55 protein-coding genes, 1 tRNA gene and 1 pseudogene (1 of these 57 cut by a window edge) are annotated in these 56,344 nt (G+C 66.3%); 45 read left to right on the forward strand and 12 right to left on the reverse strand.

Translation table 11 applies throughout. The annotated features are described in order from the left end of the window. Window positions 1-73: 73 nt before the first annotated feature. Window positions 74-850, reverse strand: a complete 777-nt coding sequence (istB, locus tag B5D37_RS12055; protein WP_078758725.1) for an IS21-like element helper ATPase IstB — start codon at window positions 848-850, stop codon at window positions 74-76. After that, the gene (gene istA, locus B5D37_RS12060; RefSeq protein ID WP_078758737.1) at window positions 847-1,860 is read right to left on the reverse strand and encodes an IS21 family transposase; all 1,014 of its coding nucleotides are present in this window, start codon (window positions 1,858-1,860) and stop codon (window positions 847-849) included. The genes istB and istA overlap by 4 nt, the downstream gene beginning before the upstream one ends. 185 nt (window positions 1,861-2,045) lie before the next feature. Between istA and B5D37_RS12065 the strand changes: the two genes are divergently transcribed. From B5D37_RS12065 to B5D37_RS12085, 6 genes are all read left to right on the forward strand, one after another. Further along, the gene (locus B5D37_RS12065) at window positions 2,046-2,942 is read left to right on the forward strand and encodes an ImmA/IrrE family metallo-endopeptidase (protein ID WP_078758991.1); all 897 of its coding nucleotides are present in this window, start codon (window positions 2,046-2,048) and stop codon (window positions 2,940-2,942) included. Window positions 2,943-3,045: 103 nt separating this feature from the next. Then, a complete protein-coding gene (locus tag B5D37_RS12070) occupies window positions 3,046-3,372 on the forward strand; it encodes a MazG nucleotide pyrophosphohydrolase domain-containing protein (protein ID WP_078758992.1) in 327 nt (108 codons plus the stop codon). A gap of 393 nt (window positions 3,373-3,765) precedes the next feature. Beyond that, complete coding sequence (locus tag B5D37_RS15280) at window positions 3,766-4,251, forward strand: ankyrin repeat domain-containing protein (RefSeq protein ID WP_425478067.1); 486 nt, start codon at window positions 3,766-3,768, stop codon at window positions 4,249-4,251. Window positions 4,252-4,318: 67 nt separating this feature from the next. After that, entirely contained in the window at window positions 4,319-4,858 is a 540-nt protein-coding gene (locus B5D37_RS12075; protein ID WP_159447393.1) for an AAA family ATPase, read from the forward strand. A 2-nt stretch (window positions 4,859-4,860) separates the two neighbouring features. Beyond that, window positions 4,861-6,528 carry an adenylosuccinate synthetase gene (locus B5D37_RS12080; protein ID WP_078758994.1) on the forward strand — a complete coding sequence of 556 codons (1,668 nt, stop codon included), beginning with the start codon at window positions 4,861-4,863 and terminating at the stop codon, window positions 6,526-6,528. A 3-nt stretch (window positions 6,529-6,531) separates the two neighbouring features. Then, window positions 6,532-7,176 (forward strand): DUF7002 family protein, encoded by a 645-nt coding sequence (locus tag B5D37_RS12085; RefSeq protein ID WP_078758995.1) that lies wholly within the window; start codon window positions 6,532-6,534, stop codon window positions 7,174-7,176. Between the two features lie 40 nt (window positions 7,177-7,216). Here the strand turns inward: B5D37_RS12085 and B5D37_RS12090 are convergent, their stop codons facing one another. Further along, on the reverse strand, window positions 7,217-9,505 hold the full coding sequence (locus tag B5D37_RS12090; protein ID WP_078758996.1) for an ATP-dependent helicase: 2,289 nt from the start codon (window positions 9,503-9,505) through the stop codon (window positions 7,217-7,219). Between the two features lie 120 nt (window positions 9,506-9,625). Here B5D37_RS12090 and B5D37_RS12095 point away from each other — a divergent pair, with 120 nt between their 5' ends. Continuing rightward, window positions 9,626-10,744 (forward strand): hypothetical protein, encoded by a 1,119-nt coding sequence (locus B5D37_RS12095; RefSeq protein WP_078758997.1) that lies wholly within the window; start codon window positions 9,626-9,628, stop codon window positions 10,742-10,744. A 42-nt stretch (window positions 10,745-10,786) separates the two neighbouring features. Here the strand turns inward: B5D37_RS12095 and B5D37_RS14825 are convergent, their stop codons facing one another. Further along, complete coding sequence (locus B5D37_RS14825; protein ID WP_159447394.1) at window positions 10,787-10,933, reverse strand: hypothetical protein; 147 nt, start codon at window positions 10,931-10,933, stop codon at window positions 10,787-10,789. A gap of 238 nt (window positions 10,934-11,171) precedes the next feature. On the opposite strand from B5D37_RS14825, the gene B5D37_RS12105 reads away from it, so the two are divergent. Beyond that, a complete protein-coding gene (locus B5D37_RS12105; RefSeq protein ID WP_159447395.1) occupies window positions 11,172-14,300 on the forward strand; it encodes a UvrD-helicase domain-containing protein in 3,129 nt (1,042 codons plus the stop codon). Window positions 14,301-15,197: 897 nt separating this feature from the next. After that, complete coding sequence (locus B5D37_RS14830) at window positions 15,198-15,629, forward strand: hypothetical protein (protein WP_159447396.1); 432 nt, start codon at window positions 15,198-15,200, stop codon at window positions 15,627-15,629. Between the two features lie 75 nt (window positions 15,630-15,704). On the opposite strand, the gene B5D37_RS12110 is transcribed toward B5D37_RS14830, so the two are convergent. From B5D37_RS12110 to B5D37_RS12120, 3 genes are all read right to left on the reverse strand, one after another. After that, a complete protein-coding gene (locus B5D37_RS12110) occupies window positions 15,705-17,255 on the reverse strand; it encodes a site-specific integrase (protein ID WP_078759000.1) in 1,551 nt (516 codons plus the stop codon). A gap of 102 nt (window positions 17,256-17,357) precedes the next feature. Beyond that, a tRNA-Gly gene (locus B5D37_RS12115) sits at window positions 17,358-17,431 on the reverse strand. Window positions 17,432-17,509: 78 nt separating this feature from the next. Then, window positions 17,510-19,339, reverse strand: coding sequence for an autotransporter domain-containing protein (locus tag B5D37_RS12120; RefSeq protein WP_078759001.1), 1,830 nt, complete (start codon window positions 19,337-19,339; stop codon window positions 17,510-17,512). Between the two features lie 142 nt (window positions 19,340-19,481). Between B5D37_RS12120 and thiS the strand changes: the two genes are divergently transcribed. The 4 genes from thiS to B5D37_RS12140 are packed head-to-tail and all read left to right on the forward strand — an operon-like array spanning window position 19,482 to window position 23,137. Beyond that, entirely contained in the window at window positions 19,482-19,682 is a 201-nt protein-coding gene (gene thiS, locus B5D37_RS12125; protein ID WP_078759061.1) for a sulfur carrier protein ThiS, read from the forward strand. Window positions 19,683-19,718: 36 nt separating this feature from the next. After that, window positions 19,719-20,522, forward strand: a complete 804-nt coding sequence (locus B5D37_RS12130; RefSeq protein ID WP_078759002.1) for a thiazole synthase — start codon at window positions 19,719-19,721, stop codon at window positions 20,520-20,522. Beyond that, entirely contained in the window at window positions 20,522-21,256 is a 735-nt protein-coding gene (gene trmB, locus B5D37_RS12135) for a tRNA (guanosine(46)-N7)-methyltransferase TrmB (protein ID WP_078759003.1), read from the forward strand. The genes B5D37_RS12130 and trmB overlap by 1 nt, the downstream gene beginning before the upstream one ends. A 42-nt stretch (window positions 21,257-21,298) precedes the next feature. Further along, a complete protein-coding gene (locus tag B5D37_RS12140) occupies window positions 21,299-23,137 on the forward strand; it encodes an SLC13 family permease (protein WP_078759004.1) in 1,839 nt (612 codons plus the stop codon). Window positions 23,138-23,151: 14 nt separating this feature from the next. Here B5D37_RS12140 and B5D37_RS12145 read toward each other — a convergent pair whose 3' ends face one another. Next, window positions 23,152-23,499 carry a Rieske (2Fe-2S) protein gene (locus B5D37_RS12145; protein ID WP_425478064.1) on the reverse strand — a complete coding sequence of 116 codons (348 nt, stop codon included), beginning with the start codon at window positions 23,497-23,499 and terminating at the stop codon, window positions 23,152-23,154. A 113-nt stretch (window positions 23,500-23,612) separates the two neighbouring features. Here B5D37_RS12145 and B5D37_RS12150 point away from each other — a divergent pair, with 113 nt between their 5' ends. The 5 genes from B5D37_RS12150 (at window position 23,613) to B5D37_RS12170 (ending at window position 28,351) form a co-directional block, all read left to right on the forward strand. Continuing rightward, on the forward strand, window positions 23,613-23,906 hold the full coding sequence (locus tag B5D37_RS12150; RefSeq protein ID WP_078759006.1) for a hypothetical protein: 294 nt from the start codon (window positions 23,613-23,615) through the stop codon (window positions 23,904-23,906). Between the two features lie 3 nt (window positions 23,907-23,909). Then, the gene (locus B5D37_RS12155) at window positions 23,910-24,644 is read left to right on the forward strand and encodes a fumarylacetoacetate hydrolase family protein (RefSeq protein WP_078759007.1); all 735 of its coding nucleotides are present in this window, start codon (window positions 23,910-23,912) and stop codon (window positions 24,642-24,644) included. A gap of 15 nt (window positions 24,645-24,659) precedes the next feature. Further along, the gene (gene mscL, locus B5D37_RS12160; protein ID WP_078759008.1) at window positions 24,660-25,094 is read left to right on the forward strand and encodes a large conductance mechanosensitive channel protein MscL; all 435 of its coding nucleotides are present in this window, start codon (window positions 24,660-24,662) and stop codon (window positions 25,092-25,094) included. Between the two features lie 107 nt (window positions 25,095-25,201). Continuing rightward, complete coding sequence (locus tag B5D37_RS12165; RefSeq protein ID WP_078759009.1) at window positions 25,202-26,605, forward strand: M28 family peptidase; 1,404 nt, start codon at window positions 25,202-25,204, stop codon at window positions 26,603-26,605. A 9-nt stretch (window positions 26,606-26,614) separates the two neighbouring features. Then, complete coding sequence (locus B5D37_RS12170) at window positions 26,615-28,351, forward strand: EAL domain-containing protein (protein ID WP_078759010.1); 1,737 nt, start codon at window positions 26,615-26,617, stop codon at window positions 28,349-28,351. Window positions 28,352-28,364: 13 nt separating this feature from the next. On the opposite strand, the gene B5D37_RS12175 is transcribed toward B5D37_RS12170, so the two are convergent. The 4 genes from B5D37_RS12175 to flgA form a co-directional block, all read right to left on the reverse strand. Next, complete coding sequence (locus B5D37_RS12175; protein WP_078759011.1) at window positions 28,365-29,624, reverse strand: ATP-binding protein; 1,260 nt, start codon at window positions 29,622-29,624, stop codon at window positions 28,365-28,367. After that, a complete protein-coding gene (locus tag B5D37_RS12180; protein ID WP_078759062.1) occupies window positions 29,621-29,977 on the reverse strand; it encodes a hypothetical protein in 357 nt (118 codons plus the stop codon). Before B5D37_RS12180 ends, B5D37_RS12175 begins: the two co-directional genes overlap by 4 nt. 5 nt (window positions 29,978-29,982) lie before the next feature. Next, a complete protein-coding gene (gene flgM, locus B5D37_RS12185) occupies window positions 29,983-30,303 on the reverse strand; it encodes a flagellar biosynthesis anti-sigma factor FlgM (protein ID WP_078759012.1) in 321 nt (106 codons plus the stop codon). Between the two features lie 73 nt (window positions 30,304-30,376). After that, entirely contained in the window at window positions 30,377-31,048 is a 672-nt protein-coding gene (gene flgA / locus B5D37_RS12190; RefSeq protein ID WP_159447397.1) for a flagellar basal body P-ring formation chaperone FlgA, read from the reverse strand. 159 nt (window positions 31,049-31,207) lie between these two features. On the opposite strand from flgA, the gene B5D37_RS12195 reads away from it, so the two are divergent. The 27 genes and pseudogenes from B5D37_RS12195 to fliJ all read left to right on the forward strand — a co-directional run. Next, window positions 31,208-32,140 (forward strand): chemotaxis protein, encoded by a 933-nt coding sequence (locus B5D37_RS12195; protein WP_078759013.1) that lies wholly within the window; start codon window positions 31,208-31,210, stop codon window positions 32,138-32,140. Between the two features lie 82 nt (window positions 32,141-32,222). After that, window positions 32,223-32,594, forward strand: a complete 372-nt coding sequence (gene flgB, locus B5D37_RS12200; protein WP_078759014.1) for a flagellar basal body rod protein FlgB — start codon at window positions 32,223-32,225, stop codon at window positions 32,592-32,594. A gap of 22 nt (window positions 32,595-32,616) precedes the next feature. After that, entirely contained in the window at window positions 32,617-33,024 is a 408-nt protein-coding gene (gene flgC / locus B5D37_RS12205) for a flagellar basal body rod protein FlgC (protein WP_078759015.1), read from the forward strand. A gap of 23 nt (window positions 33,025-33,047) precedes the next feature. After that, on the forward strand, window positions 33,048-33,716 hold the full coding sequence (locus tag B5D37_RS12210; protein WP_078759016.1) for a flagellar hook assembly protein FlgD: 669 nt from the start codon (window positions 33,048-33,050) through the stop codon (window positions 33,714-33,716). A gap of 47 nt (window positions 33,717-33,763) precedes the next feature. Next, window positions 33,764-34,984, forward strand: coding sequence for a flagellar hook protein FlgE (gene flgE / locus B5D37_RS12215; RefSeq protein ID WP_078759017.1), 1,221 nt, complete (start codon window positions 33,764-33,766; stop codon window positions 34,982-34,984). 27 nt (window positions 34,985-35,011) lie between these two features. Then, window positions 35,012-35,758 (forward strand): flagellar basal body rod protein FlgF, encoded by a 747-nt coding sequence (locus tag B5D37_RS12220; protein WP_078759064.1) that lies wholly within the window; start codon window positions 35,012-35,014, stop codon window positions 35,756-35,758. Between the two features lie 39 nt (window positions 35,759-35,797). After that, window positions 35,798-36,583, forward strand: coding sequence for a flagellar basal-body rod protein FlgG (flgG, locus tag B5D37_RS12225; protein WP_078759018.1), 786 nt, complete (start codon window positions 35,798-35,800; stop codon window positions 36,581-36,583). A 5-nt stretch (window positions 36,584-36,588) separates the two neighbouring features. Beyond that, window positions 36,589-37,338 (forward strand): flagellar basal body L-ring protein FlgH, encoded by a 750-nt coding sequence (locus tag B5D37_RS12230; RefSeq protein ID WP_078759019.1) that lies wholly within the window; start codon window positions 36,589-36,591, stop codon window positions 37,336-37,338. An 11-nt stretch (window positions 37,339-37,349) separates the two neighbouring features. After that, window positions 37,350-38,450 carry a flagellar basal body P-ring protein FlgI gene (locus B5D37_RS12235; protein WP_078759020.1) on the forward strand — a complete coding sequence of 367 codons (1,101 nt, stop codon included), beginning with the start codon at window positions 37,350-37,352 and terminating at the stop codon, window positions 38,448-38,450. Between the two features lie 9 nt (window positions 38,451-38,459). Then, entirely contained in the window at window positions 38,460-39,497 is a 1,038-nt protein-coding gene (gene flgJ, locus B5D37_RS12240) for a flagellar assembly peptidoglycan hydrolase FlgJ (protein WP_078759021.1), read from the forward strand. A gap of 2 nt (window positions 39,498-39,499) precedes the next feature. Continuing rightward, entirely contained in the window at window positions 39,500-41,383 is a 1,884-nt protein-coding gene (gene flgK, locus B5D37_RS12245) for a flagellar hook-associated protein FlgK (protein ID WP_078759022.1), read from the forward strand. A 29-nt stretch (window positions 41,384-41,412) separates the two neighbouring features. Continuing rightward, the gene (flgL, locus tag B5D37_RS12250) at window positions 41,413-42,606 is read left to right on the forward strand and encodes a flagellar hook-associated protein FlgL (protein WP_078759023.1); all 1,194 of its coding nucleotides are present in this window, start codon (window positions 41,413-41,415) and stop codon (window positions 42,604-42,606) included. 154 nt (window positions 42,607-42,760) lie between these two features. Beyond that, window positions 42,761-43,906, forward strand: coding sequence for a flagellin (locus B5D37_RS12255; RefSeq protein ID WP_078759024.1), 1,146 nt, complete (start codon window positions 42,761-42,763; stop codon window positions 43,904-43,906). A gap of 231 nt (window positions 43,907-44,137) precedes the next feature. After that, window positions 44,138-45,484 carry a flagellar filament capping protein FliD gene (gene fliD / locus B5D37_RS12260; protein ID WP_143814303.1) on the forward strand — a complete coding sequence of 449 codons (1,347 nt, stop codon included), beginning with the start codon at window positions 44,138-44,140 and terminating at the stop codon, window positions 45,482-45,484. Window positions 45,485-45,491: 7 nt separating this feature from the next. Beyond that, window positions 45,492-45,908 (forward strand): flagellar export chaperone FliS, encoded by a 417-nt coding sequence (fliS, locus tag B5D37_RS12265; protein ID WP_078759026.1) that lies wholly within the window; start codon window positions 45,492-45,494, stop codon window positions 45,906-45,908. Next, on the forward strand, window positions 45,905-46,201 hold the full coding sequence (locus B5D37_RS12270) for a hypothetical protein (RefSeq protein ID WP_078759027.1): 297 nt from the start codon (window positions 45,905-45,907) through the stop codon (window positions 46,199-46,201). The genes fliS and B5D37_RS12270 overlap by 4 nt, the downstream gene beginning before the upstream one ends. Next, window positions 46,198-46,770 (forward strand): PilZ domain-containing protein, encoded by a 573-nt coding sequence (locus tag B5D37_RS12275; RefSeq protein ID WP_078759028.1) that lies wholly within the window; start codon window positions 46,198-46,200, stop codon window positions 46,768-46,770. Before B5D37_RS12270 ends, B5D37_RS12275 begins: the two co-directional genes overlap by 4 nt. Before the next feature lie 63 nt (window positions 46,771-46,833). Further along, complete coding sequence (locus B5D37_RS12280) at window positions 46,834-47,463, forward strand: response regulator (protein ID WP_078759029.1); 630 nt, start codon at window positions 46,834-46,836, stop codon at window positions 47,461-47,463. A 170-nt stretch (window positions 47,464-47,633) separates the two neighbouring features. Beyond that, complete coding sequence (gene rpoN / locus B5D37_RS12285; RefSeq protein WP_078759065.1) at window positions 47,634-49,037, forward strand: RNA polymerase factor sigma-54; 1,404 nt, start codon at window positions 47,634-47,636, stop codon at window positions 49,035-49,037. A gap of 41 nt (window positions 49,038-49,078) precedes the next feature. Continuing rightward, window positions 49,079-49,438, forward strand: a pseudogene (locus B5D37_RS12290) (response regulator); the annotation flags it as partial. An 80-nt stretch (window positions 49,439-49,518) separates the two neighbouring features. Continuing rightward, a complete protein-coding gene (locus B5D37_RS12295) occupies window positions 49,519-50,985 on the forward strand; it encodes a sigma-54 dependent transcriptional regulator (protein ID WP_078759031.1) in 1,467 nt (488 codons plus the stop codon). A gap of 106 nt (window positions 50,986-51,091) precedes the next feature. Next, window positions 51,092-51,463 carry a flagellar hook-basal body complex protein FliE gene (gene fliE, locus B5D37_RS12300; protein WP_078759032.1) on the forward strand — a complete coding sequence of 124 codons (372 nt, stop codon included), beginning with the start codon at window positions 51,092-51,094 and terminating at the stop codon, window positions 51,461-51,463. A 60-nt stretch (window positions 51,464-51,523) separates the two neighbouring features. Continuing rightward, window positions 51,524-53,176, forward strand: coding sequence for a flagellar basal-body MS-ring/collar protein FliF (gene fliF, locus B5D37_RS12305; protein WP_078759033.1), 1,653 nt, complete (start codon window positions 51,524-51,526; stop codon window positions 53,174-53,176). A 22-nt stretch (window positions 53,177-53,198) separates the two neighbouring features. Continuing rightward, the gene (gene fliG / locus B5D37_RS12310) at window positions 53,199-54,185 is read left to right on the forward strand and encodes a flagellar motor switch protein FliG (protein WP_078759066.1); all 987 of its coding nucleotides are present in this window, start codon (window positions 53,199-53,201) and stop codon (window positions 54,183-54,185) included. A gap of 17 nt (window positions 54,186-54,202) precedes the next feature. Beyond that, window positions 54,203-54,817, forward strand: a complete 615-nt coding sequence (locus B5D37_RS12315; RefSeq protein ID WP_078759067.1) for a FliH/SctL family protein — start codon at window positions 54,203-54,205, stop codon at window positions 54,815-54,817. Further along, window positions 54,814-56,211 (forward strand): flagellar protein export ATPase FliI, encoded by a 1,398-nt coding sequence (gene fliI, locus B5D37_RS12320; protein WP_078759034.1) that lies wholly within the window; start codon window positions 54,814-54,816, stop codon window positions 56,209-56,211. Before B5D37_RS12315 ends, fliI begins: the two co-directional genes overlap by 4 nt. A gap of 5 nt (window positions 56,212-56,216) precedes the next feature. Continuing rightward, window positions 56,217-56,344, forward strand: partial view of a flagellar export protein FliJ gene (fliJ, locus tag B5D37_RS12325; RefSeq protein WP_078759035.1) — the beginning only. 325 nt of this gene lie beyond the right edge of the window; the window shows 128 of its 453 coding nt (coding positions 1-128); its start codon is at window positions 56,217-56,219; its stop codon lies off the right edge, out of view.

Genomic DNA, 56,344 nt, shown 5'->3' on the forward strand with positions numbered 1-56,344 from the left:
GTGTCAACGCCGACTCAAATCTGACCCACTTGCTCCCGTTATCGCCGATTGAAATCTGACCCACCCTGGGCCTTCAAGTAGTGCCCTGCGGCCGCACTGTTCCGGCCTTGCGCTTGTCCTTCAGCCGATAGCTGTCGCCGCTGATCTGCACGATGTGGGCGTGGTGCAGCAGCCGGTCCAGCAGGGCCGCGGTCAGGGTTGCGTCGTCGGCCAATGCGCCGGCCCACTGCGGGAACGGCAGGTTGCTGGTCAGGATCATGCTGCCGCGCTCGTAGCGTTTGGCGACGACATTGAAGAACAGGCTGGCTTCCTCCCGGCCGAACGGCAGGTAGCCCAACTCGTCGACGATCAGCAGCCGCGGGCCCAGCACCGCGCGGTTGAAGTACTCGCGCAGCCGCCCTTGGGCGTTGGCCGATGCCAGCTGCAGCATCAGGTCGGCCGCCGACAGGAACCGCGTCTTGATACCCGCGTGGACGGCGCGCATCGCCAAGGCGATCGCCAGGTGCGTCTTGCCCACGCCCGATGGCCCCAGCAGCACCACATTCTCGGCGCGCTCGATGAAGGCCAGCGTCGCCAGCTCCATCACCTGCGGCTTGGACACGCCCGCAGCAAAGCCGAAGTCGAACGCCTCCAGCGTCTTCACCGACGGCAGCGTGGCCAGCTTCTGCAGGGTCTGGCGGGTGCGCTCGGTGCGGGCGGCCATCTCCGCCTGCAACGCCTGCTCCAGAAACTCGCCGTAGCTGGTCTCGGTCGCGACCGCGTGCTGGGCCAAGGCCGGCCACTGGGCGGCGATCGCCGGCAGGCGCAGCTGCTCGCACAGCGCCTGCACCCGGTCGTGCTGCAGGTTCATGCCGTCGCCTCCATCAACTCGCCGTACACCGACAGCGGATGCTGGATCGACGGGAACGGCAGCACCCGGGCGGCCAGGGCGGGTGGCATCCCCCGCATCATCACGCCGCCCGGCAGCGGCTGCAGGTGCTGGCGCTCATGCACCAGCAGGTCGCAGGGGCGGGCCTTGGTGGTGCCGTGCGTGCGCCGGTTCGCCACCTGGTCCAGCCAGCGGCGGACCTCGCGGTTGGCGGTCTGCACATCCAGCACCAGCCCGCCGCTGCGCAGGGTCGTTGCCAGCGGCACCACGAAGCTGCCTTTCAGGTAGCTGTTGAAGCGCTCCACCTTGCCCTTGGTACGTGCCCGGTACGGGCGGCACACCCGCGGGGTGAAGGCGCACTGCTCGGCCAAGGCCAGCATCTGCGGGTTCCACCGGTGCCGACCCGGGCCGTACACGTCGCGGTCCAGCAGCACCGGCTTGGCATTGTCGAACAACACGTGCTGCGGCACGCCGCCGAAGTAATCGAACGCGCCGACCAGCCCGGCCTCCCATGCCGGAAAGCTCTCGTCATCGCCAAAGCGCACGTAGGTCGTGCGGCTGTAGCCCAGCGTCGCCACGAAGGCGACCAGCCGGTCACGGCCGCGCCGCACCGTCGTGAAGTCCGCCTGCATCTGCTCACCCGGCGCCGTCTCGAAGCGCACCACCGGATCGGACGGCGCCCGGCGCAGCGGCGCCATGAAAGCCTTGAGCTGACTGATGCCGCCGGTGTAGCCCTGCTCGGACAGCTCGCGCAGCAGCACTGTGGCCGGAATCACGTCCGGGTGCGCCGCCGCCAGCCGCGCCCGGATGTAGTCCTCGTACGGCGCGAGCTTGGTTGCCCGTTTCGGTCGGGGCGCGTACTGCGCCTCAGCCCCGCGCAGGTACCGCCGCACCGTGTTGCGTGAGATCCCCAGATCCCGCGCGATCTCCCGTACTCCCTTGCCCTGTCGGGCCAACACTCTGACTTCCATCGCTTCCTCCTGGGTCAACATCCAGGCGGCCTCCAAAAGACCGCCATCCTCGCCCGGGTGGGTCAGTTTTCAGTCGGCGTGGGTGGGTCAGTTTTGCGTCGGCGCTAACACCTGGACTTGGCGTTCTTCCGTCGCTACCAAGGCTTGGATTCGAAAAGCAAGGCGCGCATGCGCAAATTTCTTGAGTGGGACGACGAGGACTGAAGATGAAAAAGCCGATGGTCGAGGCCAATCGGCTCTCGAAGCTGCTCAACCATGTGCTCGCAGACGCCGAACGCTTCCCAGTAGATGTCCAGTCGCTAGCTTTGGAGTATTCGGCTCAGTGCTTTCCAGAAGAGCCCATCGTCAAGATCGAAGAAGTCGATATCTGCGGCTTCGAGGGCGTTCTTACACGTCATCCTACGAAATCGAAGTGGAAGATCGGCTACCACAACAACCTGCGTTCGGAAGGACGCATCCGTTTCACGCTGGCGCACGAGTTTGGGCACTACTTGCTGCACCGCGCCTTGAAGTCAAGCTTTGAGTGCACCCAGCAGGATATGCATCAATGGGACGGTAGTGAGCAGGAAATCGAGGTAGCGGCCGACACGTTTGCTTCCTACTTGCTTATGCCGCTGGATGACTTCCGTCTGCAGCTTGGGACCCAGCCCATCTCGATTGATCTTCTCATGCACCTAAGCAGCCGCTACGGTGTCTCCCCCATGGCGGCGGCGCTGAAGTGGGCCGAGATCGAACGCAAGCGTATGGTGGTCGTGGCTGCTCGGGACGGTTTCGTGCTGTGGGCCAAGTCCAGCCCCTCCGCCTTTCGATCGGGCGTTTACTTGGCTTCGCGCAAACAAAGGATCGAGGTCCCGGCCCGTTCACTGCTCAACGAGGCGCTGGCCAGCGATGAAGCTCGGACAGGCACTCTCCCCGCCAACCGTTGGTTTGCAAGAGAGCCTGCAGGCATGATGATTACCGAACATGTGCACGTCTGCAGGGGCTACTACCCTTACGTGCTTGGGCTGCTCGTATTGCCCGATGCGGCACCGCGCTGGGAAGAGCCGGACGGTGAACTACTGGTGCCGGTCCATCGCGTGCTCCTGGAGCGATTGCAGACCTGAGAGGAACTTAGGTTCTTTCTGACGAGCGTCCTGGAAATTTTCCACTACTACTCGACTGCCCCGTTGATCCACCATCCAACCACGCCCCGTTCCGGAGCAACCTATGATCAATTCCAGGTCTTCTATCAACGAGCTTCAGGAGTATGTCGCAGCAACGGAGAAAGAGCGGAATTTTGCAGACCAGAGCGCAATCGAGAAATGCCTACTCTTAGGTGAAGAAGTGGGGGAGCTCTTCAAGGCGGTGAGGCGAACGTCGGGCCTTGCAGTCGATCCGAACTCAAAGGCAACAGAAGTTGGCAGCGAATTGGCCGACGTCCTCAACTACATACTTGCGATCGCGAACCGATACCAGATCGACCTGTGCGCGGAATTCGTAGCCAAGGAGCGGATCAATAGCGGACGAAATTGGATATCAAACGCGGCGCAGTGAAAATCCAGCACCAATTGCTGTTCCGACAGACATCGCTTCTCAGGATCCTGCGCGACTTTCTGGATTCTAGGCTCGGCTTACAGGGTGTCCAAGGTCCGTCAGCGCTCACGGTCGGACGCAGCAGTGCGCAGCTAGATCCGAAACATGTCTAGTTGACGATCGATCCCATTCGCACGTAAGTGCTAGGCAGCGCCCTGTCTTAAAAGCACGGCCATGGCGCTCAGCATATGGGGACATTGACGGGAGGAAGCGAGCCCCTACATTGAAACGATGAAGTCAAGTCGTGCGGCATCGCAGCAACCAACGTTCACCGAGCAATTGCGGGTTGCAATACACGGTAACGACTTTTATGGTGCCCAAATAGCGATCGCCAGCGGCGTGAATCAGTTGAGCATGCGATCTAAGACGGGTGAGCCCTCTACCCCTCTAATCGAAGCTACGAAGCACAGCCTTTCGATCCTGCTACTCTTACTTCAAAGCGAATGGGACCCTAGGCAACAGGACGCCCAAGGGTTCGCGGCTTTGCACTACGCCAACAACGTCCGCACGGTCAAAGCACTAATTGAAGCAGGTGCAGATCCCAACGTCCGCAGTCTAAGAGGAATTACACCGCTGCACTGCTGCCAAGACCCGGCGGGCTGCGCCGAGCTTCTAGACGCAGGCGCTGACCCGTGGGCAATCACAGATGAGGGCGTTTTCCCTTGGCAAGCACTCCGCCAGAACGCTCGTCTTTGGGGTCGCGCCGCACAAGATGAGGCGGCTCCCATTAGTTGCCTGAAGGCTGCAGACCTGGTCGAGTCAACTGCTCGGTTCGCAAGTATGTCCCTACAGACCACACCAATCCCCCCAACAAATTCTCCGTTGACGCGACGGTTTTAGCCCAACCTCTGACCAAGCGTAAATCTGGCGTATGCTCTGGTTACGCATCGTGGGCAGGGGGTGCTGGATGAATCCAGAGCGGCTGTTACTGATTAGCGGACCGATACACGTCGGGAAGACGACACTGGCAAAGGAGCTACAAGATTCCTTCGGCTTCGAGAAGATTTCCTCCAGTCGCTATCTAGCAACTTTGCTTCCGGCAGATGTGGCTAATGACAATGAGCGTTCACGGAAGCTGATGCAGGAGATCGGGGATCGGCTCGATCGTCAGACAGACTTCCGCTGGCTTGTCGATGAAGTTGCGTCACGCCGCATCGATGCCTCGCCAGAGACCGGAAGCTGGTTGATCGACGCGGTTAGAAAGCCTCGCCAAGTGACGCACTTTCGCTCACAGTTCCAGTGTGTTCGCCATGTGCATCTGACTGCACCCGAAGGCGTGCTGAGGTCGCGCCATAAGGATACGCCGGAACACTACACTCAAGCTGTGCTGCATCCCAACGAAGTCAGTTCACGTTCGCTTGGGGCGATCGCGGATCTTACTCTTGACACAACAGCGCACTCTCCAAAAGATCTCGCGCTCGAAGTAGTCAACCTTTGGGAGATTTAGCCATGTCCGTTAATCGAGTAGTCCTAATTAGTGGAAAAACTGGAACCGGAAAAACAGGCTTGGCCGCAGCGTTGCAGGATCGCTACGGATTTCATGTTGTGCAGACGCGCGACCTTTTAGGTGGCAAATTGGAGTTGCACGACGCGAATGAGCGGAAGCCTCTCATCGATCGCGCGATGGCCCTCAATGGTGAAACCAACTCCCGCTGGGTCCTGGATGGTGTTCTTCCTCAACTCGAAAGGCTCGGAGGTTCCCCGGGCATTGTGGTAGACCATGTAAGCTCAATAGAGCAAATCCAGCAGTTCCGTGAAAGCGCAGGTTCTGCGATCGTGCACGTTCATCTCTATGCCAGTCGCGAGACACTTAGAACGCGTTACGCAGGCAAAGAAGGGGCGTTACCGGGCGCGCCCACCTATGAAGAGATCGACCACCTGTCTGACCCGGTCGCCGAGTTGCTCAAGAATGATGCCGACATTCGCATCTTTACCGACCGAACGGATGCCGACGATACCCTTGTGAGGGTCGCGGCACATTTGCAGCTGCTAACGTCTCCGCAGCTGCGGTGCGTAGACGTCCTCGTAGGTGGTCAGTATGGAAGCGAAGGCAAGGGCAATATTGTGGCTTTCCTTGCACCGGAGTATGACGTCCTCGTGCGCGTTGGGGGACCGAACGCGGGCCATACAGTCGCCACGCCAAAAGGAAAGCGCGTGCATCACCAACTCCCCTCTGGCTGCGGGGCCTCCAGCGCAAAAATCCTCCTGGGGCCTGGCATTACCCTACATGTGCCTAAGCTGTTGAAGGAGATCGAGGAGTTTGAGATCGCACCAGGCCGACTGTTCATCGACCCCTGTGCAACGATCATTGAAGAAGTCGATATAGTTGAGGAACAACGCGGCGTCGTAGGTGCCATCGCCTCCACGGGCAGCGGCAGCGGGGCCGCTAAAGCCCGACGCATAAAGAACCGGGGATCAAAAGCCGACAAGGTGTGCTTGGCCAGGGACGTTCCCGAGCTTGCAGAATTCCTCGGCGCAACCCTTTTTCATCTGGAACAGGCCTACCGTGATGGCAAGTCTGTCTTACTGGAGGGCACGCAGGGCAGCGCCCTTAGCCTCTATCACGGCGACTATCCATATGTTACGTCTCGCGACACCAACGTGGCAGGATGTTTGGCAGAGGCAGGAATTTCGCCGAGCCGCGTGCGCCGGATCCTGATGGTGGTTCGCACCACGCCGATCCGCGTAGCCGATCCGGATGGCAAAGAAGGAAACACCTCCGGCCATTTGAAGCACGAAACTACGTTCGACGATATTGCGCAGCGTGCAGGTCTCGACGCCACCGAAGTCAATGATGCCGAGAAGACTTCAACAACGGGACGCAACCGGAGAGTTGGTTGGTTCGAGTGGAGCCAGTTCCGTCGTGCGTGTGACCTGAATGCCCCTACTGATATTGTGCTTACCTTCGCGGACTACCTCAGCGCCGAAAATCAGCAAGCTAGGCGCTTTGAGCAACTCAAAGAGAACACAATCAAGTTCATTGAAGAGTTGGAGCGCGTCGCGCAAGCGCCGGTCTCACTGATCAATACTCGCTTTCCCAAGAAGAAGGTCGACTTTACTGACCTTCGCTCCATCATCGACCGCAGAACATGGTCTGGGCGAACCACAGATAGGTAGAACATGCTTGCCAAGAACGTAGTTTCTCGTTATCCCACGATTTATCATATGGCTGAAGCTGGGACGTGGGAGAGCATTCGTGAACGCGGGTTGATGTCCACGACCGCCGTCCTTGACCACTTAGGTATTCAGGGCGTCGACCGTGCTCCGTTTGAGACTCTGCATCGAGCCGCTATGGCAAGGGTTGGCGAGAACGCCGGAATTGTTCTGCGGGACCAGATCCCAATGCCTCCGCAACGGCTGGAGCAGGCTCTCGTAGATGGCACGACTCCTGAACAATGGTATCGGTTGATCAATGGGAAGGTGTTTTTCTGGGCCCAGGAGCATCGGATGCATCGGCTGTTGAACTATTACGGCGACACTGAGCATGACGTGCTACATGTGGACACTAAGAGCCTACTTGCCGATCACGCCAATGACGTCTGGCTTTGCCACATGAACTCCGGCAATACGCTACCAATTCCTCATCATCGGGGAATTGACGTCTTCAAGCGCATAGATGCCTATCCCGAAACTAGAACGGGTCGGCCTGCCAAGGAAGTGGTGGAGATCGTAGTCGACTACGCTGTCCCAAATATTGCGGCACACGTCGTTCGTGTCTATCGAATGAGAGGATCGGCACAGCAGTCGTTGATCTGGGAGCGATAGCGAACGCGGCCGCTTTTCCTCCAAGTTGGGGTCGAGCTCATCAGGGTTCAGCCGGTAGAAGTTCTAAATCCGCCATCTCAGCCACAAGCATCCGAGAGTCTCCGCTATCAAACGTCACGCGGACTACCCGTCGATCTATCCACCGATCGATCGTGCCCGAGCCAAACGCGCGGTGGCGGACTCTCACGCCAACCGTAAGGAGTGAGCCCACTGCCGGATGGAAAGGCGCGGGCTCTGGCGGCTTCGGCCGCTCTCGCTTCGGGTAGCTCCACCCTTCAGCTTCGGGGAACCGATCGAGATATGCGTTCGCAACCTCGGGCCTGGAAACTGGAACAGGAAGAAATTGACCTGATCGAAGTGCTCGAGAAGCGTGTCGTGCTAGCGCCAGATCCAACTCCCACAAGAACTTTGATACGGGGCTAGTCTCCGTGTGTTCTGTAGCACAGGCAAGACTGCGCTCTGTCTCTATGAAATCTGCACAGATTGGATGCGCCAAGTAAAGCGCGTCGACGGCCCGGGTCGCAGCGACATAGAAGAGTCGTCGCTCCGCTTCGACCTCCTCAGCCTCGGCCCCTTCTCGCGGGAAGGAGCGTGCGGCTAGGCCTGGAACGAAGACGTGTGGCCACTGCGCGCCCTTGGCGCGATGAATAGACCCAATCCATACGTGTGGTTCGTGCGGTGCCTGCGCATTCGCAGAGTCGATGAGCGGATCTATCTCATCTAGAAAAGCCTCGACCGTTCCGGTGTGTTTGGCAGCGATAAGCTTGAACGCAGCGACGTTTGCCAAAATCGACTCGGCTTCCTCCGCGGTGGCCGACTGCTTCTCCACCGAGATCTCAAAGTCTGTCCCGATCAGATACCGATCTAGGACGGCCACAACACCCTCATCTGGGCGAGTCTTTGTCGCGATGATCTCGATGAGGTCCGCCCGGTCCCGGATCTGGTCGACTTGGAACGCCTTCATGCGCGGCGTGATCGCCGAGCGGATGGCATCCGAGATGCCCCGGGGATCTTTGATCACCTCGTCAACTAGAGCGTTTGCGGTTGCCGCGTCTAGATAGAGCGCCGGTCGCTGGATAAGACTCCGGATGAGCGATCGCAGTTCCTCGGACTCGAGCTTCTTCCACTGACCGCAAGCGAGTTGCAGCACGGCCACCATCGCCGTTATTTCGGGTATCCGACTGAGGGGCGGCCTTCCGTAGACAAAGTGTGGAATGCCGTGGTGGTGAAGGTCGAGCTCCAGCGCGACGCTCATGCTGTAGGTCCGCACAAGCACTGCAACCTCATCTGGGTCGGCACCGGCTTTAATCGCATCCCGGATGTGCACACCTAGTCCCGATAGCCCAAGCGGCAGGGGTAGGCAACGAATGCGTGTATCAGGCGTGCCCGCCGCCGAGATGCTGATCTTGGGGTTGCGGTTCGTGTTTTGTGCGATCAGTTGGCTTGCTGATAGCGACAGCGCGTGCCCGAAGCGAAAGGTATGGGGCAAGGTGTAGCGCGTCGCTCCATTGAAGTCCTTCTCGAAACCTCGCGTAAGGTAGTCCGGTCGAGCACCGCGCCACTCGTAGATGGACTGGTCCTCGTCGCCCACGAGCATGACTTGAGCGCGTGTCCCCGCCAGGATTTTCAGCAATGTGATTTGGATCGCGTTGACGTCTTGAGCCTCGTCTACGATCAGGTGGTCGACCTTGTTCGCAACGTATCGTTGCGCATCCGGACTCTTCAGCATTAGGCGGACCGGGTCGTAGAGCTGGTCCTCGAAGAAGCGGATCCTCTGCTTAGCCCTTTCATGCTCGAAGAGTAGGAAAGCCCGAGGAAACCCGGTGGCGCTCTTGCCATAGCGCCGTTCTTCAAAAACGGCCTCGGCTGATTTGACGTCGGTTTTCACGAGGAGAACAAAGGCGATGAAAGCGTCGATGAGCTCCTTGTCTGGAGTCGCGTCGTCCCCCTCGATTTCCCTGAACACAGCCGTCAAAGCTAATTTGGCGAGCTTCGTCCGGCGGTAGTCCTTCTCGACGATTTCCGCGGGCGGCAAGAGACCGAGATCAACAAAGCGATTGACAATCTTGTTGCCCATCGAGTTGAAGGTGCGAATTTCTGGCGCTGACCCACCGACAGCACGCTCGAACCTGCGACGAAAGGATTCCCTTGCGTCCCTATTGAACATGACCACTGTGATCCGCTCCGGGGCGTGGTCGCGCAGCAGATACCGAACCCTCCCTACGAGTGTCTCAGTCTTGCCAGAACCCGCAACCGCAGCGACAACGGCGTGTCCGTGGCGGTGCTCGACGACACGAAGCTGCTCTTCGGTGTAGGCGGTCTCGGTCATGCGTTGCCCGTCAATCTGTCGCCAGCATCATAGCTGTTGATCTTTGATCCGGATTGAACATGACTATGATGCGGATCAGAACCGGCGCGTTGCTGCGCCAACTGCTGACGGACACCGCTGATGCCCCGCCCTCTCCTGCCGAATGTGCTTGATGGTCCTCTCACCAAGGAGCAGGAGGACGAAATCTGGCAATTGGTGATGGGCCAGTCAGAGATGGAGGCGCAACCGCTGACGGGATGGCTTCTCCTGTCAACATCCCTCTGGGGTGACACGCGCGCACTATCGACGCAGATGGCGAGTGCGCTCCGCATTTCTCACAAAACGTGGGAGGCGGGGGCGCCCCCGAGTCCGACGAAGTTGCGGCAAAGGATTCAAAGCTTTGGCCGCTATATCGATACGGTGTTGGCCCAGTCGGAGCCCGAATGCGCCACCCGGCGCGAGCGAGCCGCCCGACGCACGGCGCGGCTGGTTGCCGAGGATCCGACCACTATTCCGTGCACGTTCTTCCATCAGTCCATCGGCATTGCGAGTGGCGATGAACTTGAGGCGCTCGCGATCCGCATCGACGAGATCTCCACTGCGATCTTGAAGCAAGACCAGCGGCGTGAGGATGCTTCGGCTCTAATCGTGGCGGCTGCCGAGACTGCGGGCCTAGTTCGAGTCGGTAGCATTCCCCCGGCGCCCGGCCTCGATGCTGGACTGGACGCATACCTGATGCTGATGGCGCGCCTGGATCGCGACTGTGCCGCTGAGGTTCACGAAGAGCAAGGCATCAGCAGCTTGTTTGGCCTATTAGCAGATGCCTCACATCCGCACATCAAGCACCGAGCTCGCCGCCGGCTTCTCGACATCTACTACGCCTTGGCGGTCGTTGCAGCCAAGCGAGACTTGCCCGAGATGCCGCCGACAGTAGAAGAAATTGAAAGAACACTTCTGGGCGGTCCGCCGCCATCGGGCGGTCAGTCGTGGATCGTGCGTTGGCGAGCAGGAACTAAGCAATTGAGGTTCGAGCACGTTGAAACCATTTCAGCAAACATCTCGCACCCTGGGCTGGACCAGCTTTTTCGAATCCTCTGGCTCGTAGCGCAGTTCTGGGAGGCCGTGGAAGCCAGCGGACGCGAGGCCCTGAGACTGGCGGGGACCCGCTATCGTGCGTGGTGGGGGGCAATGGACAGCCCTGGTCGAAGGGAGGCACCGCTGACCCACGCTTATTGGAAGCACTTTCAGCCTCACGCGTGAGCTCGGCTCCGGCTACTTCTCTGCCGGAGCCGAGCCATTGGCTCACTTTGACTTGTTCTTCGCTGCAGCAGAGGCCGCCTTGGCCTTGAACGCCATCTGCTTCGGCGACGGGTTCGGCTTTAGATCTGCGGTCCGTTGGATCGCGCTCGCACGCTCTGGGGTCATCGGAGTCTTGTTGGGCTTGCTCATGCTTCGTCCTCGTATGGTTGAGTGCCGGATGGCAGACAAAGCGTAGTGAGCAGCGGCCGCGTCGCGAGTTAGGATTTCTGGAAATTTTTGCCTGGCAATCGCTCGATGGGCCTTCATCTCAAGACACAGCAATCATTGCTGGACGCTCGGCTGCCAAGTGCGGATGGCGTGCTCCTGAAGGGTAGACTCGGGTCAATCCTCACTGCCGTTCTCATAGATGTCGCATCAACCACACCCCATGGATTGGGAGCCCACCGCCCTCGGGCGCTTGCTGACACGAGCGGTCCCCTGGCGTTTTGAGCTGCATGGCTGCTACTTCAGCCTGACACGACCAGGCTCTGACACCATTGCAGGCCACCTGTCCGAGATCGCTCGTGCTGCTCTGGCTCCCGGTGTGTTCTGGAGCACCTGTCGCTTCCTGCTTGCAGATGGTCGCGAGGCCATGGTGGGCGGCATATCCAATGCGCAGGCCGCGCGCATGCAAGAAGCCATCGACCGCGCCACTGGTGAGTCACTAGCGGCAGCGCTCACATCTGAGTTCTTGGAGCGCTTCTCGCGCTGGTTTGATGCCCGCATAGATGAGGCGTTGCCGAACTCCGGCGAGTGGGCAGAGCCTGAGCAGGTGGACGCGGTCCTTGCTGCTGCCGAGTCCGTTCCCAGCGTCGGCGCCGACCTCGACCTACACCGGGTGCTTTCTCATCGGCTGTTCTCCCTGCCACCGGACGTCGATGAAGCGACTCTAGCTAAGCTCCGGTCCCCACGGGATGTGCTTCTTGCTCTGCAAGAGGCTCACGATTTGGCACTCTTCAGTGCGAAGTTCCGGGAATGGCGCGAAGAGGCATCGAATGAAGCGACCTCCAGCGGAACGCGCTGGTGGTCCCATTCCGCAACTCTTCGTGCTTTGGCAAGGTGCCCAGCACCACAGCATCCAGCCCGTGGCTGGCTGCTCGTGCCGGCGATGGGCGCCTGCAGCTCGCCCGTAGAAGTCCTCGAAGCACAACGAGAGACCTTCAACGGTGTCCATCTAGAGCGCGAGCGACGGGAACTAGAGAAGTTCTTTGCGACCGTCGAGAAGAGTCCACTGACCGCCGAGCAGATCGATGCGGTGGTGTGCTTCGATGACCACGAACTGGTGGTTGCCGCAGCGGGTTCTGGAAAAACGTCCACCATGGTCGCCAAGGCTGGGTATGCGCTTGAGCGTGACCTGTGCCGACCAGAACAGATCTTGCTATTGGCATTCAACAGCGACGCTGCCAAGGAGCTCGATGAGCGCATCAATTCACGCTTGGCCGATACGCCAGGCGTCGACGGGATTACCGCAAAGACCTTCCACTCCTTCGGCAAGGAAGTCATCCGAGTAGCGACCGGTCAAAAACCCATGCTTGCGCCGTGGCTGGAGCGGGAGGGGCAAGACATCCATCAGATGGTCGACATCGTTGAGACGCTTTGCACGGCGGACCCCGCTTTCGCCAGCGACTGGCAGACCTTTCGGGTGGTTCTTGCCCAGGACATTGGGCGATGGGACCTGCCTGACGATCCCGAGGATTGGGACAGCACATCTGGAGAAAGAGGCTTCCGCACCGCCCAAGGCGAAATCGTGCGAAGCAAGGAGGAGCGCACCATCGCTGACTGGCTCTTCTACCACGACATCAGCTATCGCTACGAGGAGCCTTACAGCCAACCCACAGCGGACCTTGATCACCGTCAATACGTCCCTGACTTCTACTTTCCAGAGATCGACCTCTACTACGAGCACTTTGCTCTAGATGCAAATGGCAGGGCTCCTGCGCACTTTGAGCCTGGCTACGAGAGGAGTGCCCAGTGGAAGCGGGACCTCCATGCCCGGATGGGCACACACCTCATCGAGACAACCTCCCATGAGCTGCGCTCGGGCATCGCGTTCGACAAGCTCAGAGCTGCGCTTATTGAGCGCGGTCTGGCCCCGGTGCTCAATCCGCATCGTGCTCCGGAGCGGAACCCGCAGGTCGAAGGACGAGAACTTGCCCGTTCCTTTCGGACCTTTCAGCAGCATGTGAAGTCCAACGGCCTTTCCTACGGCGACCTGGAAAGACGGATCGAGCAGCAGACCAAGTATGGCTTCGAGGCGCGCCTGCGGATCTATCTCGCCATCTATCGAAAGCTCTCCGATGAGTGGGAGCGCAGGCTTCGAGCAGGCGGCTACATCGACTTTGACGACATGCTTACTCAGGCCGCCGACCTGCTCGACGCTGGCCGATATGACAGCCCCTACCTGGTTGTTCTGGCTGACGAGTTCCAGGACAGCTCAAATGCGCGTGCCCGGCTGCTGCGCGGCTTGATGCATTCCGCCAAAGGACCGGCGCACCTGTGTGTGGTCGGAGATGACTGGCAAGCGATCAATCGTTTCGCCGGGGCCGATATCTCGATCATGTCCCAGTTCGAGCGATGGTTCGCCCGCCCCGAGCGGCGGATGCTCACGACAACGTTCCGCTGTCCTCAGGATCTGTGTGACGCCAGCAGCGACTTCGTGTCTGCCAACCCGGCGCAGATCAACAAGCGAGTCAGCACCACAAATCCCCGGACTGCTCCTTCGCTGTATGTGTTTGCCGCAGCCAGTAAGGACCAGCTTTCCCAAGTGGTCTATCAGAAGCTTGCTGCCTTGGTCCGCAAGTTGGGTGAACCTGGCGAGTGGACAGCCGACCGCCGGCCTTTCGTGATGCTGCTCAGCCGTTACGGCAAGTTCGGTCGTCCTGACGAGCTGGACGCGTGGGTCGCAGAGTTCTCTTCGAGCATTGACCTGTCTTTTAGCACCGTCCACAAGTCGAAAGGATTGGAAGCGGACTACGTCCTCTTGCTCAACATGGTCGAGGCCACCTTGGGCTTCCCCTGCAAGATCGAAGATGACCCGGTGCTTGAGCTAGCCATGCCGGAAGCAGATCCCTTCCTGTTCGCCGAGGAGCGGCGTCTGTTCTATGTAGCATTGACGCGCGCTCGCCAGGAAACGTGGCTCTTTACAACCCGTGCCACCCCTTCGCAATTCGTGATCGAACTGCACAAGCAAGGATGTCTCTCAACCTTGGAAGGAGAAGACGCCTGGGAGGTGCCGACGCCCTGCCCTGGCTGTGGCCGGGGACTGCTCGCGCTTCGGTTCGGCCCATACAAGCCATTCCAAGGCTGCAGTCGCTATCCCCAGTGCGAATATACCGAGCCACCACGCAAAGACCAGGTCGCTCTGGCGACGTGCCCAAGCTGTCGTTCGGGGCACATCGTGAGACGAAATGGGAAGAATGGTCCCTTCCTCGGCTGCAGTGGCTACCGTAAGCATGACTGCCGATGGACATCGGACATTCGTGCCCATGCGCTGCAGATGAACCGCCGCGGCGACTAGCCCAGCGGCCTATTCATGCTCCGCTATAGTGGCCACCTAGACTTGCCAAATGAAGCTCCGCGGTGTCTCTAGACAAGTTCTATATAAAGGAGTAGCCTGAGGCGATGAAGGTTTTCGGCTATGAGGTTGGCAAGCGGAAGGCTGCAAGTGCGGCTACACGCTTGAACGCGAAAAAGATTCCCACCATAGAGGAGCTTCGCGGGCGGAGTTATGCCATTTTCATGGATTCTGGCGTGCGCGTCGACCTAGATCGTTATTTTGCTACTGAGGCCGGACAGCGAGCTCTCCAGCGAGTCTCAGACAGTGCAGTGGGTCGCACTAGGCGCAAAGTAGCGAGCGACTAACGGCTTAGCACTTCACCTATCGGCCGGGAGCGGCAGGATGCCTTTTAATCAGCTTTTACTGCCGCTGATTGGCGGTTTCCTGCTCATAAACTTCACACACATAACTTCTTACTGGACCTCTAGGCAAAGTAAGGAGCAGCTTATTTTGGCTGCAGCTTTTGCCGGATTTCTCGCGCTTATCATGGCACGCGTTTTGGTCGTTTGCGTTATGCAGACGCCCCTAGGCCCCCATCTTTATAGCGCCCTTCATTCTGCTGCACCTTATGATGGCATTGGAACGTCCCTCCTTGCCGTTATAATTTGTCTTGTGTTGAGATACTGGATAAATGCGGTCTGGTCCAAGGAGGACGCTGCACTGTGGCTGTATGGCAATGGGATGTATAACACCCTAGAGCGCCTTTTTTACTATAGTTTTCTACGAGTTGAGCAAGTCCAGACGCGACCATTTGTGTCCGAGCTTGCTTATCGGATGTTTCGATTCCCAATCCGCAGATTCTTTGCACGTTTCCTCAGCACTTCCGACTCCGATCGATCCGCTTCTTCTGAAGCCCCGGTGGACGATGCTGACCTAGCCGATAATCCAGATGCTTGTGACCAAGAGCTGGACGAGCCAATCTCGATTATGCTCTCGATGAAGGACAGGAAGGTCTATGTTGGGTGGGTGCAGTGGGTTGCGCCATTGAGGGTCGATGAATCGCCATACATAAAAATAGTCCCAGCTTGGAGCGGCTATAGAGATCCCAGCACCCTGCGGGTCGAAGTCACTGATAGGTATGACAGCAGGTTATTTAAGGATCCGGTTATACCCAGAGGCAAAGTGATCGCAATTGGAGACATTGCAAATGCTAGCCTGTATGACAGAGACGCTTTCGAGTTGTTCTCTTCAAGCGCGAACCCACTAGATCAATCCACCCCGTCGAATTTGGCACCAACTTCTTTGAATCCCATCACGAGGTTTCTGAGGACCTTCTTTGGGTCTAAGTAGCGACGGCCGATACCTTCTTCAGTTAAATCGCACCCGGGTTCCGGCTAGAGAGCGCCGGCTGGAGCTTTCGTCTGACTAAGGGTGCAGCTTGTTCGATCGCAGAGCCTGTGCAAATTGCCGCTCTTGATACCTCTCCAGCCTTACCGGTGGGGTAAATTTCGCTAACGTCTCCACCCGCTTAAGCAACGTCGTTGGCTTAGCAATGTGGATGTAGTGCTTCTCCAACACAGGCGCATCACTTCTCACCGCGTGCCCGGTGATCATCGCGATATCCGCTGACGGCACCCCAACCTCAGCCAGCATGGTCGATAGGGTATGGCGAAAGGCGTGGAAGCCGGTGCCCTTCTCGATCCCCAGTCCCTTCACGTAGGCCCCGAACTGACGCGAAAGCTGGCGTCCGTAGCCCTTACCGTTGGGCGTGCCGTCCTTTCGGGTGCCGGCAGGCAGGTGCGGGAACATCCTGGGATGGCCGCAGGCCTTCATGTCTTCGACGAACTGCAGGAAGCCTGCATCCAGCAGTGGCTGGGCCAGAGGCACGAAGCGGATGGAGGACTTGTTCTTGATCTTCTGGCCGCGGCCGCTCTTCCACAAGAAGATGCCCCAGACGCCCGACACCTCACGCACGTCGTCCAGGTAGATCTGCGCGATCTCATTGACCCGGGCGCCGGTATACAGCCCAAGCATTGTCCCCCACCACCGGTGCGGCGCCTTGGACGCCCAAGCTTTGAAGCGCTGGGGCTCAAAGATGGCGGCGAGCTCCTCAGGCGTGAAGGGCCTGCCTGTATCCAGGTCCGTCGATGTATCCAGATCCGCCTTGAGCCCTTTCAGTGGGTTTCTGCCCAGCAAGTCAGAGTTCACGAGCGCATTGAGGAAGGCTCCCAAACGCTGGTGATGCTTGTTCAGCGTATGCGCTGACGGGATAGGCACTTGGTCGCGCTTGCCGGCCTCAATGATCTCCAGCACCGATAGATCGCGATACTTTGGCCGAACCGTAGCCCGCTCCGGCCACCAGCGGATCGCATCGAGGAACGTGCGGGCGTGGTTGGCCTTGATGTTGGCGACAGGAATATCCCCCGTCGTTGCCAAGAAGATGCGAAGGGTGTGCTTGCTTTCGGTGATGGTATCCGGCGCGAGGCGCCTGCGCTCCAAGTCGCCCAAGTGGTCAGCGATTGCTTCCGACAGCGACGGCGAAGCCTCTTGAGGCGCAGCAGGGACTACGGCAGGAGCCGGCTGGCCCGCGTTGTCCGGCGCCTCCAACAGCGCCTGAATTGCTCGCACGAAGTCCTCGGTGTCCTGTCGCCCGTTGACGCTGACGCTGCCCAGGTTCACGCGCCCTACCTGGACACCCGAGGCGGTCCACTCACGGGTCTGGCCGGCACCGGCCGCTTGCCTTGCGCTGTCCAGCAACTTCTTGACGTCGACCATGGCGTCCCCCCGGCGCATCCCTTCGAATGCTCTGGAGAGTGCCACACCATAGGCCGCGGCAAGTAGTCGAGCCTCGTCACCACGCCTGGCACCCAGAGACCGCACGAGAAAGCGCGCACCCACGGCCAGACGTAGATCAGCCGGGACAAGAAAGCGCACATAGAGGCCGGAAGGCCGCGTCAGGAACAGTGGTTTCGGCACGCAACGATACCCAAAACGATACCTCGGGGAGGTCGTTTCAGGAATCGTGCCTTTCGGAAAACCCGTTGCCGATCAGAGGCTTACATCAGCAGGGTTGGAAGATGGAGCGGGTGATGGGAATCGAACCCACGCTATCAGCTTGGGAAGCTGAAGTTCTACCATTGAACTACACCCGCATGCCGGCCAGTTTATGCCTTTGGCCGGCAACTGGAAACAGGGGCGGGCGACATCGGCCGGCCGCCCCCCCGCCGGGTTCAGAAACGGTTGCCGATGGTGGCGAACACCGTGGCGTCGCCGCCGTCCTCCTGACCCACCGCCAGGCTGGCGCCGACGTTGGCGTCCATCCCGAACATCCGGCTGCGGGTACCCAGCACCAGGGTCCCGTAGCTGTCATCGAAAGAGACTCCGGGGACCGCATACGTCGATGTACCGGGCATCGACTGCAGCCGACCGAAGGCCTGCTCCGGCTCGTCCTCGAACTCGCGGTCGGCGGTCAGGCGGGCGTAGGGCTGCAGCGCACCGCCATCGAAGCGCACCTGCCAGCCGACGCTGCCGACCAGCGAGTCGTACGACTGCTCCGGGTAGGCCAGCGACGTGGACAGGTCGGGATCGCTCTCGCCGAACCCGTCGATCTCGATCTTCTGCGCCAGGACGCCGACCACCGGCCCGTGGCGCAGCTGGCCATCGCCGAACTCCCAGCCACCATTGAGCCCGAAGCTGACATTGCTGCCGTCGATGTCGGCGCGGTGCACCCGGGTGGCCTGTCCCAGCACCACGTTGCGCTCGATGTCGAATCCGAGGCTGGTGTAGCTGGCCTGCGCGTTGATCCAGGCCGCGCCGGCATTCCAGCCGAGGTAGGCGCCGATGGTGGCTTCCGACTGGTCGAAACTGCCGCCACGGCGGCCCCAGTCCTGGGCCTGCCGGCCGAAACCGCCAAACCCGCCGAACACCAGCCCGCCACTGCGACGATCCACACCGACCGTCAGCGCCGGACCGGCGCCATCGTGCAGGTCGCCGTGGCCATAGCGCTGGAAGTCGCCGCGGACATCGCCCCACCAGCGCATGCCGTCGGTGCTGTCCGGCACCACCAGTTGGGCGGATACGCGATCGGCGCGGGCGCGGCCGGTCATCGCAGCCGAGTTAGGCAGTACCGCGATCTGCCGCGGGCCTTCAAGCACCGCAGCGGCATAGTCGGCCACCACTTCGTGTGCCGCGCCACTGGGGTGCACACCATCGGCGAAGGCATAGGAGGTGGCCGCGTCCGGCGTGACGTAGCTGGTCGGGTTGCAGGTCACCGACTGGGCGGTGATCTGCGGCTGGCAGGCGGTGCCGGTGACGTTGGCGAAGCCGAACGCGCCCGGATCGGCGACCACCTCCTGGAACAGGTGGAACATGTCCAGCGGGATCACCCGCAGCCCCGCCTGTTCGAACCCGCCGAACAAGGCATCGTTGTAGACCGACGCCAGCTGGGTCAGCTGCGCCTGGGCGGCCGGCCCCTGGGCGCGGGCGGCGGGGGTCAGGCCCAGATCGGGGATCGACGGCACCAGCACGTACTGTGCACCGGCTGCCTGCAGGCTGCCAACGATGCCGACCTGCGCCCCGACGGCCGCGCCGATGGTGGTTTCGGGCGGCGCACCCGCGGCGACTGCGAACAGATCGTTGTTGCCGCCCCAGACGGTGTAGAGCGCATCCGGATCGGCGACGCCGCCGGTCGAGGCGAGGTAGTTGCCGACCTGGGTCGCCATCGACGGCGTCGGTCCCAGCGCGCCGATGCTGTCCTCAGCCACGCGCGCGCCACCGACGGCATAGTTGCTGCCGCCCTGGTTGGCCGGTGCCGCCGCGGTGCCGTAGAACTCGGCCAGGTACTCGGACCAGACCAGCCACGGGTTGGTGGTGAACTTGCCGAGGATGGCGGCCTGCGGCCCGACCGCTTCGACCAGTACCGGCCGGAAGTGGCCCGAGTCGGTGAGGCTGTCGCCAAAGAAGATGGTCTGGGAATACGGGTGTTCGTTGGCGGACTCCGCCATGGCGGGCGCGGTCGCGAGGGCGAGCGCGACGGCCAGGAGGGTGCGGACGGGTTTCATCAATCAAGGCTCCTGCAACAGGCGGAAGATCGAAAACCGACGGCACGTGCGCCGGCGCATCGCCGCATCGAACCACGCCGCCCCGCGCCAGACAAGCACCGCGACGCTGGCCCTCCACGCCCGGTCGCGGGACAATGGGCGCATGGACATCATGCTCAACGGCGAAACCCGCGTCCTGCCCTCCCCCGCCACCGTCGCCGGCCTGTTGCAGGCCGAAGGCCTGGCCGAGCGCAGGGTGGCGGTGGAGGTCAACGGGGCGATCATCCCGCGCAGCCGCCACTCCGAACATGCGCTGTGCGAGGGCGACAAGGTGGAGATCGTCCATGCCCTGGGGGGCGGTTGAGGCATCCCGCGCGGCGAGCGATGCGATAATCCCTCCATGACAGCTCCCACGCCCTCCGCAGACTCCGACCTCCTCACCATCGCCGGCAAGCAGTACGCCTCGCGCCTGTTGACCGGCACCGGCAAGTTCGCCGACCTCGACGAGACCCGCCGCGCCACCGAAGCCGCCGGCGCCGAGATCGTCACCGTCGCGATCCGCCGCACCAACATCGGCCAGGACCCGGACCAGCCCAACCTGCTGGACGTCCTGCCGCCCGACCGCTTCACCATCCTGCCCAACACCGCCGGCTGCTACACCGCCGACGAGGCCGTACGCACCTGCCGGCTCGCGCGCGAGCTGCTCGACGGCCACAAACTGGTCAAGCTCGAGGTCCTGGGCGACCAGCGCACGCTGTTCCCGGACGTGGTGCAGACGCTGCTCGCGGCCGAGACACTGGTGCGCGACGGTTTCGACGTCATGGTCTACACCTCCGACGACCCGCTGCTCGCTCGCCGGCTGGAAGAGATCGGCTGCGTGGCGGTCATGCCGCTGGCCGCACCGATCGGGTCGGGCCTGGGCATCCAGAACAAGTGGAACCTGGTGGAAATCATCGAGAACGCCAAGGTGCCGATCATCGTCGATGCCGGCGTGGGCACCGCCTCGGATGCGGCGATTGCGATGGAACTGGGCTGTGACGGCGTGCTGATGAACACCGCGATCGCGGGCGCCCGCGAGCCGGTGCTGATGGCGCATGCGATGAAGCTGGCGATCCAGGCCGGGCGCGCCGCTTTCCGCGCCGGTCGCATCCCGCGCAAGCGCTTCGCGAGTGCCTCCTCGCCGGTGGACGGGCTCATCGGCTGATGGCAAGCGAGGAAGACGCCAGCGGCCGGCGGGCACCGCCGAAGCCGTTCACGGTCACCGAAGGCCATCGCCAGATCCGCAGCTTCGTATTGCGCCAGGGCAGGTTCACCCCGGCCCAGCAGCGCGCGTTCGACCAGCAGTGGTCGCGGTTCGGCATCGACTACCAGGGCCATGAGCGCGACTTCGATGCCATCTTCGGCCGCAGTGCCCCGCGCGTGGTCGAGATCGGCTTCGGCAACGGCGAGGCCCTCCGCCATGCCGCCGCCCACGACAAGGATCGCGACCTGATCGGCATCGAGGTCCACGCGCCTGGGGTCGGGCGGCTGCTCAATGCATTGGCCGAAGACGGCGCCACCAACGTCCGGGTCTACCACCACGATGCGGTCGAGGTGCTCACCCACGAGATCGCCGATGGCAGCCTCGACGAGGTGCGCATCTACTTTCCCGACCCGTGGCACAAGAAGCGCCACCACAAACGGCGACTGGTCCAGCCAGCGCTCGCCGAACTGCTCGTGCGCAAGCTCGCACCTTCCGGCCGCTTGCACCTCGCCACTGATTGGCACGACTATGCCGAGCAGATGTGGGACGTGCTCGACGCGACCGCAGGCATCGCCAACCGCGCCGGCAAGCGCGGCTCGGTACCTCGGCCGGACTGGCGCCCGCAGACGCACTTCGAGACCCGCGGCCAGAAGTTGGGCCACGGCGTCTGGGACCTCCTCTATGACCGTTGCTGACGGCCTGCGCCCGATAGCCACCGCGAGCTGAAACCACAGGGCATGGACACCGCGCTGACGCTCACCACCGACATGAAGCTCGTCCTCGGGCTGGTGGGCTTCACGATGGTGATGTTCCTGTTCGAGCGCATCCGCGCCGACGTCATCGCCCTGGTCGTGCTGGTCCTGCTGGGCCTGTCGGGACTGGTGGCCCCGGAAGCGATCTTCGGCGGCTTCTCGTCCAACGCGGTGATGAGCATCATCGCGACCATGATCCTGGGCGCCGGCCTCGACCGCACCGGTGCGCTCAACCGGCTGGCGGCGTGGCTGCTGCGACGTGCCCATGGCGTCGAGGAGCGACTGCTGCTGTTGACCGGCGCGGTTGCGGGCATCAACTCCTCGGTGATCCAGAACCCCGCGGTGATGGCGCTGTACCTCCCGGTGGCGTCGCGGCTCTCCTCGCGCACTGGCCTCGGCCTGCCGCGCCTGTTGCTGCCGCTGGCCGCCGCGATCGTCATGGGCGGCTCGCTGACCATGGTCGGCAACTCGCCGCTGATCATGCTCAACGACCTGCTGCTGGCGGCCAACAGCAACCTGCCCTCCGGCGCGGCCACGCTGGAGCCGCTGAAGATGTTCGCCCCGCTGCCGATCGGCATCGCGCTGCTGACGGCATCGCTCCTCTATTTCCGGTTCTTCGGCAACAAGCGCCTGCACGACGAGGTCGGCAAGGGCGCCACCCCTGCCCGCACCCAGAGCTACTTCGCCAACGCCTACGGAATCGACGGCGAAGTGTTCGAACTCACCGTCACCGCCGACAGCCCGCTGGTGGGCATGTCCCTGGGCGAAGCCGAGGCGCTGCACGGCGCGCCGCTGATCCTGGCGCTCAAGACCAAGGACGACGCCCGGCTCTCGCCCCCGGCCGATGCGCGCATCTGGGTGGGCAGCGTGATCGGCGCGATGGGCACCCGCCAGCAGGTCGGCGACTTCGCGCAGAACCAGATGCTGCGCCTGAGCTCCCGCCTGCGCGTATTCGGTGACCTTTTCAACCCGAGCCGTGCGGGCATCTCCGAAGCCGTGCTGCCGGCCACCTCCAAGTTCATCGGCAAGACCGGCAGCGACCTGCAGTTGCGCAAGCAACTCGGGCTGAGCCTGCTGGCGATCAACCGCGATAAGAAGGTAATGCGCGACGACGTGCGCGAGGTGCCGCTGCGCGCCGGCGACATGCTGGTGCTGCACAGCATCTGGACCGACCTGGCCGAGGCCGCCAAGGGCAAGGACCTGGTGGTGGTCACGGATTACCCGAAGGGGGAGCAGCGGCCGCACAAGCTGAAGATCGCGCTGGCGATCTTCGCGGTCTCGCTGCTGCTGGCGCTGTCCTCGCGCCTGCCGGTATCGGTCGCACTGATGACGGGGGTGGCGGGCATGCTGATCGCCGGCGTCATCCACATCGACGAAGCCTATTCGGCCATCAACTGGAAGACGGTATTCCTGATGGCCTGCCTGATCCCGCTGGGATGGGCGATGGATTCCAGCGGCGCGGCGGCATGGGTGGCGGGGCACAGCATCGAGCAGTTGCCACAGGCCACGCCCCGATGGGTGCTGCAGCTCGCGCTGGGATTGTTGACCACCGCCTTCTCTCTGGTGATCAGCCATGTCGGCGCGGCGATCGTCATGGTGCCACTGGCGATCAACCTGGCGCTGGCGGCGGGCGGCAACCCGACCGCTTTCGCACTGGTGGTGGCGCTGTCGGCCTCCAACAATTTCATGACCGCATCGAACCCGGTTATCTCGATGATCACCGGCCCGGCCAACTACACCGCCAAGGAACTCTGGAAGGTCGGCGGACCGCTGTCGCTGATCTACACGCTGATCGCGGTGGCCATGGTCAACCTGCTGTTCTGACCGGCGCTGCGATCTCAGGCCAGCCAGACGGCGCCGTCACGGACCACCACCTCGACCTTGCGCAGGGAATCCCCGCGGCACGGCCCCCCGACGCACTCGCCCTGCTCCAGCTCGAAGCTCGCGCCGTGGGCCGCGCAGACCAGCAACCGGTCCTTGCTGAGCAGGAACTGGCCGGGCGCCCAGTCCAGCCGCCGCCCCGCGTGCGGGCACACGTTCACCCAGGCGCGGACTGCGTCGCCCTGCCGATAGATCACCAGCGATTCAGCATCGCCGTCTAGCACGGCCTCTGTTTCCACCAGGGCCCCGTCCGGCAGGCGCTCCAGGCTCAAAAGGGCCTCCGCTCCAGTGCTTCCCGCAGACATCATCCTGGCTCCGGAATGAAAGTGGATTAACGAACTTCTCACATCCCCGGGGCGGCCCGGGTCGATACTTTGGGCACCGGGCCCACGGGCCGCATTGTGTCACGATGCCACGCATGACCAGTCAGACCTTCCGCTTCGATTCCCACCATTTCCAGTCACGCATGCGCGCCGCGTTCGAGCCGCGCAAGCCGCGCCACCCGTTGGTGCGTTTTGCCGTCGGCCTGCTCGGGCTGGCACTGCTGGTGGTGCTGGTGATGTTCAGTGTCGCGTTGGGTGCGGCGATGCTGGTGGCGGGTGTCGCGTGGAAGCTGCTCGCGGGCCGTGGCGCCCGCAAGACGGCCCACGCGGATCCGCGCGTGGTTGAAGGCGAGTACCGCGTACTGCGCAAGCCGCTGCTGCGTCGCTGACCGATGTCCGACGTCGTCCAGGTCGCCCCCCCAACCCGCATCCCGGTCCGCGCCACCGACTCCACCGCCTTCCCGGTGCGACGCGTTTACTGCGTCGGTCGCAATTTCGCCGACCATGCCCGCGAGATGGGTGCCACGGCGCCCTCGTCGCGCGCTGATCGCGGCACTCCCGTGTTCTTCTGCAAGCCCGCCGACGCCATCGTGCCCGGCGGTGTCGTGCCCTATCCGCCGGGCACCTCCGAGTTGCACCACGAGGTGGAACTGGTTGTCGCACTGGGTGCGGACGCCCCGCCCGGCGAGCTTGACCGCCTGCGCGCCGAGGCCCTGGTGTTCGGCTACGGCATCGGCCTCGACCTCACCCGGCGCGACCTGCAGGCGGCTGCCAAGGCCAAGGGCCTGCCGTGGGACGTGGCCAAGGCCTTCGATCGCTCGGCCCCGGTCAGCGAGCTCGTAGTGGCAGCCGACGTGCCGAAGCTGGACGGGCTGGGGCTTGAGCTGCGGGTCAACGGCGAGGTCCGCCAGCAAGGCCGGTTCACCGACCTGATCTGGGACGTGCCGGACATCCTGATCGAGCTGTCCAGGCTGTTCGAACTGCGCGCCGGCGATGTGGTCTTCATGGGCACCCCCGCCGGCGTGGGCCCGCTCCAGCCGGGAGACGAATATCTCGCGCGGCTCGGCGACGTGGTGGAACTCCAGGGCCGTATCGAGCTTCCCGCCACCACAGGTGGCACCCCCTAACCAAGGAGCATCGGCATGGCGGTAGTCAAGGAATTCAAGGCGTTCATCGCGCGAGGCAACGTACTGGACCTGGCCGTGGCGGTGGTCATCGGCGCGGCCTTCGGGCGGATCGTCACCGCGATGGTCGATGGCCTCATCATGCCGTTGACGGGTGTATTCACCGGCGGCGTCGACCTGTCCCACCTCTACGTCGCGCTGGACGGGCAGGACTACGAAAGCCTGGCCGCCGCGCAGGAGGCGTCCGCCCCCGTGCTGGCCTATGGCGCCTTCATCCAGAGCGTGGTCGACTTCCTGCTGGTGGCTTTCGTCATCTTCCTGGTCGTGCGCGCCTACAACCGCATGAACAAGCCGGAAGAAGCCGCCCCCGCCGCTCCCTCGGAGGAGGTGCTGTTGCTGCGCGAGATCCGCGACTCCCTCGCCAGGCGCGACAGCGGCGCCGGGAACGCCTGAGCCCGGCATTCGAGCCACGGCGTGACTTCGGACACGCCTGTCGCGCGGCTCCAGTTGATAACCTCGACCTTTCATGTCCCCGGGCCGTTCGCCCTGCAGGAGATCCGATGCGTGCAGTTTCGCTGGCCCTGGCCACCTCCCTCATCCTCGGCGCCGCCATTCCGGCCCATGCGGCCGACACCCGCATCCCCGACCAGGCGATGAAGACGGCGGAGCAGCTCCGGGAAACCGCGCTGGAGGGCGACCTGGGCTATCGCATCACCGAATCGCTGACCACCGAGATCGGCCCACGACTGGCTGGCAGCGAGGCCGACGCCCGCGCGGTGCAGTGGGCGGTGGCGAAGTTCGAGGAGCTCGGCTACGACCGGGTCTGGACCGAGCCGGTGACGTTCCCGAAGTGGGTGCGCCGGAGCGAGAACGCCCGCGTCGTCGGCCCCAACGCGCAGCCCCTGTCGCTGACCGCACTGGGCGGAAGTCCCGGCGGCCACGTCGAGGCGGAGGTGGTGCGCTTTGCCGACCTGGACGCGCTTGAAGCCGCGCCGGCGGGTTCGCTGGACGGCAAGATCGCCTTCGTCGACTACCGGATGGAGCGTGCCCGCGATGGCAGTGGCTACGGTCCCGGCTCGCGCGTACGCAGCCGCGGCCCTTCCGCCGCGATCCGCGCCGGCGCGGCCGGTTTCCTGATGCGCTCGGCAGGCACCGATTCGCATCGCAACCCGCATACCGGCATCACCCGCTTCGACGAGGGCCTTGATCCGGTTCCCTCGGCGGCACTGTCGGTACCCGATGCCGACCAGCTCGGCCGCCTGCTCGCCATGGGCAAGCCGGTGCGGGTGAGCATGGTGCTGGATTGCGGCTGGGACGGAGAAGCGACTTCCCACAACGTGATCGGCGAAATCACCGGCAGCAGCAAGCCCGGTGAAGTGGTACTCATCGGTGGACACCTGGATTCGTGGGACCTCGGCACCGGGGCGGTGGACGATGCCGCGGGCGTCGGCATCACCATGGCCGCCGGCAAGCTGATCGGCGACCTGCCGCAGGCGCCGGCACGCAGCATCCGCGTGGTGGCCTTCGCCAACGAGGAGCAGGGACTGTACGGCGGCAAGGCCTACGCGGAGAAGTATGCCGACCAGGTCCGTGCGCACCAGATCGCCGCCGAGAGCGACTTCGGTGCCGGCCGCATCTACGCGATCAGCACCGGCGCACCGGAGTATGCCCAAGGGGCGGTCCGGCAGATGGCCGAAGTGATGGCCCCGCTGGGCATCGAGTACGCCGGCGATGCCGGTGGTCCCGGCCCCGACATCAGCCCGTTCGCGGCACGCGGCCTGGCATGGGCGCGGCTGGCACAGGACGGCACCGATTATTTCGACCTGCACCACACCCCCGACGACACGCTCGACAAGGTGGATCCGGAAGCCGTCGCCCAGAACGTCGCCGCCTATTCGGTCTTCGCCTACCTGGCCGCTTCGGCCGAGGGCGATTTCGGCAGCACGCCGAAGCCGCAGGAATAGACTGGCTGCATGTCCCAACGCTATGACGAGTTCGGCTACATCTCGCTGGATCCCGTCGCGGGCGTTTACCGGCTCGGGGCCAACGGCCCCAGCCTGACCACCGCGCTGGCCGCCGCCAGCGCCACCAAGCGGCGGGTCGCGCTGCTGCATGTCGACATCGACATGTTCCGCTCGATCAACGTCAACATGGGCGAGGACGTTGGCGACCAGGCGCTGGCCGCCGCCGCCCAGCGGCTGCGCAAGGCCATCCCGCGCGAAGGCTGGCTGTGGCGGCTGGCGAGCGACGAGTTCATCGCCGCCATCGGCTACCGCGATGGCGAACTCGATGGCGAAGGACTGGCGGACCTGCTCCGCCAGGCGTTCGAGACGCCGCTGTCGATTCCGCCCTACTCCCTCCCCCTGACCCTCTCCATAGGCGTGGCGGTGTTTCCCGACCATGCCGGCAACGCCGCGGCCCTGCTGGCCAAGGCCGAGCAGGCCCTACTGCGGGTCAAGGAGCAGGGCATGGACAATGTCGGGCTTTACACCTCCGAGCCCGGCCGCGCGGCCTCCAGCGACGGCTTTGCCGAGCGCTTCGCCGACGCCTTCGACAACAGCGAGTTCCGGCTGTTCTACCAGCCCCTGATCAACGGCCACGACGGCGGCCTGTGCGGTTTCAGTGCGCTGCTACGCTGGCAGAGCGAGCGCCACGGGCTGATGCTGCCCAACCGCTTCATGGAGATCGTCGACCGCGTCGGACTGTCGGCCCGGCTGGGCTGGTGGGTGATCGATACCGCGATGCGCCAGCTGGCCCAGTGGCGGAGCGAGGGGCTGGACTACCTGTCGATGTCGGTGCATATGCCCGAGCCGCTGTTGAACCAGGCCGACTGCGTCGAGCGCATCGGCGCCCTGCTGCACAGCCACGGCCTGCCCGCGGAGTCGATGGAGTTCGAGCTCGGCGAAAGCACGCTCGCGCTGGATACCAGCCAGGTGTCGGAAACACTGGCCGGCCTGCGCGCGCTGGGCTGCACCCTGACCGTCGGCGACTTCGGCCTCGGCGGCCTGAGCCTCGCGGCGCTGGCGCAGTATCCGATGGACCGCCTCAAGATCGACCGCAACTTCGTGCGGAACGTCGCCACCGACACCCGCAGCACCGCCATCGTGCGAGCGATCATCGCCATGGGCCACCGGCTGGGCATGAAGGTGACCGCCAAGGGCGTGGAGAGCGAGGCGGAGCTCGGCTTCCTGCGCCGCAACCACTGCGATTTCTTCCAGGGCTACCTGTTCAGCGCGCCACTGCCGGTCGAACAACTGGACGAGCTGATCCGGCGCCGCTTCCTGCTGCCTGGCGCCTTCGCCGCAACCCGCCCCGAGCGCACCCTGCTGTTGCTGGACGACGAGGAGAACGTGCTGCGTTCACTGGTGCGCCTGTTCCGGCGCGACGGCTACCAGATCCTCACCGCCAACAGCGTGCGCGAGGCCTTCGACCTGCTGGCCAGCAACCCGGTGCAGGTGATCGTGTCCGACCAGCGCATGCCCGACACCAGCGGCACCGAGTTCCTGGCACAGGTGCGCGACATGTATCCGGACACCATGCGCATGGTGCTTTCCGGCTACACCGACCTGGCCACGATCACCGAGGCGATCAACCACGGCGCGATCTACCGGTTCCTGACCAAGCCCTGGAACGACGACGAGCTGCGCGAGCACATCCAGGATGCATTCCGCGCCTACGAACGGCAGGCGGCGGGCGACCAGGCGTTCTGATCAGGCCTGCGGGTCAGGCCTGCTGATCGGAAGCGACGTGCTCGGCGGCGGGTTCGGCCCTGGGCTGCTCCAGCGGCAGCACCACACGGAAGGTACTGCCCACCCCGACCCGGCTGGAGACTTCGATGCGGCCATGGTGCTTGGCGATGATGCTGTAGCAGATGGCCAGCCCCAGGCCGGTGCCGCGCCCGATCGCCTTGGTGGTGTAGAACGGATCGAAGATGCGCTGCAGGGCCTCGTCGGGGATGCCGCAGCCGCTGTCGCTGATGCTGATCCAGGCCTCGCCGTCTTCCGAACCGGTGGCCAGCACCAGGGTGCCGCGGCCCTCGATGGCCTGGCCGGCGTTGATCAGCAGGTTCATCAGGACCTGGTTGATCTCCGACGGGTGGCACTCCACCGGTGGCAGCGGGCTGTAGTACTTCTCCAGCCGCACCTTGTACTTGAGATCGTTCCAGACGATGTTGAGCGTCGACTCCAGGCCCTTCTCGAGGTCCGAGGGGCGCATCGGTTCGTCGCGGCCGACCCTGGAGAAGTCCTTGAGGTCCTGGACGATCTTGGTGACACGCTCGATGCCTTCGCGCGATTCGGCGAGCAGCTGCGGCAGGTCGCCGTTGATGAAGTCGATGTCGAGCCGCTCGCGCAGGGCCTGCAGCGTTTCCAGCTGTTCGGGCGTGCCATGCTCCTGCAGGGCAGCGGCATAGGCCTCGATCAGCGAGAACAGCGAGCCGACGTATTCCTGCAACGTCCCCAGGTTGGAATGCACGTAGCCGATCGGGTTGTTGATCTCGTGGGCGACGCCTGCGGCGAGCTGGCCGATCGACGCCATCTTCTCGGACTGCAGCAGCTGTTCCTGCGCGCCGGCGAGGCGCTCGTAGGTCAGCTGCAGTTCGTCGTGGCGGCGCTGCATCTCCGCCTCCCGGGCGGAGCGCTGGGACACATCGGTGAAGACGGCCAGCCGGCGCTGGCGGTCGCCCGGCGCGACGAGCAGCTTGATCTCCAGGGTCACGTCGTTGCCGGCGTCGACCTCGGCGCACCAGCGCCCATCTCGCGCGGCGGCATCCCACGCCTGCTCCGGGATGAGCCGGACCAGCGGGTCGGCACCGGACGCAGCGGAAGGATCAAGCCGCGCACCCAGTGCATCGACGGTGGCGTTGGTGTGCGATGGCCTGCCGTCGGGACCGAACAGCACGACGGCGACATCGGTCATGGCCAGGACCATCAACAGGTCCTCGCTCCACTCCTGCGCTCCGTCGCGGCCGGCGATTGCGTTCATCCCACTCCGAGGCACCGCGCTTGGGGTCGTGCGCTGGAATGCCCGCCGGCATCGTACACGCCGGAGGCTTCGGTCCTGCCCAGGTGGCGCAGGGCCCAACTCACCTCGCGGCGGCGGCGGGCCAGCAACACGTTGTTGGCACGGTTCATCTCGCTCAGGGCGAGGACGCGTTCGGAAGCATCGTCGCGCAGCGGCTGGGATTCGACCAGGCGCAGCGCCGACAGTTTTTCGCGGGTGGAATCAAGCAGCGCATTGACGTCGTGCTCCAGCAGCGCCCGGCGCTCGGCCTGCAGCGCCCGGTCCAGTGCGTCCAGTGCGTCCGGCGTGGTGGTGGAGCTGACCTGCGCGGCCATGGCGTTCATTTCAGGAGCTCGGACTCGAGGGCCAGCATGCGCGAGGCGATCTGCTTGGCGTCGATCTGGTAGCTGCCGTCGGCGAGGGCGGCACGCACTTCGTTGACCTTGGCCACGTCCAGCCCCGCACCACCGCCGCCGAGCGAGCGCTCAAGCGCCTGCAGGCCGGTGGCTTCGCCGGTGAGGCGCATGCTGTCGGCAGGCGTGGCCGCGGCCACGGGCTGCGAACGATCGCCGCCGGCATGCGTACGCGCCGTACTGGTGGAGGACAATTCGGCTGCGCGAAGCGCCTGGGACGCGCCGCCGCCGTCTATCTTGTGGGTCATCACACGCTCCTGATTGCTCGGTCACACCCGGTAACGACCGTCCATTCGGGAACTTTAGCCCGGGCCGGGCAACTCAATTCACCACCTCCACGAGTCCGTCCCCGAGCAGGCGTCCCCGGATAATACGCCGGGAGGCGACGTTCTCCACCGCCACCGTGCCCCCCGGCGCCGCCCGCCCCAGCGCGCGCCCGGCCATGCGGACCTCGATCCCTCCCATCCTCGAGACCAGCACCACCGGGTCGCCGCGTTTGACCGGGGCACCCTCCGACACGTGCTCGCGGGTCAGTGCCTCCCCAGGCACCAGCTCCTGCACCGCGTTCATGCCGATGACGGCTTCCGGGCTGGCGAACCCCTCGCCGCCCGCACCCGCCATGTCGCGCCTGCGGACGGCCACGTGCCCGGCCGTGATCGGTTCCCCCACCGGCACGGCTTTGGTCAGCACCACCACGTCGGCTTCGCGACGCACCCGCACCGGCACATAGATACGCCAGCCGGGCGAAGCGTCGCAGCGCACTTCCACGGTGCGGGCACTGGTCGGCACCGCCTGCAGCGGCGTCGGGCACGCCGCAAGCCGCAGGGCCGGATCGACCACCGCTTCCGAGGCCGTCCCCGCCAGCCCCAACGCCTCCAGTGCAATCGCCCGGACGCGGTCCACCGGCGTGCCGCCGTCGGCCCGCGCTGTTCCCCCTGGAAGCAGCAGTGCCGACAACAACAGCAACAGGACGGTGGAACGCGTGATGGACAAGAGGCACTCCGTCGATGGACGTGAAGGACTGGCGGAATGACCCCAGCAAGAGCCGTGCCGTGGACCGGTGCCTCCCCGACGCGATCCCACCGCGACCCACCCACGATCCCGGGTCGATCCGGCCCTCAAGAACCGCGAGGCGGCGCCGACAACCCCTGCATGAGCCAACAACTGCTCGACCGAATCGACCAACGCACCCGCCTGGCCGGCCATAACCGGCTCGCCCTGCTGCTGTTCCGCCTGGGGCAGCGTCAGCTTTTTGGCGTCAATGTCTTCAAGGTGCAGGAAGTGATCCCGCGCCCGCCGCTGTTCACCCTGCCGCAACTGCCCAATGCATTCAGCGGGGCGGCGGACGTGCGTGGCCGCACCGTACCGGTGCTCGACCTCGCCCGGGCGATCGGCTACGACACCGGCGATGCGCCGCCGCCCGCCTACCTGGTGGTGACCGAGTTCAACCGCAGCGTGCAGGGCTTCCTGGTCGCCGGCGTGGACCGCATCGTCAACATCGCGGTGGAGGACATCCAGCCGCCACCGGACCTGGGCGGGGAAGGCAACTACCTCACCGGCGTCACCCGCCACCACGGCGAGCTGATCCAGCTGATCGACGTGGAGAGCGTGCTGGCCGAGTCGGCCCCCCGGGTCAGCGATGCCATCGGCCTGGTGCCCCTGCACACCGCGGCCAACGTGCCGCGCGAGGTGCTGGTGGTGGATGACTCCCGCGTCGCCCGCAACCAGATCCGCATGGTGCTCGAGCAGCTCGGCCTCACCGCAACCCTACTGTCCGATGGCCGCCAGGCGCTGGAGCACCTGCAACAGCTGGCCGACAGCGGCCTGCCGCCCCAGCAGCGCTACGCCATGGTGATCTCCGATATCGAGATGCCGGCGATGGACGGCTACACCCTGACGACGGAAATCCGTCGCCACCCCTCTCTGAGGGGGCTCTACGTGCTGCTGCACACGTCGCTGTCGGGCGTGTTCAACCACGCGATGGTCGAGCGCGTGGGCGCCGACGACTTCGTGCCCAAGTACTCGGAGAACGAGCTAGCGCGGCGCATCGCTGCCCGGATGGACACCCTCGCCCAGGCCGCCTGAGGCCCAGCGACACCGCTGCACCGCCCACTTCTGGCACGCCAATTGCCTTGACCCCCGGGGAACCCGCACCCCGGAGGGCGCAATGTCAGATTTCCTAGGTATCCACGGCACCGCGCTGGCCCTGCGAGAGCAGCGCCTGCAGCTGTTGGCCGCCAACATCGCCAACGCCGACACCCCGGGCTTCCAGGCCCAGGACATGGACTTCAACAGCGCCCTGCAGGCCGCCCTGCAGCCCGGCGCCGGCGCCGGCGGCGGCATCGAAGACCCGATCGCCCTCGCGGCGCAGTCGGCGCGCTATGCCACGCCGTCCTCCCAGCCCAGCCTCGACGGCAACACCGTGGACGGAGAGCGGGCCAAGGCCTCCTTCGCCCAGGCCTCGCTGGAATACCGGGCTTCGCTGTCCTTCGTTGAATCGAAGGTCCGCGGAATGCTGACCGCGATCACCGGCCAGTGATGGCTGACGGGGAGCACGCACGATGAGCAACCTTCCGATCTTCGACGTCGCCGGCTCGGCGATGAACGCCCAGTCGGTGCGCCTGAGCACCGTCGCCAGCAACCTGGCCAACGCCGACACCGTCTCGGGCGACCCCGAAGCCGTCTACCGCGCCCTGCACCCGGTGTTCTCGGCCGAGGGCGTGGCCGGCAAGCCGGAACTGGCGGGCGTTCGCGTCACCGAAGTGACCCAGTCCGAAGCGGCGCCCCTGCGGCGCTACGAGCCCGGCCACCCCCTCGCCGACGGCGAAGGCTACGTCTACGCCCCCGACATCGATCCAGTCGCCCAGATGGTCGACATGATCTCCGCCTCGCGCAGCTACCAGGCCAACGTGGAGGTGTTCAACACCGCCAAGGAACTGGCCAACGCGACCCTGAACATGGGCAAGTAGCCCGAGACTGACGAGACCACGCGATGACCGCCATCGGCGCCACCAACAACGACAACCCCTGGAGCGGCCTGGGCCTGGAGAAGAAGGCCGACAGCCGCGACACCACCCTCGGCCAGGCCGACTTCCTGCGCCTGATGACCGAGCAGCTCAAGAACCAGGATCCGCTCAAGCCGCTGGACAACAACCAGTTCCTCGGCCAGCTGGCCCAGTTCTCCACGGTGCAGGGTATCGAGGACATGCAGGGCGCGATGACGTCCATGGCCAGCGTGATGGAGTCCGACCAGACCCTGCGCGCCGCCAGCCTGGTGGGCCGCGAGGCGCTGGTGGAGGCCGACGTGGTCGAGCTTCAGGCCGGCGGCGGCATCGGCGGCGAGATCGCCGCGACCCGCCCGGGCACCATCCAGATCGAGATCGTCGACAGCAGCGGCGCCACGGTGCGCCGCACCACCGTCGAAGCCTCCGGTGCCGGCAGCGTGGCCTGGCAGTGGGACGGCCTGGACGACGCCGGCAAGCCGATCGAAGCCGGCACCTACGGCATCCGCGCCACCGGCGGCACCGGCAAGGACACCGAGCGCCTCGGCGTCGGCGTCTCCGCCCGCATCGACAGCGTTTCCATCGAGCCGACCGGGCTCGTTCTCAACCTCGACGGACTGGGCAGCCACGCGCTGTCGTCCATCCGCCGCGTCGGCTGACCGCCGCCGCACCCCGCGACCCAGCATCCAGACCAGGAGCACGAACCATGAGTTTCCGCATCTCGCTCAGCGGCATGAACGCGGCCACGTCCGACCTCAACGTCACGTCGAACAACATCGCCAATGCCAACACCACCGGCTTCAAGCAATCGCGCGCCGAGTTCGCCGACGTGTTCCCGGTGTCCGCCTACGGCCTCTCCCGCAACGCCATCGGCGCCGGCGTCAAGCTGGCCCAGGTCGCGCAGCAGTTCGACCAGGGCAACGTCGAGTTCAGCGGCAAGGCGCTGGACCTGGCCATCAGCGGCCAGGGCTTCTTCACCATGTCCGACCGCGGCGCCACCGTGTACTCGCGTGCCGGCAACTTCGGTGCCGACGACTCCGGCTACGTGGTCAACCCCAGCGGCCACCGGCTGCAGGTGTTCCCCCCCAGCGCCAGCGGCACCGGTTTCGACACCGGCCGCATGACCGACCTGCAGCTGGCGATCGGCGACGCACCGCCGCGCGCCACCGCCGAGGTCGACGTCGGCACCAACCTGCCGGCAAACGCCGAGGTACCGGCGATCGCCCCGTTCGACGGCAACGACCCCACCACCTACAACCACACCACGTCGCTGAAGGTCTACGACTCGCTCGGCGCCGCGCACACCCAGACGATGCACTTCGTCAAGACCGCGAACCCGAACGAATGGCAGGTGCACACCTCCATCGATGGCACCGCCGTGGGCGGGCCGACCACGCTGCAGTACTCCGACATGGGCGAGCTGCTCAGCCCTGACCCCGGCACCATCGCCCTGCCCGCCCACGATCCGGGCAACGGCGCCGCGCCGATGGCGATCGAGCTCGGGCTGACCAACTCCACCCAGTACGGCAACGCCTTCGGTGTCTCCGCGCTGGTGCAGGACGGCCACACCACCGGACGCCTGACCGGGATCGAGGTCTCGGCCGAAGGCGTGGTCAACGCGCGCTACACCAATGGCGTGTCGACCCCGCTGGGCCAGGTCGCACTGACCAACTTCGCCAACCCGCAGGGCCTGCAGTCGCTGGGCGACAACGCCTGGGCGGAAACCGCCGAATCCGGTGACGCCCGCCTGGGCGCGGCCGGCTCCTCGGAGTTCGGTGCAGTCCAGGGCGGTGCGCTGGAAGCGTCCAACGTCGACCTGACCGAGCAGCTGGTGAACATGATCACCGCGCAGCGGAACTTCCAGGCCAACGCCCAGATGATCTCGACCCAGGACCAGGTCACCCAGACCGTCATCAACATCCGCTGAGGCGGGTAGCCGGAGGCACGCGAGATGATCGACAAGGCCATGTACGTGGCGATGACCGGGGCCAGCGCGACCATGAAGGCGCAGGCCTCGGTGTCGCACAACCTCGCCAATGCCAACACCGTCGGCTTCCAGGCCACCCTGGCCGGCACCGTCGCCGCCCCGGTGGCTGGCGAGGGCCACGGCTCCCGGGTCGCGGTCTCGCATCGCACCCTCGGCGTCAGCGCGGCGCCGGGGGCGATCAACGCCACCGGCAACACGCTCGACGTCGCCCTGGACCAGGAGCGCTGGCTGGCCGTGCAGACGCCCGGCGGCGAGACGGCCTATACCCGCGCCGGCGACCTCAAGCTCAGCCCCAATGGCCTGCTGACCACGGCCTCGGGGCTGTCCGTGCTGGACCAGCAGGGCGCGCCGATCGCGATCCCGCCGCACGAGTCGCTGCACATCGGCGGGGACGGCACCATCTCGATCGTGCCGCTGGGCGAACCGGAGGCCAACATCGGCGAAGCCGGCCGCCTCCAGGTGGTGGCCGCCCGCACCGACGAGCTGGTCCGCGGCGACGACGGCCTGATGCGGTTGCCGCCCGGCGCCGAGCCGCTGCCGCCCGCCGCCGGCAAGGTCCTGACCGCCGGCGCACTCGAGCAGAGCAACGCCGATCCGACCGCATCGCTGGTCTCGATGATCCAGCTGTCACGCCAGTTCGAGATGCAGGTACGGGTCTTGCAGAGCGGTGACGAGAACGCGCAGGCCAGCAATTCGCTGCTCTCCTCGCGCTGATTTTTTGACTGACCGACCCGGACAACAGAGGAATCCGCCATGACCCAGGCTCTTTGGATCGCCAAGACCGGCCTCGACGCGCAACAGACGCGCATGGCGGTGATCTCCAACAACCTCGCCAACACCAACACCACCGGCTTCAAGCGCGACCGCGCCAGCTTCGAAGACCTGCTTTACCAGACCGTGCGCCAGCCCGGGGGTGCATCCTCCGAGCAGACCCAGCTGCCCAGCGGCACCTCCACCGGCACCGGCGTGCGCATCGCCGCCACCGCCAAGCAGTTCACCCAGGGCAACCTGGCCCAGACCGGCAACGCGCTGGACGTGGCGATCAACGGCCGCGGCTTCTTCGAAGTGCTGATGCCCGACGGCAACCCGGCCTATACCCGCGACGGCAGCTTCCAGATCAACGCCCAGGGCGAGCTGGTGACCAACGCCGGCTACCCGGTGCAGCCCGGCCTGCAGTTCCCCGAAGGCACGCAGAGCGTGACCATCGGCAGCGACGGTACCGTCAGCGTGCAGCTGGCCGGCGAGCCCGAGGCCATGCAGATCGGCGCGCTGACCATCGCCGACTTCATCAATCCCGCCGGCCTGCAGGCCAAGGGCGAGAACCTCTACGTCGAGACCGGCGCCAGCGGCCCCGCCCAATTGGGCGCACCCGGCGAGAACGGGGCCGGCCTGCTTGCCCAGGGCGCGCTGGAAAGCAGCAACGTCAACGTGGTCGAGGAGCTGGTGTCGATGATCGAGACCCAGCGCGCCTACGAGACCAACGCCAAGGCGATCTCCACCACCGACCAGATGCTCGGCTTCCTGAACCAGAACCTGTGACCGCCATGAAGACCGTCGCCACCCTCGCCGTCGCCACGATCCTGCTGACCAGCGGCTGTGCCAGCCTGGTCGGCGATGTCCGCGCCTTCGAACCCTATGCACCCGTGGCTCCGATGTACGCCGGCGCCATGCCCGGCGAAACCGCCCATGCCGCAGCGCAGGTGCCGACCGCCATCGCGGCACCGCCCCATTCCGGCGGCTCGATCTACGCCAGCCGCGCCGGCGGTGGCGCACGGCCGCTGGCGCTGTTCGAGGACAACAAGGCGCGCAACGTCGGCGACCTGCTGACCATCGTGCTGGTGGAGCGCACCTCGTCCAGCACCAAGGCGCAGACCGCCGTGACCAAGGATTCGGGCTTCAGCATGGGTGCGCCGGTGATCGCCGGCGTACCGGTGACCTACAACGGACAGTCGATCCTGCAGGCCGAGGTCGAGGCCGGCCGCGACTTCAGCGGCGCCGGCGATTCCTCCCAGAGCAACCGGCTCGACGGCGAGATCACCGTCACCGTGGTGCGCGACCTGGGCAACGGCAACCTGCTGGTCAGCGGCCAGAAGCAGATGCGCCTCAACCAGGGCGACGAGCTGGTCCAGGTTCAAGGAATCGTGCGGGTAGCCGATATCACTCCCGACAACCGCATCACTTCCGACCGCGTCGGCAATGCCCAGATCGCCTATGGCGGCCGGGGCACGCTGGCGCGATCCAACGCGATGGGCTGGCTCGGCCGGTTCTTCAACTCCGCTGCCTTCCCGTACTGAGGACCACGACCATGCGTCGTTCCATCCCATCCATCGCACTCGCCCTCGCGGCCCTGCTCGTCAGCGGCCCGGCCTTCGCCGAGCGCATCAAGGACCTGGCCCAGGTGGCCGGCGTGCGCGGCAACGCCCTGGTCGGCTATGGCCTGGTGGTCGGCCTGGACGGCAGCGGCGACCGCACCAGCCAGACGCCGTTCACCGTGCAGAGCCTGAAGGCGATGCTCGACCAGCTCGGCGTCAGCATCCCGCCGGGCGTGAACCCGCAGACCAAGAACGTCGCCGCGGTGGCCCTGCACGCCGAGCTGCCGCCGCATGCCAAACCCGGCCAGACCATCGACGTCACCGTTTCGTCGATCGGCAATGCCGGCTCCCTGCGCGGTGGCGCCCTGTTGATGGCGCCGCTGAAGGGCGCCGACGGACAGGTCTACGCGATCGCCCAGGGCAACCTGATCGTCTCCGGCTTCGGTGCCTCCGGCCGCGACGGCTCGCGGATCTCGGTCAACGCGCCCAATGGCGGCAGCATCCCGAACGGTGCGACGGTTGAACGTGCCGTGCCCGGCGCCGCCCCCACCGGCGTGGTGACGCTGAACCTGCATGAATTCGACTTCACCACCGCATCGCGCGTGGTGGCCGCGGTGGACCGCGCCTTCGGCCCCGGCCATGCCCGCGCGCTCGACGGCGTCACCATCGAGATCGACCCGCCGCAGGGCGACCGCATCGCGTTCCTCTCGCAGCTCGAGTCGCTGGAGGTCAACCCAGGCGCCGCGGCCGCCAAGGTCATCGTCAATGCCCGCAGCGGCACGGTGGTGATGGGCGGCCAGGTCACGGTGCTGCCGGCGGCGGTCTCGCACGGCTCGCTGACGGTGTCGATCGTCGAAACCGCACAGGTCAGCCAGCCCGGTGCCTTCAGCGACGGCGTCACCGCCGTGGTGCCGGAGTCGTCCATCGAGATCCGCGAAGGCGGCGACCGCATGTTCCTGTTCGAAGGCGGCAGCTCGCTGGAGGCCATCGTCCGCGCGGTCAACGCGGTGGGTGCGGCCCCTGGCGACATCGTCGCGATCCTCGAGGCGCTCAAGCGCGCCGGCGCCCTGCGTGCCGAGCTCGAGGTGATCTGAGCCACGCCGATGCGCCTGCCTTCCGCCACCACCATCCCGCTGCAGCCGGCCGAGACCTCTCGCGACCGGCTGCAGACGGCTGCGCGCGAGCTGGAATCGCAGTTCGCGCAGATGATGATCAAGTCGATGCGCAGCACCAGCTTCGGCGATCCGCTGATGGGCGATGACAGCACCTACCGCGACATGTACGACCAGCAGCTGTCGCGCGAGCTGACCAAGGGCCGCGGACTCGGGCTGGCACCGATGATCGAGCGCCAGCTCTCGCGCAGCCTGCCGGGGCAGCCACCTGGCATGGCACCGGCCGGCCAGACGGCACCGGTGCTGCTGGGCAATGGCATGACGCAGTCACTGCCGCTGGCGATGCCGCTGTCGAGCGGCCGCGGTGCGGGCCGGGGCATTTCCCTGGCCCCGACCAGCAGTGGCACCTCGCTGCCCGCGATGGCCCCGCTGCCGCCACCACTGCCGAGGCAACCGGTTCAGGCCGCCGCCATCGGTGGCCCGGCCGACCCGGCCGCGAAGGTCGACAGCAGCAGCCCGGAAGCCTTCGTGCGTTCCATCTGGCCGCATGCGCAGGAAACCGCGCGCGAGCTCGGCGTGTCGGCCAAGGCCCTGGTCGCACAGGCCGCGCTGGAGACCGGCTGGGGCCGGCGTCTGGTCGGCGGCGATGGCTCGCACAACCTGTTCGGCATCAAGGCCACCGGCGGCTGGCGCGGCAATCGCGTCGACTCCGCCACCCACGAGTTCGTCAACGGCCGGCGCGAGAACCAGCGGGCCGAGTTCCGCGCCTACGGCTCGGTGCGCGACAGCTTCGCCGACTACGCCCGGCTGATGCGCAAGGACCGCTATGCCGGTGCACTGGCCGCGGGAACCGATCCCTCCCGCTTCGCATCCGCACTGCAGCGTGCCGGCTACGCCACCGATCCGGCCTACGCCGCCAAGATTTCCGCGATCGCCAATGGGCCGACGCTGCAGCGCGCGCTCTCCACGCTCGACAACGGCACTGACCGCATGGTCGCCGCCGCACCCGCGACCCACGACCGAGGCTGACCATGAGCGACCTACTCTCCACCGGAAGCTCCGCCCTGCTGGCGTTCCAGCGCGCGCTGTCGACGGTCGGCCACAACGTCGCCAATGCCTCCACGCCCGGTTACAGCCGCCAGCGCGTCGCGCTGGAAGCCCGCGTCGGCCACAACGCCGCCGCCGGCAACATCGGCGCCGGCGTCGACGTCGCCAAGCTGGAGCGGCTGGCCGACGGCCTGGTGTTCGGCCGGCAGGTCGACAGCAGCGGCGAGATGGGCCGGCTGGGGCAGCTTTCCTCCCTGTCCACCCGCCTCGACAAAGTCGTCTCCGACCCCACCAGTGGCCTGGCCAAGCCGTGGTCCGAGTTCTTCGCCGCCGCCGAGGGCGTGACCGCCGAGCCGACCTCGCTGTCGGCGCGCAACCAGTTGCTGGCATCGGCCAACCAGCTGGCCTCGCGCTGGAGCTCGATGGACCGGCAGATGGAGCAACTGGACCTGGAAGTGAACGACCGCATGAAGACGCAGGTCGCCGCCGCCAACCAGATTTCCAGCGAGATCGCCACGCTCAACCGCGACATCGCCGCCGCCGGCCGCAACGCCTCTCCCGACCTGCTCGACCAGCGTGCCCTGCGCGTGGACGAGCTGGCCCAGCTGGTGGGCGCCGAAACCGTCAAGCAGGACGACGGCTCGCTCAACGTCTTCACCACTGGCGGGCAGCCGCTGGTGCTGGGCGAGAAAGCCATGACCCTGGGCACGATGCCCGACCCTTATCGCGCCGACCGCCTGCAGCTTTCGCTGCAGAACGCGAGTGGCGGATCGATGCGGCTGCCGGCCACATCCGTGTCCGGCGAGGTCGGCGGGCTGATCGAGTTTCGCGAGCGCGTGCTGGACCCGGCACGCGCCGAACTGGGCCGCCTCGCCACCGCCTTCGCAGGTGAATTCAATGACACCCAGCGTGGCGGAGTCGATTACAACGGCACCGCCGGCTCGGACATGTTCGGACTGCCGCCGCCGCGCATCGATCGCCACGCCAACAACACCGGCACCGCCACCATCACCGCCGGTATCGGCGACATGGGCGCACTGAAAGGCAATGACCTGGTGCTGCGCTTCGAAGGCGGCGGCTGGAGCGCGACCCGCCCCGGCACCGGGGAAGCCGTGCCGATGACCGGCAGCGGCACCGCCGCCGACCCGCTGCGGGTGGATGGCGTCGAGCTGGTGGTCGCGGGCACGCCTGCCACCGGCGACCGCTTCTCGCTGCGTCCCACCGCGGGCGTCGCCGGGGGCATGAAGGTGCTGCTCGACGACCCGGCCACGATTGCCGCCGCCGCACCGCTGGAAACCAGTGCGGACGCGGGCAACATCGGCACCGCCAGCCCCGGTACCAGCCGGATCACCGATCCGGCCGCCTTCGCCGGCTTCGGCGGCGCGACCATCGATTTCATCGATGCCGGCAGCTACACCATCGACGGCGCCGGTCCTTTCACCCATGTCGCCGGCACGCCGATCAGCGGCAACGGCTGGTCGCTTGAGCTGAAGGGCACCCCGGCCGCCGGCGACCAGTTCACCCTGTCGAAGACACCGCCGCGCTCCTCCGACAACGGCAACGCGCTCGAGATGGCCGGCCTTGACGAGCGCGACATCCTCGTCGACGGCACGCTCGACCTCAGCGCCGGCCTGAGCCAGTTCACCGGCCGGACCGGCAGCGCCGCGCGGCACGCCGAACTGACGCTGGAGGCGCAGTCGGCCATCCACTCGCAGGTGACGGCCGAGCGCGAATCGATCTCCGGCGTGAACCTGGACGAAGAAGCGGCCAACCTGCTGCGCTACCAGCAGGCCTACCAGGCCGCCGCCCAGGTGATCGCCACCGCCGACACCCTGTTCCAGTCCCTGCTCGGCGCCGTGCGCCGCTGACCGCCGCTGAAGTCCCCGGAGCCACACCGATGAGAATCTCCACCGCCGGCATGTTCAACCAGGGCCTGCAGAGCATGCTGCAACGGCAGTCCGAGCTGATGCGCACGCAGGAACAGATCACCAGCGGCAGGATGTTCAAGCATGCCGCCCAGGACCCCGCCGCCGCCTCCGCGGCACAGGGGCTGGACCACGCATTGTCCTCACTCGAGCAGTTCGGCAAGAACGCGGACCACCTCGGCCGCCGCCTCAACCTGCAGGAGAACGCGCTGACCGATGCCGGCGACCAGTTGATCCGCGCCCGCGAGCTGACGATCCGCGCCAACACTCCGAGCGTGTCGGACCAGGACCGCAAGCTGATCGCGATCGAGGTACGCCAGTTGCGGGAGGAAATGATCAGCATCGCCAACCGCAACGACGGCGGCGGCCGTGCGCTGTTCGCAGGCACCCGCGATGGCGTCGTGCCGTTCGCCGACAACGGCGGCAACGTCGCCTACGTCGGCAATGACGGCCGCAACGATGTCGAGGTCGCACCCGGGCTGTTGCTGGGCGACACCGACGCGGGCAGTGCACTGTTCATGCGCGTCCCTACCGGCGACGGCATCGTGCGCGCCAGTGCGGGCGCCGCCAACACCGGCAGCGGCGTGCTGGCCACCAGCAGCGTCACCGACCATGCCGCGTGGAGCGGCGACGGGATCAGTGTGGAGTTCAGCACGGCGGATACCTACCGCGTGCTGGATGCCACCGGCACCGAGATCGCCACCGGCACCTGGCAGGATGGCGAGACCATCAGCGCCGGTGGTGTGCAGATGAAGCTGGGAGGCACACCCGCAGCCGGCGATACCTTCAGCGTCGGCCCGGCCGTCAACCGCGACATTTTCGCCACGCTTGATGCATTGGCTGATGCCATGGAGGCACCGGGGGGAACAGCCGCCGCCGACGCAAGTCGGATCAACGTGCTTTCAGCAGGCCTGGGTGATCTTGCGACCGCCCAGGAGCACCTGCTCTCTGCACGCGCGGGCACCGGCTCACGGCTGTCCAGCCTGGACCACGCGGAGGAGAGCCGGAGCGCCACCGCGCTGTCGCTTGAAACCACACTCTCCGACCTGCGCGATACCGACGTCGCCGAAGCCGCCACGCGCTTCAGCATGCAGATCACCGCGCTCGAGGCTGCCCAGCAGGTGACGATGCGCATGCAGGGCCTGTCGCTGTTCAACAAGCTCTGATCGCACACATTCCGTAAAAAAAGTTCTGTTTTTTCCTAAAGCTTGACAACCGGCCGCCGTTACCTTTCACAGCAGCGGACAGGACCGGATACGGCAACCCCCTGCGAAGCCAACCGGCGCGCAAAGCCGGATTTCGAATCCAGGAGATCTCAAAATGTCTGTCATCAATACCAACGTCATGTCGCTCAACGCGCAGCGCAACCTGACCACCAACAGCGCCGACCTCGGCACCACCATCCAGCGCCTGTCCTCGGGCCTGCGCATCAACAGCGCGAAGGACGACGCCGCCGGCCTCGCCATCTCCGAGCGCTTCACCACGCAGATCCGCGGCATGGACCAGGCCGCCCGCAACGCCAACGACGGCATCTCGCTGGCCCAGACCGCCGAAGGCGCGATGGGTGAGATCGGCAACAACCTGCAGCGCATCCGCGAGCTGGCCGTGCAGTCCGCCAACGCCACCAACTCCAGCGACGACCGCGCCGCCCTGCAGAAGGAAGTCGACCAGTTGCTGAGCGAGATCGACCGCGTCGCAGACACGACCAACTTCAACGGCACCAAGCTGCTCAATGGCGATGCTTCTTCCTTCGTGTTCCAGGTCGGCGCCAATGCCGGCGACACGATCACCGTCAACACCCCGGTTGATGCGAACATCGCCGCACTGGGCGGCACCATCAGTGTCTCCACTGCCGAATCGAGCGCCATCTCGGGCCTCGGGACGGGTGCCGTCGTCGCCGGTTCGCTGACCATCAACGGCACTGACATCGGTCCTCTGGATGCGGTCGGCACCGCCTCGCAGCGTGCAGCCCAGGTGGCCAACGCCATCAACAACGTGTCGACCGAGACCGGCGTCAATGCCCGCGTGAACGAGTCGACCGGTAAGCTCGAGCTGTCTTCTGACGCCGCCTTCACCCTTGGCGGCACCGATGGCGGCACGCTGACGGGCTTCAATGGCGCAGGCGCTGCCGTCTCGGTCGACAACACCACCACCGGCATCGCGACGCTCGACATCAGCTCCTACGCTGGCGCCGAACTGGCCATGAAGCAGGTCGATGCTGCTCTGAAGGAAGTCAACGACGGTCGCGCCGACCTGGGTGCCGTCCAGAACCGCTTCTCCTCGGTCGTGACCAACCTGCAGACCAGCTCGGAGAACCTCTCCGCTGCCCGCAGCCGGATCATGGACGCCGACTACGCCAAGGAAACCGCCAACCTGTCGCGCACGCAGATCCTGCAGCAGGCCGGTACCGCGATGCTGGCCCAGGCCAACCAGTCCTCGCAGAGCGTGCTCAGCCTGCTGCGCTGATCACGAACCCACGTCGGCCGGTCTCGTCGGCCGCCGCATGAGAACCGGCCAGGCATGTCCTGGCCGGTTTTTTTATGGGGCGCGCCCGCCTCCCGCCGCTAAAGCCCTTCGGCGAGCGGCCGTTATCCAGTACAGGGACCGGCGCCACCAGGCACCGCGTCAACGATCCGGCGGAACGGTTCTTGCCCGGACCCATGGATCTTCCACGTCCACCCGCCCCAGGAGGCAGCAGTGGCATCACTCTCCAGCCCAGGCGTCGGCTCCGGCCTCGATGTGCACACGATGGTGACCCAGCTGGTCGCCGCCGAGCGCGCACCCGGGGACCTGCGCTTCAACCGCATCGAGAGCAAGGCCGAGGCGCAGATATCCGCCTTCGGCAAGCTCAGCAGCGGACTGTCGGGACTGCAGAGCGCGCTCCAGAAGTTCGACGGCAGCGGCGCTTCGCTGGGGCGCAAGGTCAGCGTGGGCACCGATGCCGGCTTTACCGCGACCGCGGATGCGAAGGCGGCGCTGGGCAGCTATCGCGTCACCGTTGAAAGCCTGGCCTCCACGCACAAGCTCCATTCCGCGGCATCGGCCGCCGACAGCCAGGTCGGCCACGGCCGCCTTTCGATCGTCGTCGGTGACGGCGAGGCGATCGATATCGACATCGCCGAGGGCGAGGGTTCCCTCGCCGAGATCCGCGATGCCATCAACGCCAAGGCCGAGGGCAAGGGCGTGACTGCCACCGTCATCCGTGGCGACGCCGGCGACGTGCTGGTCCTGGCCTCCACTGAAACCGGCAGCGAAGGCCGCCTGCAGATCAGCGCAAGTGGTGGCGACGGCGGATTGTCTTCATTGGCCACCACCGGCGGCAGCCTGCAGGTCGCCGATGCCGGCAACGATGCCAGGGTGATCGTCGACGGCATCACCCGCACCAGCAGCAGCAACCACCTGGATGACCTCATCGACGGCGTCACCATCGACCTGACGCAAGCCAAGCCCGGCGAATCTTTCTCCCTTGACCTGACGGCTGACGCGAGCCCGCTCAAGGCCACGATGCTGAGCTTCATCAGCGCCTACAACACCGCCCTGAGCGCACTGCGCACGCAGAGCGCCGCCGGTGGCGCGGACAGCGACGGCGCGGCCCTCAGTGGTGACGCCGCACCCCGCGGCATTACCCAGAACCTGCGCGGCATCATCAGCCAGAACTATGCCGAACTCGCCGAGCTGGGGCTCAAGACCAAGGTCGACGGCTCCCTCAGCCTGGACGGCGCCACCTTTGACGCCGCCATCGCCGCGGATCCGGAAGCCGTGCAGAGGCTGGTAGGCGAGGACGGCACACTGCAGCAGCCGCTTGCGGCCGCTTTGAAGTCCTACCTCGGCGACGACGGGATGATCACCGGCCGCACCAAGGCATTGAATGCGCGCCTGGAGTCGCTGGAGACCCAGCGCGAGAGTTTCGACCGCCGCATCGAGAATGTGCGCGCCAACTACATGCGCCAGTTCACCGCGCTGGACACCATGGTCGCGAAGATGTCCAGCACCAGCTCCTTCCTGGCCCAGCAGCTCGGCCAGCTGACCAATATGAACGCCTGAGACCGCCATGCATAGCGCCCGCAACTACGCCAACCAGTACCACCAGACCGGGGTCAGCAGCGCCGTGCTGGACGCCAGCCCGCACCAGCTCGTCGCGCTGATGCTCGCCGGTGCCCGCAAGCGCGCGCAGCTCGCGGCCGCCTGCCTCGAGCGCGGAGACATGGCGCGCAAGGCCATCGCCATCAACGAGGCCAGCGCCATCATCGCCGGACTCAACAGCACGCTCGACATGAAGGCCGGCGGCGACATCGCGGCCGGGCTGGAGGCCCTGTACGACTACGCCCAGCGCCGACTGGTGGTCGCCAACGCCAACAACGACGCCGCCCCCCTGCTGGAGATCGACGACCTGCTGGGCGACATCGAAAGCGCCTGGCTTGCCATCGACCCCGACTCGGACACCAGCACCGCCGGAGCAACAGCATGACCCCGACCCTGCCCATCGATGCCATCCGTCGCGCACTGGACGCCGGTGAATGGGACATGGCCGCCAGCCTGATCGCCGGCCACGAACGCGAAGTCCGGGAGGCCCTGGAAACACCCGGCGGCAGCGCGGACGGCCTCCAACCCGACCGTAGTGCCTGGGTCGCCCTGCTGTCACAGCAGCGCCTGCTGCTGGAGCAGCTCAAGTCCGCCCGCAGCGAGACCTCCGACGCGCTCAGGCGCCTGCAGGACAACCGCCGCGGCGCCCAGGCCTACCTGGCGGGCGCAGGCGGATGAACGCGGAGAACGCACGCGCGCAGGTGTTCGGGGACTCGCTGGTCTGCGAGGAAACCCGTGCCGCCGCGTTCGTTCCCATGGAGTTCGACCCCGCGGCCGTGCGGGTCGCCTGCCAGCGCGCCGAGGCCCTGCTGCACTCGATCGCGATCATCGAGGACGGCAAGGTCGAAGAGAGTGACGAGCGCGGCGCCCACGAGCACGCCCTGCAGCGCGTGGAGGCCAAGCTGGACCTGCTGACCTCGCTGGTGGCCACCCTGGTGAGCTCGCATCGCCCGCCACCGGCGCCCCGCCGCCTGCAGTGGTCCGCGCTGGGTGCCTGCCTGGCCGCAGAAGCCGATGGCGCCGGCAACGCGCCCGGAAGCAACGGCATGTTCCGCGTCCAGGCCTGCGATTGGCTGCCGGAACCGCTGGAGTTGCCGGCGACGGTACTGGCCAGCGTGGCCGACGCCAGCGGCCACCACCTGTGGCTGCGCTTCCAGCCGTTGCCGCCGCCCCTGGTCTCGGCGGTGGAGCGCCATCTCTTCCGGATCCATCGCCGCGCCGTGGCCGAGGCCCGCCGCCCCCGCTGACCTGTGGTGCCCCGCTCCGCCGTCGGCTAAGGTGCCCTGAGCCCTTCCGGATGGAGTCCCTGCTTGCTTCGCGTGCTGATCTGCGACGACCACACCCTGATCCGCGCCGGGCTGCGTCGGCTGCTCGAGTCGTTCGATGCGGTGGAGGTGGTCGCCGAGGCGGCCAGTGCCGACGAGGTCGTCATCCGTGCCCGCGGCACCAGTCCCGACGTCATCCTGCTGGACCTCTCCATGCCCGGCCGCAACGGGTTCGAGGCCCTGGACGAGCTGCGCCGCACCTGCCCCGCAAGCGCGGTGGTCATCATGTCGATGCACGACGACCCCGGCCATGTACGCGAAGCCCTGGATCGCGGCGCCTCGGGTTTCGTGGTCAAGGAGGCCGCACCGGCGGAGCTGGAGATCGCGATACGCGCCGCGGCGACCGGCCGCACCTACCTCAGTCCCCAGGTATCGGCCCCCCAGTTGCGGGGGCGCCAGGCCCCGGCGGAGGGCGTCGATGCCCTGCCCCCACGCCAGCGCGAGATCCTCGCCGCGATCGGCGCCGGCCGCAGCACCAAGCAGATCGCCGCCGACCTGGGCATCAGCGTCAAGACGGTGGAGACCCACCGGGCGCGGATGATGGCGGCGCTGGGCTGCCGCAGCGGCCACGAGCTGCTGCGCATGGCGATGCGGCTGCACGGCAGCGCGCTGTAGCCCGCGCACCTGTCGGCGTCGGGTTTCCGGCGCCATGTGGGGAATTCCCCTACATCGGGTGGGGGCTGCCGGTACGCGGTTCGGGCATGCCCTGATTCGACAGCCGCCGGCGTGGGCGCATGATTCGCCTGCAGGATCCGTACCACGACCGGATCCATTCCGGGGGAACCGTGAAGAACACCGTCCGCACGCAGATGTCGCAAAGCGTCAACCTGACGCCGCAGTTGCTGCAGTCGATCCGGCTGCTGCAGCTGACCGCCCCGCAGCTGGAAATGGAACTGCTGCAGGCACTGGAGCGCAATCCGATGCTCGAGGCCGACGAGGGCGACGAAGCCGGTGAAACCGACGCCGAGGGCGTGGATGCGGCCGGTGACGACGCGGCGCTCGAAGCCGCAGCGTGGGACGAGTTGCCCGAACCGGCCTTCACCTCCAGCAGCAGCGGGGGCATGGGCGCCGACGATGACGGCATGGCCCGCATCGCCGCCGGCAGCTCCAGCGATCCGCGCGTGCGCCTGCTGCAGGAGCTCGCGGTGACGTGGCGCGAGGCGGACCTGGTGCTCGCCCAGTGGTGGCTGGACCGCTGCGACGACCGCGGCTACCTGGAGCACCCACTGGACGAGTTGCTGGCCGAAGGTGCCGATGCCTGTGGTTGCGACAAACGCGAGATGGACGTGATCCGGCTGCGCCTGCTCAACGGCCCTTGGCCGGGCATGGCCGCGGCCGATCCCGGCGAATGCCTGCAGGCCCAGCTGGCCCAGCTGCCCGACACCCCGGAGCGCGCCTTGGCCGCACGCATCCTTTCCGACTACCTCGCCCTGCTGGCCTCGCATGACCATGCCGCCCTCGCCAAGGCCCTGGGTAGTACTGCCGACGACACCGCCGCGGCCGTCGCGCTGGTGACATCGCTGCGCCCGTGCGCGGTGGAGGAGCCGGTCGACGCGCCGTCCGCCTACATCGTGCCCGACGTGGTGGTGCGCTTCCTCGGTGGTGAATGGCGGGTGGCGCTCAACGGCCGCAGTGCCCCGCGCATCCGCATCTCCGCCCACTGCGAAAGCGCGCTGGCGCAGGCGCCGGGCGACCAGTCCGTGCTGCGCGGACTGCTGGACGAGGCCCGCTGGCTGGTCCGCGGCGTGGCCATGCGCAACGACACCCTGATGCGCACCGCCCAGGTGCTGGTCGAGCGCCAGCGCGAGTTCCTCGTGCGCGGCGAGGAGGCCATCGCGCCGCTCACCCTGCGCGAGGTCGCCGACGCCATCGGCATGCACGAGTCCACCGTCTCGCGCATCACCACCGGCAAGTACATCCAGACGCCGCGCGGCACCTTCGAGCTCAAGCGCCTGTTCGCGGTGCGGCTGGAAGGCGCAGAGGTCTCCGGCGCCGCGGTGAAGGCGATGGTGAAGCGCTTGATCGACAACGAGCCGCCGCACGCCCCGCTGGCCGACGACACCATCGCCGGCATGCTGGAGCGCCAGGGCGTGCGTATCGCGCGCCGGACCGTTGCGAAGTATCGTGACCAGCTCTCCATCGGCCCCGCCCGGGCACGCCAGCGCCCGGCGCGCAAGGCCGCGGCGTGACCACCCCCACCGGCCCGGCCCTGACTCCCGAGGATCCCTCCATGCGCACGCTCAACATCCTGCTGGTCGACGACCACGAGGGCTTCATCAACGCCGCGCTGCGCCACCTGCGCCGGCTCGACTGGATCACCGTCGCCGGCTCGGCCGCCAACGGCATCGAGGCCATCGCCCAATGCGAGGCCCTGCATCCTGATGCCGTACTGATGGACCTGGCCATGCCCGAGATGGGCGGTTTGCAGGCCACGCGACTCATCAAGGCCCAGGACGATCCGCCCTACGTGGTGATCGCCAGCCACTTCGACGATGCAGAGCACCGCGAGCACGCGCTGCGTGCCGGTGCCGACGCCTTCGTCAGCAAGCTGTCCTACATCCACGACGTGATCCCGCTGCTGGAGGCGCTCGCCGGCCGCGAGCCCGCCGGTACCGCCGACACTGCGGCCGGCGCTGCCGGTGCCGCCGGGGCGGGGACCGGAGTCACCGCATGAGCGAGTCGCGCATCCTTGTGCTCGACGGGGACATGGAGCGCGCCGAGCGCATCGCCACCCTGCTGGAGTTCATGGACTTCACCCCGCGCGTCGCCGAACCGGGCGACGTCGACCTGTCCCGGGCCAAGCCCAGCGACTGGGTTGCGGTGGTGGTGGGCGACGTCGACGGCGATGCCGCGTGGCCGGCCTTCGCCGAGTGGCTGGGCGGCCAACCACTGCACCCGCCGTTGATGGTGCTCCCGGGCCACGACGACGCGCCCTGGCGCAAGGCGCTGCACCCAGAGAACCTGTGGCCACTGGACTATCCGGTCCGCCGTAACCAGCTGCAGGAGGCACTGCGCCGCGCCAGCCTGAAACGCATCAACGAGGACGAGCAGCGCGAGCATTCCACCGGCGGCCCGACCGGGCGCAGCGCGGCGACCCTGCGCCTGTCGCGCATGATCGACCAGGTCGCGCCGTTCGACACTACGGTGCTGATCCTTGGTGAATCCGGCACCGGCAAGGAGGTCGCCGCGCGGGCCGTGCACGAACGATCCAAGCGCCGCAACAAGCCATTCGTGGCGATCAACTGCGGTGCGATCCCGCCGGACCTGCTGGAAAGCGAACTGTTCGGACACGAAAAAGGCGCCTTCACCGGCGCGCTGACCCAGCGCAAGGGGCGGTTCGAGATGGCCGAGGGCGGCACCCTGCTGCTCGACGAAATCGGCGACATGCCGCTGGCGATGCAGGTCAAGCTGTTGCGCGTGCTGCAGGAGCGGACCTTCGAGCGCGTCGGCGGCGCCCAGGTGATCGAATGCGACGTGCGCGTGGTCGCGGCCACTCATCGCAACCTTGAAACCCACATCGCCGAGGGCAAGTTCCGCGAGGACCTGTTCTACCGGCTCAACGTCTTCCCGATCGAGATGCCGCCACTGCGCGAGCGCGCCGACGACCTGCCGGACCTGATCGCGGCGATCACCGCCCAACTGGCCAAGGCCGGCCGTGGCCAGGTATCGCTCAGCAGCGGTGCGGTGGAGGTGTTGCGCCACTACGCCTGGCCCGGCAACGTGCGCGAGCTGAGCAACCTGCTGGAGCGCCTGGCCGTGCTGCACCCGGCGGGCATGGTCCGGGCCACCGACCTGCCCGCCCGCTACCGCGCCGCGGTGCCCGACCTGCCGGACGAGGACCCGATCCCCGAGCCGACCACCTCGATGGATCCGGCCGCCCTCATGCCGCGCGCGACGTTGCCCGCCGAAGGCATCGACCTGCGCTCGCACATCGCCGAGGTGGAGCTGGAGCTGATCCGGGCCGCCCTGCAACAGGCGGACGGCGTGGTCGCCCATGCCGCGCCCCTGCTCGGCCTGCGCCGCACCACCCTGGTGGAGAAACTGCGCAAGTACGGCATCGACCGCGACGGCACCAGCGCCGGCGCCGAAGGCGAGGCCGGCGACGACGGCAAGGGCGACCGCACCAGCGCCGCCTGAGGCGGTGCCAAGGCCATGGCGCGTCCGCACGACGGGATCCCGTCACTGTTCTGGCACGGCACTTGCCTATCCATCGGCAGCGAAGCCAGAAAGTTGATGCCCGGCCATGACCGACGCGATTTCATCGATCCTCTCCCAGATCCGCGCCCATGAGATGCGCGCGGGCGGGGCGCTGGCCGATTCGCCGGCCGGCAATGCCATCAACCCGACCAACCCGGGACTTCCGGGTGCCGGCCGGGTCGATCCGGGCAAGGCCCCCGGCTTCGCCGAGACCCTGAACAACGCCATCGACAGCGTCAGCAGCGCGCAGGCCAAATCCGGCGCGCTGCAGCAGGCGTTCGAAATGGGCGACCCGCGCGCCGACCTGGCGCGGGTGATGGTCGCCATGCAGCAGTCGTCGGTCGCATTCAAGGCCACCGTGGAGGTCCGCAACCGCATGGTGCAGGCCTACCAGGACGTCATGAACATGCCGGTCTGACATGGCCGCCAACGCCGCGCATAGCCCCACGCCCACCCCGACCTTCCGAGACCTTGCCCGATGAGCGTCATCGCACTGCCCAAGAACGCCGCCAACAACCTGCGCGAGCTGGGACCGTTGCAGGACATCCCGGTGGTGCGCCAGCTGGGCCTGTTCGCCCTGGTCGCCGCCACCATCGGACTGGGCCTGTGGCTGTTCTTCTGGACCCAGCGCCCGGACTACGTGCCGGTGTTCGCCGGCATGGACGGCAAGTCGACCACTGAGGCCTCCGACCTGCTGCGTGCGGCGCAGATCCCGTTCCGGATCGATCCCTCCACCGGCGCGCTGGCGGTGCCGGGCGAACAGCTTGGCCCGGCCAAGCTGGCGCTGGCCTCGGCCGGCCTGCCGGCCGAAGGCGGCGGCTTCGAATCGCTGCAGGGCGACCAGGGCTTCGGCACCAGCCAGTTCGTCGAGAGCGCGCGCTACCAGCACGCACTGGAGACCGAACTGGCCCGCACCATTGCCAACCTGCGCCCGGTGCGCGAGGCCCGCGTGCACCTGGCCATCCCCAAGCCCAGCGCCTTCACCCGCCAGAAGGACCCGGCCAGCGCCTCGGTGGTGCTGCACCTGGGCAACGGCAGCGTTCTCGAGGCCGGCCAGGTCAACGCCATCGTGCACCTGGTCGCCAACAGCATTCCGCAGCTCTCCCCCGAAAGCGTCACCGTGGTCGACCAGTTCGGCCGCATGCTCTCCAACCCCGATCCCGACAGCGAGTCGGCGATGGGCGCCAAGCGCTTCGAGCAGCAGCAGCGCCAGGAAGCCGTCTACGTGCAGCGCATCCAGGAGCTGCTCGCCCCGCTGGCCGGCCCCGGCCGCGTCAGTGCCCAGGTCAGCGTGGACATGGACTTCTCCCAGACCGAACAGGCGCGCGAGCAGTACGGGCCGGAGCCGGCGATCGTCCGCAGCGAGCAGATCTCCGAATCCGGCGATATCGGCCCGAGGCCGCCGCAGGGCGTACCGGGCGCGGCCGCCAACACTCCGGAAGCAGCGGCGGCCGCGGCCGAAGCCGCGCAGGCCCCGGCACCGGCCACCGCCGATGGCGGCCAGGGCTCGCGCACCGCGGTGCGCAACTACGAGATCGACCGCACCCTGACCCACACCCGCCAGGCGCCCGGCCGCATCACCCGCGTCACCGCGGCGGTGCTGGTCGACAACGTGCCGGGAGCGCCCGATGCCGAGGGCAAGGTGGAGTGGCGTGCCCTGACCGCCGACGAACTCGCGCGCATCGAATCGCTGGTGCAGCGCGCGATCGGCTTCGACGACGAGCGCGGCGACATGGTCACCGTGGTCAATGCCCCCTTCGCCCGCAACGCCATCGACGAGCCCGAAGGCGCACCGTTCTGGCAGCACCCGCGCACCAAGGAGCTGCTGCGCATCGCGCTGGGCGGACTTGCGGTCCTGGCGCTGATCTTCACCGTGCTGCGGCCGGCCTTCCGCCAGCTGATCGCGCCGGCCAAGCCGCGTACGACCGTGGCGACGCTGGTCGAGGACGACGAGGAGGAGATCCCCGTCACCCTGTCCAAGCCCAAGGCCAAGGCGCCGGCGCAGCTGGACGACGCCGCCGACGCCCCGATGAACTTCGACGAAAAGCTGCAGGTGGCACGCACTGCAGTCAGCAGCGATCCCAAGCGGGTCGCCAACGTGGTCCGCAGCTGGGTTGAACAAGATGGCTGATCCCAAGAACAAGGAAGAGCCGCTGACCGGCGTGCAGCGTGCCGCGGTGGTGCTGCTGTCGCTGGGCGAGGCACAGGCGGCCGAAGTGCTCAAGCACATGGGCGCCAAGGAAGTGCAGAAGCTCGGCATGGCCATGACCTCGGTCGGCGGCGTCTCGCGCAATACCGTGGCCGCGGTGTTCGAGGATTTCGTCGAAACCCTGGCCCAGCCCAGCGCGATCGGTGCCGGCGCCGACGACTACATCCGCGCGGTCCTGACCCAGGCCCTGGGCGAGGAGCGTGCCGGCAGCCTCATCGACCGCATCCTTGCCGGCCGCAACACCTCCGGGCTCGACACCCTGAAGTGGATGGAGCCGCGCGCGATCGCCGAGCTGGTGCGCAACGAGCACCCGCAGATCATCGCCATCGTCATGGCCCACCTGGATGAAGACCAGGCCGCCGAGGTGCTCAAGTGCCTCACCGACCGCGTTCGCGCCGACGTGCTGCTGCGCATCGCCACGCTGGACGGCATCCCGCCCAATGCGCTGAACGAGCTCAACGACGTGATGGCGCGCCAGTTCGCCGGCAGCCAGAACCTGAAGTCGTCCTCGGTGGGCGGCGTGCGGGTGGCCGCCAACATCCTCAATTTCATGGACACCGGGCAGGACGAACAGATCCTCGGCGCGATCAGCGAGATCGACGAGCCGCTCGGCGTCCAGATCCGTGACCTGATGTTCGTATTCGACAACCTGGCCGAGATCGACGACCGCGCCATCCAGACGGTGCTGCGCGAGATTTCCACCGAGAAGCTGGCACTGGCCCTGCGCGGCGCCGACCAGAAGGTGCGCGAGAAGATCACCACCAACATGTCCCAGCGCGCGGCCGAGATCCTGCTAGAGGACATGGAGGCCCGCGGGCCGGTGCGCCTGGCCGAGGTCGAAGCCGCACAGAAGGAGATCCTGGCCGAGGTGCGCAAGATGGCCGACGCCGGCACCATCCAGCTCGCCGCCAAGGCCGAGGCGTTCGTATGATCGCCCTGGCCGATGGCATGCACGCGGTGCGCTGGACGGCGCCGGACCTGGACCTGGCCGCCCACCCCGCCCCGGTGGTCGAGGAAGAGCCCGCACCGCGGCTGCCCAGCGTCGAGGAAATCCAGGCGCTGGAACAGGCCGCGCGCGAGGAAGGCTATGCCGCCGGCCACGCCGAGGGGCTGGCCTCGGGCCAGGCCGAGATCCGCCGCATGATCGCCCAGATCGAAGGCATCCTCGATGGCTTCACCCGGCCGCTGTCGCGGCTGGACGACGAGGTGGCCGATGCACTGGGCGAGCTGGCGGTGCGCATCGCCGGCAACCTGCTGGGCCGCACCTACCAGGCCGATCCCACCCTGCTGGCCGACCTGGTCCGCGAGGCGCTGGACGCCGTCGGCACCAGCTCGCGCGAGATCGAACTGCGCCTGCACCCCGACGACCTCGGCGTGCTGGCACCGCACCTGGCGGGCCTGAGCGGCGTGCGCCTGACCGCGGACACATCGCTGGCCCGCGGCGAACTGCGCCTGCACAGCGAAAGCGTGCGCATCGACGGCACCCTCGCCGCCCGCCTGCAGGCCTGCATGGATGTGGCGATGGTCGCCCACCCCCCGCGTGACGAAGAGGCCATGCCATGAGCGGAGTCGCCGCCGAGCAGTGGGAAGAAGTCCGCAACCTGCGCCTGGCCACCCGCCTGGCCGCCGCCAACCCGCAGCCGCCGTCGCTGGGCCTGGCCCGCGAAGGCGTACTGCGCCGCGCCGTCGGCCTGACCCTGGAGGCTTCCGGCTGCAGTGCCCCGCTGGGCTCGCACGTGCGGGTGGAAACCGCCGGCGGCCACTGGGTCGACGCCGAGGTGGTCGGCTTCTCGGGCGAACGCACCTTCCTGATGCCCACCGCCGACCTCGCCGGCCTGCTGCCGAACGCACGCGTGGTCAGCACCCGCAGCCGCGGCGAAGTCGCCGTTGGCGAAGGCCTGCTGGGCCGGGTGATCGACAGCGACGGCGTGCCGCTGGACGGCCGTGGCCCGCTGCGGCCGGAAAGCTGGGTCGGCCTCGGGGCGGTACCGATCAACCCGCTGATGCGTGCACCGATCACCCAGTCGCTGGATGTGGGCGTGCGCGCGATCAACTCGTTGCTGCCGATCGGCCGCGGCCAGCGCATCGGCCTGTTCGCCGGCTCCGGCGTCGGCAAGTCGACGCTGCTGGGCATGATGACCCGCTTCACCGCCGCCGACGTCATCGTCGTGGGGCTGGTGGGCGAGCGAGGCCGCGAAGTGCGCGACTTCGTCGAGAGCACGCTGGGCGAGGAAGGCATGCGCCGCGCCGTGGTGGTGGCGGCCCCGGCCGACCGCCCGCCGCTGGCCCGCCTGCACGGCGCCCTGCGTGCCACCGCCATCGCCGAGTGGTATCGGGACCAGGGCTTGCATGTGCTGTTGCTGATGGATTCCCTCACCCGCTTCGCCCATGCACAGCGCGAGATCGGCCTGTCCGTCGGTGAGCCGCCGACCACCCGCGGCTACCCGCCGTCGGTCTTCGCCAAGCTGCCGCAACTGGTCGAACGCGCCGGCAACGGCGCCGACGGCCGCGGCTCGATCACCGCGTTCTACACGGTCCTCACCGAAGGCGACGACCAGCAAGAGCCCATCGCCGACGCCGCGCGCGCCATCCTCGACGGCCACATCGTGCTGACCCGCCGCATCGCCGATGCCGGCCAGTACCCCGCGATCGACGTTGAGGTCTCCGTCAGCCGCGTCATGCAGGAGATCACCGACCCGGCATGGCGCGCCCGCATCCGCAAGCTCAAGCGCCTGATGGCGGCCTACAACACCCAGCGCGACCTGATCGCCATCGGCGCCTACCAGCGCGGCAGCGACCCCAGCGTCGACGAAGCGCTGGCGCGCTGGCCGGCGATCCAGGCCTTCCTCGGCCAGGACGTCAGCGAAGCCGCCGATGTCCAGTCCAGCCGCGATGCGCTGGCACGCCTGCTCGACGATGTATCCGATACCCCGCAAGCCCCCACCCAGGAGACGTAGCACCCATGCGATCGCAACGACTCGATCCATTGCTCAAGGTGAAGCAGCAACGCCAGGACGATGTCGCCCGCAGGGTGGCGGAGCAGGATCGCGTGCTGGCCGAGCAGCAGGCGCGCCTGGAGGCGCTGCGCCG

This window comes from Lysobacter spongiicola DSM 21749, from assembly GCF_900167055.1.
Taxonomy (GTDB): Bacteria; Pseudomonadota; Gammaproteobacteria; order Xanthomonadales; family Xanthomonadaceae; genus Novilysobacter; species Novilysobacter spongiicola.

What these genes read in the sequence shown, in the direction of transcription:
- B5D37_RS12080 (WP_078758994.1), top strand. Translation starts at nt 4,861, where the DNA reads ATGTCCGTTAATCGAGTAGTCCTAATTAGTGGAAAAACTGGAACCGGA.
- B5D37_RS12255 (WP_078759024.1), top strand. Translation starts at nt 42,761, where the DNA reads ATGTCTGTCATCAATACCAACGTCATGTCGCTCAACGCGCAGCGCAAC.
- B5D37_RS12270 (WP_078759027.1), top strand. Translation starts at nt 45,905, where the DNA reads ATGACCCCGACCCTGCCCATCGATGCCATCCGTCGCGCACTGGACGCC.
- trmB (WP_078759003.1), top strand. Translation starts at nt 20,522, where the DNA reads ATGGCAAGCGAGGAAGACGCCAGCGGCCGGCGGGCACCGCCGAAGCCG.
- B5D37_RS12065 (WP_078758991.1), top strand. Translation starts at nt 2,046, where the DNA reads ATGAAAAAGCCGATGGTCGAGGCCAATCGGCTCTCGAAGCTGCTCAAC.
- flgB (WP_078759014.1), top strand. Translation starts at nt 32,223, where the DNA reads ATGTCAGATTTCCTAGGTATCCACGGCACCGCGCTGGCCCTGCGAGAG.
- flgK (WP_078759022.1), top strand. Translation starts at nt 39,500, where the DNA reads ATGAGCGACCTACTCTCCACCGGAAGCTCCGCCCTGCTGGCGTTCCAG.
- thiS (WP_078759061.1), top strand. Translation starts at nt 19,482, where the DNA reads ATGGACATCATGCTCAACGGCGAAACCCGCGTCCTGCCCTCCCCCGCC.
- B5D37_RS12090 (WP_078758996.1), bottom strand. Translation starts at nt 9,505, where the DNA reads ATGACCGAGACCGCCTACACCGAAGAGCAGCTTCGTGTCGTCGAGCAC.
- B5D37_RS12165 (WP_078759009.1), top strand. Translation starts at nt 25,202, where the DNA reads ATGCGTGCAGTTTCGCTGGCCCTGGCCACCTCCCTCATCCTCGGCGCC.
- flgM (WP_078759012.1), bottom strand. Translation starts at nt 30,303, where the DNA reads ATGACCCACAAGATAGACGGCGGCGGCGCGTCCCAGGCGCTTCGCGCA.
- B5D37_RS12315 (WP_078759067.1), top strand. Translation starts at nt 54,203, where the DNA reads ATGCACGCGGTGCGCTGGACGGCGCCGGACCTGGACCTGGCCGCCCAC.
- B5D37_RS12235 (WP_078759020.1), top strand. Translation starts at nt 37,350, where the DNA reads ATGCGTCGTTCCATCCCATCCATCGCACTCGCCCTCGCGGCCCTGCTC.
- mscL (WP_078759008.1), top strand. Translation starts at nt 24,660, where the DNA reads ATGGCGGTAGTCAAGGAATTCAAGGCGTTCATCGCGCGAGGCAACGTA.
- flgC (WP_078759015.1), top strand. Translation starts at nt 32,617, where the DNA reads ATGAGCAACCTTCCGATCTTCGACGTCGCCGGCTCGGCGATGAACGCC.
- B5D37_RS15280 (WP_425478067.1), top strand. Translation starts at nt 3,766, where the DNA reads ATGCGATCTAAGACGGGTGAGCCCTCTACCCCTCTAATCGAAGCTACG.
- B5D37_RS12295 (WP_078759031.1), top strand. Translation starts at nt 49,519, where the DNA reads ATGAGCGAGTCGCGCATCCTTGTGCTCGACGGGGACATGGAGCGCGCC.
- fliS (WP_078759026.1), top strand. Translation starts at nt 45,492, where the DNA reads ATGCATAGCGCCCGCAACTACGCCAACCAGTACCACCAGACCGGGGTC.
- B5D37_RS12130 (WP_078759002.1), top strand. Translation starts at nt 19,719, where the DNA reads ATGACAGCTCCCACGCCCTCCGCAGACTCCGACCTCCTCACCATCGCC.
- B5D37_RS12230 (WP_078759019.1), top strand. Translation starts at nt 36,589, where the DNA reads ATGAAGACCGTCGCCACCCTCGCCGTCGCCACGATCCTGCTGACCAGC.
- fliF (WP_078759033.1), top strand. Translation starts at nt 51,524, where the DNA reads ATGAGCGTCATCGCACTGCCCAAGAACGCCGCCAACAACCTGCGCGAG.
- istB (WP_078758725.1), bottom strand. Translation starts at nt 850, where the DNA reads ATGAACCTGCAGCACGACCGGGTGCAGGCGCTGTGCGAGCAGCTGCGC.
- B5D37_RS12145 (WP_425478064.1), bottom strand. Translation starts at nt 23,499, where the DNA reads ATGTCTGCGGGAAGCACTGGAGCGGAGGCCCTTTTGAGCCTGGAGCGC.
- flgG (WP_078759018.1), top strand. Translation starts at nt 35,798, where the DNA reads ATGACCCAGGCTCTTTGGATCGCCAAGACCGGCCTCGACGCGCAACAG.
- flgL (WP_078759023.1), top strand. Translation starts at nt 41,413, where the DNA reads ATGAGAATCTCCACCGCCGGCATGTTCAACCAGGGCCTGCAGAGCATG.
- B5D37_RS12140 (WP_078759004.1), top strand. Translation starts at nt 21,299, where the DNA reads ATGGACACCGCGCTGACGCTCACCACCGACATGAAGCTCGTCCTCGGG.
- B5D37_RS14825 (WP_159447394.1), bottom strand. Translation starts at nt 10,933, where the DNA reads ATGAGCAAGCCCAACAAGACTCCGATGACCCCAGAGCGTGCGAGCGCG.
- B5D37_RS12095 (WP_078758997.1), top strand. Translation starts at nt 9,626, where the DNA reads ATGCCCCGCCCTCTCCTGCCGAATGTGCTTGATGGTCCTCTCACCAAG.
- B5D37_RS12175 (WP_078759011.1), bottom strand. Translation starts at nt 29,624, where the DNA reads ATGAACGCAATCGCCGGCCGCGACGGAGCGCAGGAGTGGAGCGAGGAC.
- B5D37_RS12275 (WP_078759028.1), top strand. Translation starts at nt 46,198, where the DNA reads ATGAACGCGGAGAACGCACGCGCGCAGGTGTTCGGGGACTCGCTGGTC.
- B5D37_RS12195 (WP_078759013.1), top strand. Translation starts at nt 31,208, where the DNA reads ATGAGCCAACAACTGCTCGACCGAATCGACCAACGCACCCGCCTGGCC.
- B5D37_RS12075 (WP_159447393.1), top strand. Translation starts at nt 4,319, where the DNA reads ATGAATCCAGAGCGGCTGTTACTGATTAGCGGACCGATACACGTCGGG.
- B5D37_RS12085 (WP_078758995.1), top strand. Translation starts at nt 6,532, where the DNA reads ATGCTTGCCAAGAACGTAGTTTCTCGTTATCCCACGATTTATCATATG.
- B5D37_RS12105 (WP_159447395.1), top strand. Translation starts at nt 11,172, where the DNA reads ATGGATTGGGAGCCCACCGCCCTCGGGCGCTTGCTGACACGAGCGGTC.
- fliE (WP_078759032.1), top strand. Translation starts at nt 51,092, where the DNA reads ATGACCGACGCGATTTCATCGATCCTCTCCCAGATCCGCGCCCATGAG.
- B5D37_RS12155 (WP_078759007.1), top strand. Translation starts at nt 23,910, where the DNA reads ATGTCCGACGTCGTCCAGGTCGCCCCCCCAACCCGCATCCCGGTCCGC.
- B5D37_RS12180 (WP_078759062.1), bottom strand. Translation starts at nt 29,977, where the DNA reads ATGGCCGCGCAGGTCAGCTCCACCACCACGCCGGACGCACTGGACGCA.
- fliI (WP_078759034.1), top strand. Translation starts at nt 54,814, where the DNA reads ATGAGCGGAGTCGCCGCCGAGCAGTGGGAAGAAGTCCGCAACCTGCGC.
- flgJ (WP_078759021.1), top strand. Translation starts at nt 38,460, where the DNA reads ATGCGCCTGCCTTCCGCCACCACCATCCCGCTGCAGCCGGCCGAGACC.
- B5D37_RS12170 (WP_078759010.1), top strand. Translation starts at nt 26,615, where the DNA reads ATGTCCCAACGCTATGACGAGTTCGGCTACATCTCGCTGGATCCCGTC.
- B5D37_RS12150 (WP_078759006.1), top strand. Translation starts at nt 23,613, where the DNA reads ATGACCAGTCAGACCTTCCGCTTCGATTCCCACCATTTCCAGTCACGC.
- B5D37_RS12070 (WP_078758992.1), top strand. Translation starts at nt 3,046, where the DNA reads ATGATCAATTCCAGGTCTTCTATCAACGAGCTTCAGGAGTATGTCGCA.
- flgE (WP_078759017.1), top strand. Translation starts at nt 33,764, where the DNA reads ATGAGTTTCCGCATCTCGCTCAGCGGCATGAACGCGGCCACGTCCGAC.
- B5D37_RS12210 (WP_078759016.1), top strand. Translation starts at nt 33,048, where the DNA reads ATGACCGCCATCGGCGCCACCAACAACGACAACCCCTGGAGCGGCCTG.
- istA (WP_078758737.1), bottom strand. Translation starts at nt 1,860, where the DNA reads ATGTTGACCCAGGAGGAAGCGATGGAAGTCAGAGTGTTGGCCCGACAG.
- B5D37_RS12120 (WP_078759001.1), bottom strand. Translation starts at nt 19,339, where the DNA reads ATGAAACCCGTCCGCACCCTCCTGGCCGTCGCGCTCGCCCTCGCGACC.